The following is a 57,671-nucleotide window of genomic DNA, read 5'->3' on the forward strand; positions in this document are numbered from 1 at the left end:
GGAAAGCGGGAAAGCGGGAAAGCGGGAAAGCGGGAAAGCGGGAAAGCGGGAAAGCAGGAAAGCGGGAAAGCAGGAAAGCAGGAAAGCAGGGCGGCGCGCGATGTGCGCCGGCAAAGCGGAGGTCGGTGCGGGCGCGTCAGGCGTCCGTCACCCACGCGCCGAACCATTCGCTCGGGCGTGCGATCTCGTCCTGCGCGGCGACGAGTTCGAGTTCGTAGCGGCGCGCATCGTAGGTGGCCTTCACGACCGCGTGCACGGCTGCGAGCGTGTGCTCGAACGCGGCGCGCACGGAGTCGCCGCGCAGCCGGCGCGCAACGAAGATCGCGCTGGTGAGGTCGCCGACGCCGACCGGATGGCGCGGAAATGCGTACAGCGGACGCTGGCCGATCCATGCTTCGGTTTCGGTGACCGCGAGCATGTTGAAGCGGTCGGCCGGACTGTTGCGGTCGTGCAGGTGCTTGACGAGGATGATCTGCGGGCCGCGGCGGATCAGCGCGCGGCACGCGTCGACGGCTTCGGCGACGGTTTCGATGCGCCGCCCGACGAGCTTCTGCAGTTCGGTGTGGTTCGGCGACATGCCGTCCGCGAGCGCGGGGACTTCCTGGACCATGAATTCCTCGACGCCGGGCTCGGGCCGGATGCCGCCCGTCTGCCCCATCGCCGGATCGCAGAAGTACCACGCGTCTGGATTCATCGCCTTCACCGTGCGGACGATCTCGACTGCCGCGCGCGCCTGCGGCGGCGAACCGAGGAAGCCGGACAGCACGGCGTCGCAGCGCTTGAGCGCGCCGATCGCGGCGATCCCGTCGACGAGTTGCTCCATCTTCGCGGCATCGATCGCGCTGCCGGCCCAGTGGCCGTACTGCATGTGATTCGACAGCTGGACGGTATTGAGCGGCCAGACGTTGACGCCGAGGCGCTGCATCGGGAACACGGCCGCACTGTTGCCGGCATGGCCATAGATGACATGCGACTGAATGCTGAGGACGTTTTTCATGGGAACCCGCCTGCAGGCGTTTCAGGGTCACGTCACACGATACCCGAGTTCGTCGCGCGCGCGGAAGTCGCGCGGCCACCGAGTGTTGCGCGCCGTCGTCAGCCGACCGCGTAGAATCGCGGGGCGCGGCGCCGTCCGGCTGTCCGCGTGCGTTTCCAATCACCGTGACCGCCATGCTTTCGATTTGCAAGATGTTGTTCGTCGCGCGCGCCGTCCTGTTCGGTGCGGGCGTTGCCTTCGCGTGTGCGACCTCCGCCGCCGAAGCCGCCCCGGTGCCCGCCGGCAACGACGGGCCGGCGTATGGTCCGCGCCTGGAAGGCTTCCCGTACCCGGAACCCCTGCACCGCTACGCGTTCGTGTCGCAGCGTGAAACCCTCGAGATGATTTACATGGACGTGCAGCCGGCGCACCCGAACGGCCGCACCGTCGTGCTGCTGCACGGCAAGAACTTCTGCGCGGGGACCTGGGAAGACACGATCGGCGTGCTGAGCCGCGCCGGCTATCGCGTGATTGCGCCGGACCAGATCGGCTTCTGCAAATCGTCGAAACCGGATCGCTACCAGTACAGCTTCCAGCAGCTCGCGCGCAACACGCACGCGCTGCTGGAATCGATCGGCGTGAAATCGGCGACGGTCGTCGGCCACTCGACGGGCGGGATGCTCGCGATGCGCTATGCGCTGATGTATCCGAAGGCGACCGACCAGCTCGTGCTCGTGAACCCGATCGGGCTGGAGGACTGGAAGGCGCTCGGCGTGCCGCCGCTGTCGGTCGACTACTGGTATGCGCGCGAGCTGAAGACGACGGCCGAAGGCATCCGCCGCTACGAACAGTCGACGTACTACGCGGGCAAGTGGTCGCCGTCGTACGAGCGCTGGGTGCAGATGCTCGCCGGGATGTATCGCGGCGCCGGTCGCGACGCGGTCGCGTGGAACTCCGCGCTGATCTACGACATGATCCTCACCCAGCCGGTGGTCTACGAGCTCGGTGCGATCCGCGTGCCGACGCTGCTCATGATCGGCGACAAGGACACGACCGCGATCGGCAAGGACGTCGCGCCGCCCGACGTGCACGCGAAGCTCGGCCGCTATCCGGAACTCGCGAAGCGCACTCAGGCGGCGATCCCCGGCGCGCAGCTCGTCGAATTCCCGGCGCTCGGTCACGCACCGCAGATCCAGGACCCGGACGCATTCCACAAGGCGCTGCTCGACGCTCTGGAGGCCGCGCACCCGCAGTGATGCGGGGCGGGCCGCGCCCGCGCCGTCAGCGCGCCTCGCTCGCGAGCTCGTCGCGGATCCGTGCGGCCAGCTCGAACGAGCGCAGCCGCGCGGCGTGATCGTAGATCTGCGCGGTGACGATCAGTTCGTCTGCCCCCGTCTGCGCGATGCGGTCGCGCAGCTTGTCGCGCACGGTGTCGCGTGAGCCGACCGCCGCGAACGACAGCGAATGCGCGACGTTCGCGAGTTCGAGCTCGTTCGCTTCGAGCGCGTCGACGGGCGGCGGCAGCTTGCCCGGCGTGCCGCGCCGCAGGTTGATGAACTGCTGCTGCAGCGACGTGAACAGGCGCCGCGCTTCGTCGTCGGTATCGGCCGCGAACACGTTGACGCCGACCATCGCGTGCGGTTTCGGCCATGCGGCCGACGGCCGGTACTGTGCGCGGTAGATCTCGAGCGCGCGCATCAGGTAGTCCGGCGCGAAGTGCGACGCGAACGCGAACGGCAGCCCGAGCATCGCGGCGAGCTGCGCACTGAACAGGCTCGAACCGAGCAGCCATACGGGCACGTCGAGCCCCGCGCCGGGCACGGCGCGCACGCGCTGGCCGGGCACCGGCTCCGCGAAGTAGCGCAGCAGCTCGGCGACGTCGTCCGGAAACGAGTCGGCGCTGCCGATCAGGTCGCGGCGCAGCGCGCGCGACGTGGTCTGGTCGGTGCCGGGCGCGCGGCCGAGGCCGAGGTCGATGCGACCCGGATACAGCGACGCAAGCGTGCCGAACTGCTCGGCGATCACGAGCGGCGCGTGGTTCGGCAGCATGATGCCGCCCGACCCGACGCGGATCGTTTTCGTGGCGCCCGCGACATGGCCGATCACGACGGCGGTCGCCGCGCTCGCGATGCCGGGCATGTTGTGATGCTCGGCGAGCCAGTAGCGTTGATAGCCCCAGCGTTCCGCATGCTGCGCGAGATCGACGGTGTTGCGGAAAGCCTGCGAGGCGTCGGCGCCGGCCGGAATGGGGGCGAGATCAAGTACGGAAAACGGAGTCATCGGGCGGCCTTCGAAAGGGGAGCGTGGTGATGCGCTTACGCAACAAATGCCAAGGATTTTGCCAAAGGGTTCCGGAACGTGCTGGAGGCGCACCGATACCCATGCGCGTTACAGGGATGCAGGGTCGAATTCGATGATTGTTGCAAAAATCAATCCAATCATTGGTTAATTACCAATCTTTACGGCGATTGGATGTGAATCCGCATCGACCTACGAATTTGCACGAAATGTTTGATTTTCAAGGCTGCAATATGCCTGCAAAGTGCTTACGCTAACGTAAACGCGATTGCGCCCGAATGGTTCCCCGGCTGCACAGCTTTGCTGAAATTGCACCAGTCCGTTTCTCGTAGTGCCGAGCGCGGGGTGCCGCGGGCTGATAAAATCCGGCGCCTGCCCATGTTGTGCCGATGGTCGCCATTCGAGTCTTCCCGCATCCCCGTTCGGGCGTCGCGCGGAGATGCACCACGCGAAGCCGGGCATGGCCGTACCCGGAGAATGGGTCGAGCCTCCCCCATACACAGACGCTGCTGGAACAAGGAGTCGGGTCGTGCCCGCATTCGTCGCTGTCGGAATACCGCATCACGCTCAATCACGCGCAAGCGTTCGCCGTGGCGTTCAGGTCGCCGGGAGGCGTCGCGCATGACGCCAACCGCAACGCTGCTCGACTGGCTCCTGATCGCGTTCACGCTGGCCGCGGCCGGCTATGCGCTCGTCGCCGCGTTCGCGCCGCAGCCGCGTACGCCGCGCACCGCCGCGCGCGACGGCTACGAGCCGGTCAGCGTGCTCAAGCCGCTGTGCGGCGCGGAGCCGCACCTGTACGAAAACCTCGCGACTTTCTGCGAGCAGCGCCATCCGCGCCATGAAGTGCTGTTCGGCGTAGCGTCGGCGGCCGATCCGGCCATTGCGGTCGTCGAGCGGCTGCGCGCCGACTATCCCGAGTGCGACATCACGCTGGTGGTCGACTCGCGCGTGCACGGCAAGAACCTGAAGGTCAGCAACCTGATCAATCTCGCCGAGCGCGCGAAGTACGGCCGTATCGTGATCGCGGACAGCGACATCGCGGTGAAGCCCGATTATCTGGAGCGCGTGACGGCGCCGCTCGCGGACGTGTCGGTCGGCGTCGTCACGTGCTTGTATCATGCGCGCAGCGTCGGCGGGTTCTGGACGCGGATCGGCGCGCAGTTCGTCGACGCATGGTTCGCGCCGTCGGTGCGGATCACGCACCTCGGCCGCTCGAGCCGTTTCGGCTTCGGCGCGACGCTCGCGCTGACGCGCGACACGCTCGACCGGATCGGCGGCTTTCTCGCGCTGAAGGACGAGCTGGCCGACGATTTCTGGCTTGCCGAGCTGCCGCGCCGCCTCGGGCGGCGCACGGTGCTGTCGGAGGTCGAGGTCGCGACCGACGTGATCGAGCCGTCGTTCGGGCCGCTGTGGCACCGCGAGACGCGCTGGCTGCGTACGATCCGGTCGCTGAACCCGGCCGGCTTCGCGTTCCTGTTCATCACGTTTACCGCGCCGTGGCTCGCGATTGGCGCGGCGCTCGCGCTGCGTCTCGACGGAACCTTCGCCGGCACGCTGGCGGGCGGGGCGGCCGCCGTCGGCGCATTCGGGCGGCTCGTGCTGCATGCGCGCGGCGAGGACGGCTGGCGCGCGTTCTGGCGCGACCTGCCGCTCGTCGCGGTGCGCGACACGCTGCTCGCGCTCGAGTGGCTCGCGGCGGTGTTCGGCACGCACGTCGTGTGGCGCGGCGCAAGGATGACGGTCGTCGGCGGCGAACGCGCGACAGCGGCCGTGGAAGGGGTAGACGGCCGCTAGGGTCGCCCCGGACGAACCCGGCCCGAGGGCCGAGACGCGCTGTGCGGCGATGCCGCGCGGCGCGACATGACAGAGAGAGGCGGGCGCCGGCAGGGCGGCCCGCGGTTTTTTGACTGAATCGTTGAATCGAAACGAACTATGCAGGCTACCGGAGCATTCATGAAAACGCTGTTCTTGCAGGCCCCTTCGTATGACGGCTTCGACGGCGGAGCCGGCTCGCGCTATCAGGCGAAGCGCGAAATCCGTTCCTTCTGGTATCCGACGTGGCTCGCGCAGCCAGCCGCGCTCGTGCCGGGCAGCCGCGTCGTCGATGCGCCGGCCGACGGCCTGTCGGTCGAGGAGACGCTGAAGATCGCGAACGACTACGACCTCGTGATCATCCACACGAGCACGCCGTCGTTCCCGACCGACGCGATGTTCGCGCAGGATCTCAAGAAGATGAAGCCGTCGATGCTGGTCGGCATGGTGGGCGCGAAGGTGATGGTCGATCCGCACAACTCGCTCACGGCAAGCGAGGCAATCGACTTCGTGTGCCGCGAGGAATTCGACTACACCTGCAAGGAAATCGCCGAAGGCAAGCCGTTCCCCGAGATCAAGGGCTTGAGCTGGCGCGCGAAGGACGGCTCGATCGAGCACAACGAAGCGCGTCCGATCCTCGAGAACATGGACGAACTGCCGTTCGTCGCGCCCGTCTACAAGCGCGACCTGAAGATCGACAACTACTTCATCGGCTACCTGAACTACCCGTACGTGTCGATCTACACGGGCCGCGGCTGCAAGTCGCGCTGCACGTTCTGCCTGTGGCCGCAGACGGTCAGCGGCCATCGCTACCGCACGCGCTCGGTCGAGAACGTGCTCGCGGAAGCGAAGTGGATCCGCGACAACATGCCGGAAGTGAAGGAACTGATGTTCGACGACGACACCTTCACCGACGACCTGCCGCGCGCCGAAGCCATCGCCATCGGTCTGGGCAAGCTCGGCATGACGTGGTCGTGCAATGCGAAGGCGAACGTGCCGTACAAGACGCTCAAGGTCATGAAGGAAAACGGCCTGCGCCTGCTGCTGGTCGGCTTCGAATCCGGCGACGACCAGATCCTCGTGAACATCAAGAAGGGCGTGCGCACCGATTTCGCGCGCCGCTTCAGCGCGGACTGCAAGAAGCTCGGCATCAAGATCCACGGCACCTTCATTCTCGGCCTGCCGGGCGAGACGCAGGAAACCATCAAGAAGACGATCGAGTACGCGAAGGAAATCAATCCGCACACGATCCAGGTCTCGCTCGCCGCGCCGTACCCGGGCACGACGCTCTACAAGCAGGCCGTGGAAAACGGCTGGATGGAAGAGAACAAGACCATCAACCTGGTGAGCAAGGAAGGCGTGCAGCTCGCGGCGATCGGCTATGCGCACCTGTCGCGCGATGAGATCTATCATCACCTTGAGCAGTTCTATCGCGAGTTCTACTTCCGTCCGTCGAAGATCTGGGAGATCGTCCGCGAGATGCTGACCAGCTGGGACATGATGAAGCGCCGCCTGCGCGAGGGCGTCGAGTTCTTCCGCTTCCTGCGCGCGCACGAGGCCTGATTCGTGACGACGCAGCGGGCGGCGCGGGCGCTGATCTTCACCGCGGACGACTTCGGGCTGCACCCGCGCGTCAACGCGGCGGTCGAGCGTGCGCACCGCGACGGCGTGCTGAACGCCGCGAGCCTGATGGTCGGCGCGAGCGCCGCGCAGGATGCGATCGAACGCGCGCGGCGGCTGCCGTCGCTCGCGGTCGGCCTGCATCTCGTCCTCGCGGATGGGCCGGCCACGCTGCCCGCGCATGACATTCCCGCGCTCGTCGGCGCCGACGGGCGGTTCGGCGACGCGATGGCGAAGGACGGCTGTCGCTTCTTCTTCCTGCCGCACGTGCGTGCGCAACTGCGCCGCGAGATCCGCGCGCAGTTCGACGCGTTCGCGGCGAGCGGCCTGCCGCTCGACCACGTGAACGCGCACAAGCATTTCCATCTGCATCCAACCGTGCTGTCGATGATCATCGAGATCGGCCGCGACTACGGGCTGCGCGCGGTGCGGCTGCCGTACGAGACGAGCGCGCCCGCGCTGCTCAAGCCGTGGATCGCGCTCGTGCGCGCACGGCTCGACCGCGCGGGGCTTGCGCACAACGACTACGTGGTCGGAATCGAGCATACGGGCGCGATGGACGAGGCCGTGCTGCTCGACGCGCTCGCCACGCTGCCGCCGGGCGTCGGCGAGATCTACTGCCATCCGGCCGAGGCCGGCGACGGCCCGGTCACGCCGACGATGGCCGGATATCGTCCGGTGGACGAACTCGATGCGCTGCTGTCGCCGCGTGTCGCCGCCGCGCTGAAGGCGGCGGGCGTCGCGACCGGCGGCTTTGCCGACGTGTTCGGCCAGCGCGCGGCCCGGCGCGGTGCGCACACGCCGCGCGCACCGGGAGCGCAGCCGTCATGACCAAGTGGATCAAGTGGCTCGGCTGGCCGATCGGCATCGGCATCCTGCTCGCGCTGGGGCTGCACGAAGGTGTCGGCGACGTGTCGCAGATGCTCGCTCGCGCCGGTTACGCGCTGCTGTGGCTCGTGCCGTTCCATGCGCTGCCGCTGCTGCTCGATGCGTACGCATGGCACCTGCTGCTCGACCGGCGCAGCTCGCTGCCGTTCCTGTGGTGGATCGCGACCGTGCGCGAAGCCGTGAACCGGCTGCTGCCCGTGGTCGGGATCGGCGGCGAGCTGGTCGGCATCCGGCTCGCGCGCTGGCAGGTGCCCGACGCGAGCCGAGTGACGGCGTCGGTGATCGTCGAGGTGCTCGTGACGATCGTCGTCCAGTATGCGTTCGCGGCGCTCGGCCTCGTGCTGCTGCTTTCGACGACGGACAACATGGGCGGCGGCACGATCGGCCTCGCGCTGCTGCTGACGCTGCCGTTGCCCGTGCTCGGCGTCGTGCTGATGCGGCGCGGCGGCATCTTCCACGCGATCGAGCGTTTCGCGGGCCGCCTGCTCGGCGATTCGCACCGGCTGCTGCAGGGTGTCGACGGCCGCCGGCTCGACGCCGACATCGACGGGCTGATGTCGCGCACGGGCCTGCTGTTCAGCGCATTCTTCTGGCAACTGGCCGGCTACGTGCTCGGCGCGCTCGAAATCTACTGGGCGCTCGCGCTGCTCGGCCATCCGGTGTCGATCGGCGGTGCGATCGCGATCGAGGCGATGACGCAGGCCGTGCGGCATGCGGCGTTCATGGTGCCGGGCGGCCTCGGCGTGCAGGAGGCGACCGTCGTGCTGCTCGCGCAGATGTTCGGTGTCGACCGCGAGACCGCGCTGTCGCTCGCCCTGGTCAAGCGCGGCCGCGAGGTGCTGTTCGGCTGCCTCGCGCTCGGTTCGTGGCAACTCGCCGAACTCGTGCGCACGCGCCGCCGCATCGGCGCGCCGCCGGCCGTGCCGCGCGCGCCCCATCCGGCGAGCCGCGCGCCCGAATCCGAAACCGAAATCGAAACCGAAACGACGCATTGAACACGAGACGGGCCGCGCGCCCGTCTCGCGCTTTCGGCGTCGTGCGGGTATGCTTGCCGCGTGTTTTCTCGACGCGTATTTCTTCCGATGATTTTCCGTTTCCGGCTGCTTCCCTTGACGATGCTGGCCGCCGCGCTGGCGCTGACCGGCTGCGACGACAAGCAAGGTAACCTCGACGTGCAACGTATCAGGGACTTCTTCAACGCGATCAAGCCCGCGCCGCTGCTGTTGAAGGGGTTGAAGGTCGGCGAATCGACCGAGGCCGACGTGCGCGGCACGATGGGCAAGCCCGAGACCGAGCGCGAGTTCACCGACGGCTCGAAGCGTCTCGAGTATCCGCGCGGCCCGATGGGCAACCAGACGTGGTTCGTCGATCTCGATGCGAACGGCCGCTACACGGGCGCGACGCAGGTGCTGACCGCCGAGAATTTCGCGAAGGTGCGCCCCGGGATGAACGAGGACGAGGTGCGGCGCCTGCTCGGCAAGCCCGGCGACATCGCGCAGTATCCGCTGAAGCCCGAGACGGTCTGGAGCTGGCGCTGGCTCGAGGACGGCGTCAACACCGATGCGTTCTTCAATGTCCATTTCGGCCCGGACGGGCTTGTCTATACGACTTCGCGCTCCGATATCCTGAAGGGGCGGTGAGCCGGCCCGCGTTCGGCGCTATATCGAAAAAGCGACCGGAAAATTGCAAAAAGTCCGCTTCCCTGCGTGTCATCCGACTGTCAGGAAGCGGCTTTTTTCCTTTTGAAACAGCGGCGTAGGCCGGGTCGCAAACGGTGGGGCGGGTTGCTGCGATGCAGCAATCGCATGCAAGGTGATTTGAGACAATCAATTTCGCTTGCGACTATCCGCGTCAGCCCGGCGCGGGACAGGCATTCGCGTCGGCATCCATTCCAACTCTGGAGACGCGCGTGTTCCTTTACGGCTTTGGTCCTGTCCTATGGGCCGGCACCGTGCAGACCATCGAGCTGTCGGTGCTGTCGCTCGCCACTGCGGTGGCGCTGGGGCTGATCGGCGCGGTGGCGAAGCTGTCGCACAACCGGGTGCTGCGAGCGATCGCGACCGGTTATACGACGCTGATCCGCTCGGTGCCCGATCTTGTGCTGATGCTGCTGCTGTTCTACAGCATCCAGATCTGGCTGAACCAGTTCACCGACCTCGTCGGCTGGAACCAGATCGACATCGATCCGTTCTTGGCCGGCGTGCTGACGCTCGGCTTCATCTACGGCGCGTACTTCACCGAGACGTTTCGCGGTGCGTTCCTGTCGGTGCCGCGCGGCCAGCTCGAAGCCGGTGCCGCGTACGGGATGAGCGGCGCGCGCGTGTTCGCGCGGATCATGTTTCCGCAGATGATGCGCTTCGCGCTGCCCGGGATCGGGAACAACTGGCAGGTGCTCGTGAAGGCGACCGCGCTGGTGTCGATCATCGGTCTCGCGGACGTCGTGAAGGCCGCGCAGGACGCCGGCAAGAGCACGTTCAACATGTTCTTCTTCATCCTCGTCGCGGCGCTGATCTACCTCGCGATCACGACCGTTTCCAACCTCGTGCTGATCCAGCTCGAGAAGCGTTATTCCATGGGCGTGCGGCACGCAGAACTATGATCGAGATCCTCCAGGAATTCGGCAAGGCGTTCCTTTTCTGGGACGGCCAGCGCCTCTCCGGCCTTGCGGTGACGCTGTGGCTGCTCGTCGCGTCGATTTCGCTCGGCTTCGTGTGCGCGGTGCCGCTCGCGGTCGCGCGCGTGTCGAAGAAGAAGTGGGTGTCGATGCCCGTGCGGTTCTACACGTATGTGTTCCGCGGCACGCCGCTCTACGTGCAGTTGCTGCTGATGTACACGGGCATGTACAGCCTCGAGTTCGTGCGTTCGCATTCGCTGCTCGACGCGTTCTTCCGCAGCGGCTTCAACTGCGCGATTCTCGCGTTCGCGCTGAACACCTGCGCGTATACGACCGAGATCTTCGCGGGGGCGATCCGTGCGATTCCGCACGGCGAGGTCGAGGCTGCGCGGGCGTATGGGATGACGCCGTTCACGATGTACCGCCGCGTGATCCTGCCGTCGGCGCTGCGTCGCGCGCTGCCGCTGTACAGCAACGAGGTGATCCTGATGCTGCACGCGACGACCGTCGCGTTCACGGCGACCGTGCCCGACATCCTGAAGGTCGCGCGCGATGCGAATTCCGCGACCTACATGGCGTTCCAGTCGTTCGGAATCGCCGCGCTGATCTATCTTGCGGTATCGTTCGCACTCGTCGCGGCGTTTCGCCGCGCCGAGCGCCACTGGCTTGCGTATCTCGCGGCCGCCCGTCATTGAATTCACTTCGAGGAGAGCCAGTTGGCCGAGATCACTCAAACGAGCGCTGCCACCAAGCTTGCGGCGCTCGACATCCACAAGCGCTATGGCGACAACGAGGTGCTCAAGGGCGTGTCGCTGAACGCGAAGGCCGGTGACGTCATCAGCATCATCGGCGCGAGCGGCTCGGGCAAGAGCACGTTCCTGCGCTGCATCAATTTCCTCGAACGGCCGAATGCGGGGCAGATCGTCGTAGACGGCGAGACCGTCCGCACGAAGACCGACCGCGCCGGTGCACTCGAAGTCGCCGATCACAAGCAGCTTCAGCGTATCCGCACGAAGCTCGCGATGGTGTTCCAGCACTTCAATCTGTGGGCGCACATGAACGTGCTCGAGAACGTGATGGAAGCGCCCGTGCACGTGCTAGGCATTTCGAAGAAGGAAGCCGAGGAACGTGCGCGCGAATACCTGGAGAAGGTCGGCCTCGCGCCGCGCGTCGAGAAGCAGTATCCGTCGCACCTGTCGGGCGGCCAGCAGCAGCGCGTCGCGATTGCGCGCGCGCTTGCCATGCATCCGGACGTGATGTTGTTCGACGAGCCGACCTCGGCGCTCGACCCGGAGCTGGTGGGCGAAGTGCTGAAGGTGATGCAGAAGCTTGCCGAGGAAGGCCGCACGATGATCGTCGTCACGCACGAGATGGGTTTCGCGCGCAACGTATCGAACCACGTGATGTTCCTGCATCAGGGGCGGACCGAGGAAGAGGGCGATCCGAAGGAGGTGCTGGTGCGCCCGCAGAGCGAGCGGCTCAAGCAGTTCCTGTCGGGCAGTCTCAAGTAACGCGACAGGGCGGGTTTCATACGTGGTACCGGTGTCTCGTCCCGCAGGCGCCACCCGCACGACGCAGGTGGCGATCGTTGCATTGCCGCCCGTGTCGATGTCGGGCGTGGGCCCGATCGTCGATGCGCTGAATCTTGCGAACGAGATCGACGGCCGGCTGCTGTATCGCTGGCAGGTATGTTCGTGGGACGGGCGGCCCGTGCCGCTCGCGGGCGGTGCGCAATGGCATGCCGATGCGGCGTTCAACGATGCGATCGCGTGCGACTGGCTGATCGTCGTGACCGAGCGGTTTCAGCAGTTTGCCGACTATCGGCTGTTTCTCGCGAGTCTCGCGCGCGTCGGGCAGCGTACGCCGCTCGTTACCGGCATTCATCACGGCGTGTGGTGGCTGGCGATGGCCGGGCAGCTTTCCGGTTATCGCGTGAGCGTGAACTGGGAGACGTATCAGCAGTTTGCCGAGCAGTTCGAGCGGTCGATCGTCACGCAGCAGATCTTCGAGATCGATCGGGACCGCGCGACGTGCGCGGGCGGGCAGGCCACCGTGGATTTCATGCTGGCCATGATTGGCCGGGAACATGGGCCCGATCTCGGCGAGCGGATTGCCGATGCGCTTGGTGCAGGGACGTTGAGGAGTGGCGAGGAACGCCAGCGGATTCCTTTTGTTACCGCGCCAGGCGAGCGGCATCCGCGGTTGAATGATGCTTTGCAGTTGATGGAAGCCAATGTCGAGGATCCTTTGACTACCGATGAGATCGCCGAGCTCGTCGGTGTGTCGAGGCGGCAGCTCGAGCGGCTCTTTCGGCAGTATCTCGGCGCGATGCCCTCGAAGTATTACCTCAATTTGCGGCTGCTCAAGGCAAGGACGCAGTTGCAGCGCACGAGCAAATCGGTCGTGCAGGTCAGTCTCGCCTGTGGGTTTTCTTCTGCTGCGCATTTTTCCAATGCTTATCGGGAGCGGTTCGGCGTGACGCCACGCGAGGACCGGCGAGCGTGGCTCGAGAAGCAGACCGGGAGTGAGCCTCGCGGGGGGGCGTTGGTCGAGCGAGGGGGGAAGGATTGATTCGTGGTTTGCTTGCCGTTTGGCGTGAAGCACCTGTGATGTTATCGGTCTATTAGCGTCGCCCCTGCGCGGGGCGGCGGTTACTTTTCTTTGTCTTGCCAAAGAAAAGTAACCAAAAGAAAGGCGCTGGGAGAACGCATGACTTCCCGGTGCCGTGGCCATCAGAGTGGCCCTCGCCTAAGTGTCCGCGCCAGTCAGGAGACCGGAGTGGTTCGAGCAATGGTTCCGACACCACTCACCACCCAACAGAGCGGTATACCGCCCGCCAGCTCCATCCTCGCTTCGCTCGGCTGCAAGGTGCTTCAAGTCGCTTGGCTGGCGCTCGATGTACTTTCACCCGCAACGCATCGCCGGGTCGGGCATTCTCACTATTCACATCTTCGTGCGACCAGGCCGGTTGCCAGCTACGAGCGCTGGCTCCACTGCCCTATGCGGGCGCGAGTTTCGGTGTTCGTTGAGTGCGTCCCTCATTTTCTGCAACGAGAGGTGCGGGCCGCGTGCGTATCGGGTTTGGGGTGGTATTCCGATTGTGCTGCTTGAGGGATGTGTACCTGTCGGCCGAGCGAAGCGAGGGCGGAGCTAGCGGATGGTATACCGCTCTGTTGGGTGGTGAGTGGCGTCAGAACCATTGCTCGAACCACTCCGGTCTCCTGACTGGCGCGGACACTTAGGCGAGGGCCACTCTGATGGCCACGGCACCGGGAAGTCATGCGTTCTCCCAGCGCCTTTCTTTTGGTTACTTTTCTTTGGCAAGACAAAGAAAAGTAACCGCCGCCCCGCGCAGGGGCGACGCTAATAGACCGACACGATCACAGGTGCTTCACGCCAAACCGCAGACCGCCCCTCAAAAAAACCCAAAAAAACCAGACACCAAATCACGAAGCCCCCCGCCCGGAGGGCAAAATAAAGCGAACTATCCGCTTCCGATAGAACCCGTCGCAATTCCGCAAGACGCTTGCGTCACCCTTACCTAAACTTGATCCTGTTGAACCCTCTTACGAAACCGAAAGGAACGACCATGACGACCTCGACCGTGAACCGCCAGACATTCGACGAAGTGATGGTGCCGGTATTTTCCCCCGCCCCGTTCGTGCCGGATCGCGCAGAGGGCTCCCGCGTGTGGGACACGGCCGGCCGCGAGTACGTGGATTTCGCATGCGGCATCGCTGTGACGTCGCTCGGCCACGGCCACCCGGAACTGCTGAAGGTCCTGGACGAACAGGGCCGCAAGCTCTGGCACATCGGCAACGGCTACACGAACGAGCCGGTGCTGCGCCTCGCGAAGCGACTCGAATCGCTGACCTTCGCCGATCGCGCATTCTTCGCGAACTCGGGCGCGGAAGCGAACGAAGCCGCACTGAAGCTCGCACGCCGCGTCGCGTTCGATCGCCACGGCGCCGACAAATTCGAAATCATCTCGTTCGTGCAGTCGTTCCACGGCCGCACGTTCTTCACGGTCAGCGTCGGCGGCCAGCCGAAGTACTCGGAAGGCTTCGGCCCCGTGCCGGCCGGCATCAAGCACCTGCCGTACAACGACATCGAAGCCGCGAAGGCGGCGATCGGCCCGCAAACCTGCGCGGTGATCGTCGAGCCCGTGCAGGGCGAAGGCGGCGTGATCCCGGCCGATCCGGCCTTCCTGAAGGCACTGCGCGAAGCCTGTGACGCCAACAACGCACTGCTGATTTTCGACGAAGTGCAAACGGGGGTCGGTCGCACCGGCCAGTTCTATGCATACATGGACACGGGCGTCACGCCGGACATCCTGACGACCGCGAAGGCGCTCGGCAACGGCTTCCCGATCGGCGCGATGCTGACGACGAACGAACTGGCCGCGCACTTCAAGGTCGGCGTGCACGGCACAACGTACGGCGGCAACCCGCTCGCATCGGCGATTGCCGACAAGGTCGTCGAACTGATCGGCGACCCGGCACTGCTCGAAGGCGTGCGCGAACGCAGCGTGCGCCTGAAGGGCGCGCTCGAACGCATCAACGCGCGCTTCGGCATCTTCAAGGACATCCGCGGCAAGGGCCTGCTCGTCGGCGCGGAACTCACCGCCGCGTTCGACGGCCGCGCGAAGGACTTCGTCAACGCGGCAGCCGAGAACGGCCTGATCATGCTGATCGCCGGCCCGAACGTGCTGCGTTTCGTCCCGTCGCTGGTGATCCCGTTCGACCTGCTCGACGAAGGCGTCAAGCGCTTCGAGAAGGCGGTCGAGCAAGTGCTCGCCGCACAGGAAGCCACCGCGCGCTGATCGGCGCACCCATCGCAGACAGGAACGACGATGCTATTTGTTCGCCCCGGCAAACTCACGGATCTCGATGCGCTCGCGCACATGGCGCGCACCGCGCAGCCGGTCCTGCACTCGCTGCCGCACGACCGCGCGGCGCTGGAAGCGCGCGTGGCGCTCTCCGAGGATTCGTTTCGCGCGGACGTCGACTTCGCCGGCGAGGAGTTCTACCTCTTCGTGCTCGAGGATTCGTCGACGGGCAAGCTGCTCGGCACGGCGAGCATCGTGGCCGCGGCCGGCTACTCGGAGCCGTTCTACGCGTTCCGCAACGACGCACTGATCCACGCGTCGCGCGAGCTGCACGTGAACCGCAAGATCCACGCGCTCACGATGTCGCACGAGCTGACCGGCAAGAGCCGGCTCGCCGGCTTCTACGTCGATCCGTCGCTACGCGGCGATGCGGCCGCGCACCTGATCTCGCGCGCCCGGATGATGTACATCGCCGCGAACCGCCGCCGCTTCACACCCGAAGTGTTCACGCTGCTGCTCGGCGTGAGCGACGGCAACGGTGCGTCGCCGTTCTGGGAAGCGGTGGGCCGCAAGTTCTTCGGCCGCGACTTCACCGACGTCGACATCGCGTCGGGCGGCCGCAGCCGAACGTTCATCGCGGAAGTGATGCCGGCCTATCCGATCTACGTGCCGCTGCTGCCGGAAGCCGCGCAGCGCGTGCTCGGCGAGCCGAACGAGACGGCGCTGCTCGCGTACGACATCCATCTCGAGGAAGGCTTCGAACCCGACCGCTTCGTCGACATCTTCGACGCGGGCCCGGTGCTGACCGCGCAGGTCGATCGCACCGCATGCGTGAAGCACGGCACGGAGCGCGTCGTGCGCGAGGCCGCGCACCAGCAGGGCGACGTCGCGTACATGGTGTCGACGGGCAGCGGCGAATCGTTCCGCTGCGTGCTGACCGACCTGCCGGGCGATACCGGTGACGCGCCGCTGGCCGGCGACGTGCGCGCGGCGCTCGGTGTGAAGGATGGCGATGTCGTGCGCTGCGTGCCGCTGCACCGCCGCGACGATGAAGATTTGAAGGGAGACGCAGCATGATCGTTGTTCGGGTCGTACAAACGGGCGACGTCGATGCGCTCGTGTCGCTCGCGAAGGAAACCGGGCCGGGCCTGACCACGTTCAAGCCCGACCGCGACGCGCTCGCCGCGCGCATCGAGCGCACGCGCCGCACGCTGGCGGGCGAGGCCGCGCCCGGCGAGGCCGGCTACTTCTTCGTGATGGAAGACTCGAAGACGGGTGACATCGCAGGCGTGTGCGGGATCGAATCGCAGGTCGGCCTCGAGCAGCCGTTCTACAACTATCGCGTGAGCACGGTCGTGCACGCGAGCCAGGAGCTCGGCGTGTGGACGCGGATGTCCGCGCTGAACATCTCGCACGACCTGACGGGTTATGCGGAAGTGTGTTCGCTGTTCCTGAGCCCGCGCTATCGCACGGGCGGCGTCGGCGGCCTGCTGTCGCGCTCGCGCTTCATGTTCATCGCGCAGTTCCGCGAGCGTTTCCCGGAACGCATCTGCGCGGAACTACGCGGCCACTTCGACGAAGACGGCACGTCGCCGTTCTGGCGCGCAGTCGGTTCGCACTTCTACCAGATCGATTTCAACGCGGCCGACTACCTGAGCTCGCATGGGCGCAAGTCGTTCCTCGCGGAACTGATGCCGCGCTATCCGGTGTATGTCGACCTGCTGCCGCAGGACGCGCAGGATGCGGTCGGCCTCACGCACCGCGACACGCTGCCGGCCCGCAAGATGCTCGAGGCGGAAGGTCTGCGCTACCAGAATCACGTCGACATCTTCGACGCGGGCCCCGTGCTCGAATGCCACGTGAACGACCTGCGCACGGTGCGCGAGAGCGTCGTCGTGCCGGTCGCGATCGGCGTGCCCGGCGTGCGCGACGACGCACCCAGGTCGCTCGTATCGAATACGTCGCTCACCGATTTCCGCGTCGGCGTCGCGCCGGGCGTGGTCGAGAACGGCGCGTTCGTGCTGTCGGCCGACGATGCCGTCGCGCTCGACGTGAAGGCCGGCGATCCGGTCCGCGTGCTGCCGCTCAAAGTCAAACAGGGATAAACGAATCATGACGGAACTCTTCATCGACGGCGCCTGGGTCGCAGGCTCGGGCCCCGTCTTCGCTTCGCGCAACCCGGGCACCGACGAGATCGCATGGCAGGGCGACAGCGCGTCGGCGGCCGACGTCGACCGCGCGGTCGCGAGCGCGCGCCGCGCGTTCGCCGGCTGGTCGGCGCTCGACTTCGAGTCGCGCTGCGCGATCGTGAAGCGCTTCGCGGCATTGCTCAACGAACGCAAGGAAGCGATCGCGACCGCGATCGGCCGCGAGACGGGCAAGCCGCTGTGGGAAGCGCGCACCGAAGTCGCGTCGATGGCCGCGAAGGTCGGCATCTCGATCCAGGCCTACCAGGAACGCACGGGCGAGAAGCGCCAGGACATGGCCGACGGCGTCGCGGTGCTGCGCCACCGCCCGCACGGCGTCGTCGCGGTGTTCGGCCCGTACAACTTTCCCGGCCACTTGCCGAACGGCCATATCGTGCCCGCGCTGATCGCCGGCAACACGGTCGTGTTCAAGCCGTCCGAGCTTGCACCGGGCGTCGCACGCGCGACGGTCGAGGTGTGGAAGGAAGCCGGGCTGCCGGACGGCGTGCTGAACCTCGTGCAGGGCGAGAAGGACACGGGCATCACGCTCGCGAACCATCGGCAGATCGACGGGCTGTTCTTCACGGGCAGCTCGGATACCGGCACGCTGCTGCACCGGCAGTTCGGCGGCCGTCCGGAGATCGTGCTCGCGCTCGAGATGGGCGGCAACAACCCGCTCGTGATCGGCGAAGTCGAGGACATCGACGCGGCCGTACATCACACGATCCAGTCGGCGTTCCTGTCGGCCGGCCAGCGCTGCACGTGCGCGCGCCGCATCTTCGTGCCGCAGGGTGCGTTCGGCGACCGCTTCCTCGCGCGCTTCGCCGACGTCACGTCGAAGATCACGGCCGACGTGTTCGACGCCGATCCGCAGCCGTTCATGGGTGCGGTGATCTCGGCACGCGCGGCGGCAAAGCTGGTCGACGCGCAGTCGCGCCTGATCGAGCAGGGCGCGAAGCCGATCGTCGCGATGACGCAGCGCGATCCGCGCCTCGGTTTCGTGAACGCGGCGATCGTCGACGTGACGGGCGTGGCGAACCTGCCCGACGAAGAACATTTCGGCCCGCTCGCGCAGGTCGTCCGCTACGCGACGTTCGACGAAGCGATCGAGCGCGCGAACGACACGGCGTTCGGCCTGTCCGCCGGCCTGCTCGCGGACGACGCGCGTGCTTGGGAGCACTTTCGCCGCACGATCCGCGCCGGGATCGTCAACTGGAACCGGCCGACCAACGGCGCATCGTCCGCCGCGCCGTTCGGCGGCACGGGCCGCTCGGGCAACCATCGCCCGAGCGCGTACTACGCGGCCGACTATTGCGCGTATCCGATGGCGTCGGTGGAAAGCACGCAACTGACCTTGCCCGCGAGCCTGTCGCCGGGCCTGCATTTCTGATCGAGGGAACGACGATGAACGCACAAGAAGCCAATTTCGACGGGCTCGTCGGCCCGACCCACAACTACGCCGGGCTGTCGTTCGGCAACGTGGCGTCGCTCAACAACGAGAAGTCGGCCGCGAACCCGAAGGCCGCCGCGAAGCAGGGGCTGCGCAAGATGAAGCAGCTCGCGGATCTCGGTTTCGCGCAGGGCGTGCTGCCGCCGCAGGAGCGGCCGTCGCTGCGCCTGCTGCGCGAGCTCGGCTTCTCGGGCAAGGACGCGGACGTGATCGCGAAGGCGGCGAAGCAGGCGCCCGAGCTGCTCGCCGCGGCGAGTTCGGCGTCGGCGATGTGGACCGCGAACGCGGCCACGGTCAGCCCGTCGGCCGACACGAGCGACGGCCGTGTGCACTTCACGCCGGCGAACCTGTGCAGCAAGCTGCATCGCGCGATCGAGCACGACGCGACGCGCCGCACGCTGTCGACGCTGTTCGCCGATCCCGCGCACTTCGCAGTGCACGAAGCGCTGACGGGTACGCCGGCGCTCGGCGACGAAGGCGCGGCGAACCACACGCGCTTTTGCACCGAATACGGCAAGCCGGGCATCGAGTTCTTCGTATACGGCCGTGCGGAATACCGCCGCGGCCCCGAGCCGAAGCGCTTCCCGGCACGCCAGACGTTCGAGGCGAGCCGCGCGGTCGCGCATCGCCACGGGCTCGCCGAAGAGGCGACGGTCTATGCGCAGCAGGATCCGGACGTGATCGACGCGGGTGTGTTCCACAACGACGTGATCTCGGTCGGCAACCGCGACACGCTGTTCACGCACGAGCGCGCGTTCGTCAACAAGCAGGCGATCTACGACACGCTGACCGCCGCGCTCGACGCCCGTGGTGCGCGCCTGAACGTGATCGAGGTGCCCGATGCGGCCGTGAGCGTGAACGACGCGGTGACGTCGTATCTGTTCAACAGCCAGCTGCTGTCGCGCGCGGACGGCTCGCAAGTGCTCGTCGTGCCGCAGGAATGCCGCGAGAACGCGAACGTCGCGGCGTATCTCGACCGTCTCGCGGCCGGCACCGGCCCGATCCACGACGTGCTCGTGTTCGACCTGCGCGAAAGCATGAAGAACGGCGGCGGCCCCGCGTGCCTGCGCCTGCGCGTCGTGCTGAACGAAGCGGAGCGCGCGGCCGTCACGTCGAACGTGTGGATCAACGACACGCTGTTCGCGTCGCTCGATGCGTGGATCGACAAGCACTATCGCGATCGCCTCGCACCGGAAGACCTCGCCGATCCGGCGCTGCTCGACGAATCGCGCACGGCGCTCGACGAGCTCACGCAGATCCTGCGCGTCGGTTCGCTGTATGACTTCCAGCGCTGAGGTACCGATGTCCGCCGCCGCGTCGCTCGACGACTTTCTCGCGTTCACGCTGGCCGGCGGCGCGCCGGCCGTGACCGACGGCGCCTGCGCGGGCGGGGCAGTGCGCTGGCAATGGCTCGGCGACGGGCTGCTCGCGCTCGAACCGGCCTCGGCTGACGGCGCGGCGCGCGCGAGCGTGCTCGTGTCGGCCGGCGTGCACGGCGACGAGACGGCGCCGATCGAACTGCTGTCGATGCTCGTGCGCGATCTCGCATCGGGCGCGCTGCCGCTCGCGTGCCGGCTGCTGGTCGTGCTCGGCAACGTGCCGGCGATGCGTGCCGGCGAGCGTTATCTCGACGACGACCTGAACCGCCTGTTCAGCGGTCGTCACGCGCAGGTGCCCGCGAGCCGCGAGGCACCGCGCGCCGTGCAGCTCGAAGCGGCCGCTGCCGCGTTCTTCGCGGCGGCGCCGGCGGGCGGCGTGCGTTGGCACATCGACATGCATACGGCGATCCGCGCGTCGGTATTCGAGCAGTTCGCGCTGCTGCCGCATACGGGCACGCCGCCGACGCGCGCGATGGTCGAATGGCTGGGCGACGCGCGCATCGCGGCCGTGCTGCTGCATACGGCGAAGGGCAATACGTATTCGCATTTCACGGCCGAGCACTGCGGCGCGCTCGCCTGCACGCTCGAGCTCGGCAAGGTGCGGCCGTTCGGCCAGAACGACCTGACCCGCTTCGCGCCGGCCGACCTGGCGGTGCGTCGACTCGTATCGGGTGTGCGGGGCGGCGCAGGGGCCGCGTTGCCGCGCGTATTCACCGTGATCGACCAGATCACGAAGCAGAGCGACGCGCTCGAGCTGTTCGTCGCGGCCGACGTCGCGAATTTCACCGCGTTCGCGCGCGGCACGGTGCTCGCGCAGGACGGCGACTACCGCTACACGGTGACGCACGACGAGGAACGGATCGTGTTTCCGAACCCGACCGTGAGGCCGGGCCTGCGCGCGGGCCTGCTCGTCGTCGACACGACGCGCGAGACGATCGCGGCGCTCGTCTGAGCGCGTGCCCCGACCGATTGCGCGGCCGCGCCGGCATGCGGCCCGCGCCTGACAAGCAAGCTGACGGTATCCCGTCGTCGCCTGCATGCCGGGAGCGGACGGCGGGCGGCCCCCGGCCTTGCATATTTGCGACATCGTCTTGCAAGTTCGGCGGCCGGCCCGGCCGGCGCCGTGCACGCACCGCAGCATCGCGCGCCGACCGCCGCTTTGCCATACCGGGCCGCACGGATTGGTACAATCGCGGCCTTGCGGCTGTTGCGTCGCATCACGGCGCGGCATCGACATTGTCGCGGCCATCTGGCCCTGCAATGATGCAGGCGCCCGTAGTTCCGGAACATTCGAGTATCGAGGAGAGCACCTGATGAAGTTGGATTGGCGTAAAGTGGCCGCGCATGCGGTGGTGGCGGCATCGGCCGTGGCGGCAGGCAGCGCGTTTGCCGCGGATCAGAAGGAGATCCGGTTCGGCGTCGAGGCCTCGTACGCACCGTTCGAATACAAGACGCCCGACGGCAAGCTGACCGGCTTCGACATCGATATCGGCAACGCGGTGTGCGCGAAGCTGAAGACGAAGTGCGTGTGGGTCGAGAACGACTTCGACGGCTTGATTCCCGCGCTGCAGGCGCGCAAGTTCGACGCGATCAACTCGGACATGACGATCACCGACCAGCGCAAGCACGCGATCGCGTTCACCGATCCGATCTACACGATTCCGAACCAGCTGATCGCGAAGCAGGGCAGCGGTCTGCTGCCGACCCCGCAATCGCTGAAGGGCAAGCGCGTCGGCGTGCTGCAGGGCACGATCCAGGAAGCGTACGCGAAGAAGAAGTGGGCGCCGGCCGGCGTCGAGGTCGTGCCGTACCAGACGCAGGACCTGGCGTATGCCGACCTGAAGTCGGGCCGCCTCGACGCGACGTTCCAGGATTCGGAAGCCGGTTCGAAGGGCTTCCTGACGAAGCCGCAGGGCCAGGGCTTCGGGTTCGCGGGCGGCACGGTCAGCGACACCGAGATCCTCGGCTCGGGCGTCGGCTTCGGCCTGCGCAAGAACGACGCGGCGCTGAAGACCGCGCTCGATCAGGCGCTGAAGGAACTGAAGGCCGACGGCACGATCGACAATCTCGCGAAGAAGTACTTCAGCGTGCCCGTGACGCTCAAGTAAGCGTTTCGTTCGATCGCACGATGCAAGCAAGCCGGCCGCTCATGCGGCCGGTTTGCTTTTGGAGGCGGGAAACGGCGGGGGGCCGGCGGGCCGGCCCCCGTGCTATGCGGGGAAGAACCGGCCCAGTTCGCGCGCGAGTTCGTTCAGCACGCTCATCTCCTGCTGCGTGATCTTGCGCGCGGGCTGCGCACCGGCCCAGTCGCCGTACAGCAGCGCGACGGTCGTCGTGCCGACGCGCACGGGCAGCAGCACGAACGCGCGCGTGTCGTCGAGCGCGTCCAGATACCACGCGGGCAGGCGCTTGAGCATCTTCGGGTCCTGCGCCTGCTCGATGAAGATGCCGACCGAATTCGTGATCGCGAGATGAAACACGTCCGGCTCGAAGCGTTCGTCGAAGCGCAGCCGGTCGAGCGCCGTATCGACGCCGGGGCCGAAGCCGAGGCGTGCGGCGAACGTGCCGTCGTCGTGACGCACGAAGATCACGGTACGCGTGAACGCGAGGCCGGCCAGCAGGCTTTCCGACGCGAGCGCGAGCACCTGCGTCAGCACATGCTCGGACGGCAGCGCCCGCAGGTCCGCGAGGCCCGCTTCGATGCATGCCTCGGGCTCGGCCTGCGCGCGCGCGATCGCATCGGCGTTCGCGCGCAGCTCGACGATCTCGCGCATCACGGTGTCGCTCGCTTCCTCGCGCGCGAGCCGGTCGGCGATCTCGACGAGCGCGTCGGACTCCATGTCGAGCTCCGCGCCGTAGTGCTGCGCGAGCGTTGCAATGCGCGCGTCGCGCTGCGGGCTCGCGGGCATCGCCAGCGCGCTCGCGACGTCGGTCGAGCAGCGGCTCACCGCGCGCAGCCAGCGTACGCGGTCGGCCGGGCCGTCGTCGGCCGCATGGCCCGCGTTGCAGTCGTCGTATTCGTCGTCGAACGCGTCGGCGCGGGCCGCGTGGCTGTCTTCGTTGGCCATGCCCGCGCGGATCACGTCGGGCAGCCGCCAGCGCGCGGCCGCTTCGAGCCCGATCTCGTCGAAGCCGACGCCGAGCACGTCGACGCACGCGGCCGCTTCGTCGCCGTTCAGCTCGGCCGCGCGCCGGCGGATCCGGTCCCATTCGCTGTCGAGATAGCAGACCACCAGCAGCTTGCCGACCTGGCGCATCAGCGTGCAGACGACGGCTTCCTCGCCCCCGCGCAACTCGGCGTGCTCGGTCAGCTTGCGTGCGACGCAGCCCGACAGCAGCGCGCGATTCAGTTCGAGCTTCGCGTCGATGCGTCGCGGCGTGCTGTGGTGGAAATGGTCGACGAGCTTCAGCCCGACGACCAGATGGCCGACCGCGTCGAGGCCGAGCACCATCAGTGCGCGGGTGACGGTCGTGATGTTGCCGCCGAACGCCATGTACATCGCGGAATTCGCGAGCCGCAGCACTTTCTGCGTGAGCGCGAAATCCGACAGCACGACGCGCACGAGCGCGGTGAAGTCGAGATCGTCGTTCTTCATCGCGGCCATCGTCGCGCGCAGCGATTCCGACAGCAGCGGGAAGTCGCCCCGTTCGTTCATCCGGGCCCACAGCTTGTCGAGCAACGCGGTGCGGGGCAGGTATTCGGTCGTTGACATACGGATCTGTCCGGTTCGCCGCGCGCGTCAGGCGGCAGCGTGCAGGTGCAGTTGCTGCGCCTCGAAGCGCCGTGCGAGCTCCTCGGACGGCAGCGCCTGACAGACGAGCCAGCCCTGGATGTGATTGCAGCCCATCTCCGTCAGCAGTTCGCGCTGCGCCTCGGTCTCGACGCCTTCGGCGACGAGCTCGAGATCGAGCGTCTGCGCGAGGCCGACCACTGCCGACACGATCGCGCGGTCGTTGCGCGACGTCAGCAGGTTCTCGACGAAGCTGCGGTCGATCTTCAGCTTCGCGAGCGGGAAGCGCTGCAGGTACGCGAGGCTCGAATAGCCGGTACCGAAATCGTCGATCGCGAAACGGATGCCGAGATCGGTCAGCTCCTCGAGCAGCCCCTTCGCGTGCGCGGGATCGTGCATCAGCAGGCTTTCGGTGATTTCGAGCACGATGCGGCGCGGGTCGATGCCCGTCAGCGCGATCGCCTCGCGCACGCTCTGCGTGAAGCGCGGGTCGCGGAACTGCTGCGGCGACACGTTGACCGCCACGTATTGCAGCGCGAGCCCCTGGCGGTCCCATGCGACGAGCTGCATGCACGCGGCCTTGAGCACCCAGTTGCCGAGATAGTTGATCAGGCCGATCGATTCGGCGAGCGGAATGAAGGTCGCCGGCGGCACGAGGCCGTGCACCGGATGGCGCCAGCGGATCAGCGCCTCGACGCCGACCACCGCGCACGACTGGCTGTGCGTGATCGGCTGGAAATGGAGCGAAAACTCGCCGTTGCGCACGCCGTCGTACAGGTCGGCTTCGAGCTTCAGGCGTTCGGCGTCGGCCGGATCGTCGACGGGCGCATGAAACGCGAGCGCGTTGCCGCCCGATGCCTTCGCCTGCGCAAGCGCGTGGTCGGCGCGGCGCAGCAGCGGGCTGTGGTGCTGCGCGCGATGCGGCGCGGCCCGCTCGTCCGGATAGAGCGCGATGCCGATGCTCGCGGACAGGTGCACGGTCTGTCCCTGGTACACGTAGGGCTCGCGCACCGCGGCCTGCAGCCGGCGCGCGAGCGCGTCGGCGGCATTGCTCGCGCTTGTGCGGTCCGGTGCGCCGAGCACGACCGCGAACTTGTCGCTCGCGACGCGCGCGAGCCGTTCGTTCGGCGTGACGAGCACCTTCAGCCGCTGCGCGGTTTCGCGCAGCAGCGTGTCGCCCGCGTCGTAGCCGAGCGCGCGGTTGATCCGCTGGTAGTCGTCGAGGTCGAGCAGCAGCAGCGCCGCGCAGGTGCCGTCCTCGTCGGCGGTCTGCTGCGCGCGCATCAGCGCGGGCACGAGCGCGGACAGGTTGTCGAGCCCCGTCATCGGGTCGTGGTGCATTTCGTACGTGAGGCGCGCCTCGAGCGCGCGCCACGACGACACGTCGAACGCCGCGATCGCGAAGCCGTCGACCCCGTGGTGGCGGCTCTTGAACGCGCGAACCTCGACGTCCAGCGGGTAGGTGAGCGACTTGACGATGCACATCGTCGCCTTCTCGACCTGGCCCGAACGCGCGGCGCGCGCAAGCAGGCCTTCGAGCGCCGCGGTATCCTGTTCTGCGATCAGGTCGCGCAGCGTCAGCGTGTGCAGGTAGTCGCGGTGGTAGCCGATGAAGCGCAGGCTCGCGTCGGACACGTACAGGAAGCGCAGCTCGCGGTCGACATGGGCGAGGAAATCCACCGTGCCGACCGTCTGTTCCAGCCAGTTGCGCACGGAGTCGTCGCGGCGCGGCGCGCCGGCGCGCGCGGGCATCAGCGCGCCGCCCGACCAGGCGAAGCGGCGCAGCGTATGCAAGGCGCTGCGCCAGGAGCCCTTGCGTGACGTCTGTTTCCTGTTGGCTTCCATGTTTCTCGCTGACGTGAAGGGCTGGAACCGGTTGTCCGGAAGGAATAACGGCAGACTGTGGGAAATCTTTAACGGGCCGGGCGCGGATGGCGCTGCCGCGGAACCCATCATGCACGCGCCGTTCGACAGTCGAACGCCGACGTGGCCTACATCGAGGCTGACTTTATAAGAAATGAGGACGCAGATGAAGCGAAAACTGTTGCTGGGCGCCGTGGCGGCGCTGGTGGCCGGCCATGTGCTGATGGCGCAGGCGCAACTGAAGCCGGGCGCCGCGGCGCCGGACTTCACGACGCAGGCGTCGCTGGGCGGCAAGACTTACACGTACTCGCTCGCCGATGCGCTGAAGCATGGGCCGGTCGTGTTGTATTTCTACCCGGCCGCGTTCACGAAGGGCTGCACGATCGAGGCGCATGCGTTCGCGGATGCGGTCGATCGTTACAAGGCTTACGGCGCGACGGTGATCGGCGTATCGGCAGACAATATCGACACGCTGACGAAGTTCTCGGTGAGCGAGTGTCGGAGCAAGTTCCCGGTCGCGGCCGATCCGGACGCGAAGATCATCCGCGAATACGACGCGAAACTGCCGGCGCTCGACCGCGCGAACCGCGTGTCCTACGTGATTTCGCCGGAAGGCAAGATTCTGTACGAATACACGAGCCTGTCGCCCGACAAGCACGTCGAGAACACGCTGGCCGCCGTGAAGGCGTGGGCCGACGCGCATCCCAAGCAGTAGGCGGCCGGCCGAGGCGTCAAGGCGGCCCGTCGTGCGGGCCGCGCTGGCACGGGAAAACGCGCCGCCGCGAGGCGGCGCGCGGGTAGCCGCGCTACGCGCGCAGCGCCTGCTCGATCGGCACGCCGCCGCCGACGAAGCCGACGATCTTGCGCGAGATGCCGAGCTTGATCGCCTCGATCGCGGCCCACGCAACATCCTGGCGCGATACCGGCGGTGCGGGGTCGAGCCACGCGTCGGTCAGCGCGATCTTGCCGACGCCGGGCCCGTCCGCGAGCGGGCCGGGGCGCAGGATCACGTAGTCGACGCCCGACGCGATCACGCGCTCGTCGCCTTCGCTCTTCATCTGCGAATAGTGGCGCAGCGCATCGGGGCCCTGCTCGGGCCGGTACGCGGACAGAGAACTGATCACCACGAGCTTCTGCGCGTTGTAGGCAAGCGCGTATTCGGCCGCGCGGGCGACCGCGTCGCGATCGATCTGCTCCTCTTCGGCCGCGCCGTCCGTTTCGGCCGAGCCGGCTGCGTAGATCACGTGCGTGATGCCCTGGAACGCGTGCGAGAAATCGTTCGTCAGATCGGCCTCGACGACCTTCGCGCCTGCCAGCGCATAGCCGTGCCGGCGCACGAGCGCCGTGACCTCGAACTCCGGCTGCTTGAGCAGCAGATCCGTGCACGCCTGGCCAGTGCGGCCGGTCGCGCCAATCAGCAGTACCTTCGTCGTCATGAAACTGCTCCTTGCTCGATGAGTCGTCCTTCCAGATAGGGACGGACGACCAATAACTCAAGTGTAATGTCGATTTGGCCCGGCGGCGGACAGTAATGAGGGGCGTACCGGCGCGGGCTACCGGCAAAGGCTTTCCGGCGCGGATACGCGGCCCCCGGCTACATGGCGGACCTTCAGGCGGTCCATTCATTCACACGGATTCGGGAATGACGCGCCGACCGGCTATCATGTGCGCGATGCATTTTTCGACGCTACGTCCTATAACGCGTCGGCCAACCGGTTGGAGTACACATGGCATTACCCCTGGACAACGTCAGCATGGCCGTGTTCTGCGACTTCGAGAACGTCGCGCTCGGCGTGCGCGACGCGAAGTACGAGAAATTCGACATCCAGCCCGTGCTGGAACGCTTGCTGCTGAAGGGCAGCATCGTCGTGAAGAAGGCCTATTGCGACTGGGATCGCTACAAGGGCTTCAAGGCGTCGATGCACGAGGCGAGCTTCGAGCTGATCGAGATTCCGCACGTGCGCCAGTCGGGCAAGAATTCGGCCGACATCCGGCTCGTCGTGGACGCGCTCGATCTCTGCTACACGAAGTCGCATGTCGATACGTTCGTGATCATCAGCGGCGATTCGGACTTTTCGCCGCTCGTGTCGAAGCTGCGCGAGAACGCGAAGAAGGTGATCGGCGTCGGCGTGAAGAAATCGACGTCGGACCTGCTGGTCGCGAACTGCGACGAATTCATCTTCTACGACGATCTGGTGCGCGAGCAGCAGCGCACGCTCGCGAAGCGCGAACAACAGCAGCGCGCCGGTAACGGCGGCGCGAAGCGGCCCGACGAGCCGTCGCGCAAGCACGACATGGACGCGCGCAAGGCCGAGGCGATCGCGCTGGCGGTCGAGACGTTCGACGCGCTCGCGTCGGAGCGCGACGACGTCGGCAAGATCTGGGCGTCGGTGCTCAAGAGCGCGATCAAGCGCCGCAAGCCGGATTTCAACGAGTCGTACTACGGGTTCCGCGCGTTCGGCAACCTGCTCGACGAGGCGCAGGCGCGCGGCCTGCTCGAAGTGGGGCGCGACGACAAGTCGGGCGCGTTCGTATCGCGGGCACGCCAGCCGGCGGCTGCGGAGCACGTCGCGGCGGGCGGTGAAGGCGGCGCCGCGCACCGCGGCACGCGTGCGGCGGAGCCGGCGCGGGCCGGCCGCGAGTCGCGACGTCGCGGGCAGCGGGCGGAAGCGGTCGTGCACGAAAGCGTGCAGGTCGAAGCGGAAGAGGCGGTCGTTGCCGAAGTCGCCGACGTAGCGGCGGTTGCACCTGCCGTCACGGCCGACGCGGCCGATACACACGGCGATGCGAAGGACGGCCGCAAGCGCGCACGCAAGAGCGCGGCGAAGAAGACCGGCGCGAAGAAGGGCGCCGCCGCGAAGAGTGCCGGCCGTCACGAGGCCGGGAAGCCGGACGACACCGCGCATGGCGCGGCGCAGCACGGTGGCGACAAGCACGCGCACGACACGCATGCCGACGATGCGCATCGCGATGCGGGGCATGGCGACGACCGGCACGCGGCGATGACGCACGCCGAGCCGGCGGCCGGCGATTTCGGCGGCGAGGTTGCCGCGGCGCAGCTGTCGCATGACGCCGCGCCGGTCGAATCGGCTGCTGAATCGGCTGCCGAGGCACCGGCTGCCGCCAAGCCGAAGAAGCCGGCCCGCAAGGCGGCGCCGCGTGCGCGTCGTCCGCGCAAGACGGCGGCGGCTACCGAGTGACGGCAGCCGGCAGGGCGTGGTCCGAAACAGGGCGACACCCGGCCCGCGCAATACCGGCCGGCGCAACGCCTGCGTGCCGGCCGGGCTAACCGTTCAGCACATACGGCCGCGTCATCACTTCGAGGAAGTGGCCGTCCGGATCGTCGAAATACACGCCGCGGCCGCCGTTGTGGCGGTAGATGTCGCCGGGGTGTCGTTTTGCCGGATCGGCCCAGTGCGGCAGCCCGCGCTCGCGAATGCGGGCGAACACGCGATCGAAGCCGGCTTCGTCGATCAGGAACGCGTAATGCTGGGCCGTGATCTCCCCCGTCTTTTCGTAAAAATCGAGCGACACGCCGTTGTCGAGCGGGACGACCAGCATCGCACCGAACGGCGTCGGCGGCGGCAATTCCAGAAGCTCGGTGAGGAAGCGGCTCGACGCGTGCTTGTCGCGGCACCAGACGATCGTGTGGTTGAGCTGGACGTTCATGGCGTGTTCCCGTGAAGGGCACCGCGGTGGGCATGGAAACACGATAGCCGATCGCCGCCGGGGTTCAAGCGCGGGAAGCGGCCGCCTGACGGGCGGCCGCTGCCATCACTCCCCGGCGATCGCCGGCCCGCCCGGATTCCCGCGGCGGTTGCGCCGCTTCTCGGCCCACACGCGCAGCCGGTCCATGTACAGGTAGACGACCGGCGTCGTATAGAGCGTCAGCACCTGCGACACGACCAGGCCGCCGGCGATCGCGATCCCGAGCGGCGCACGCAGCTCGGCGCCGTCGCCGCTGCCGAACGCGAGCGGCAGCGCGCCGAGCAGCGCCGCCATCGTCGTCATCATGATCGGGCGGAAGCGCAGCAGGCACGCCTCGTGGATCGCGTCGAACGACGATTTCCGGTTGTTGCGCGTCTGGTCGATCGCGAAGTCGACCATCATGATCGCGTTCTTCTTCACGATGCCGATCAGCAGGATCACGCCGATCAGCGCGATGATGCTGAACTCGGTCTTGAACAGCAGCAGCGCGAGCAACGCGCCGACGCCGGCCGACGGCAGCGTCGACAGGATCGTGATCGGGTGGATGTAGCTCTCGTACAGGATCCCGAGCACGATATAGACGGCCAGCAGCGCGGCGAGGATCAGGATCGGCTGGTTGTTCAGCGACTGCTGGAACGCCTGCGCGGTGCCCTGGAAGCTGCCGACGATCGTCGGCGGGACGCCGATCTGCGCCATCGTCTGGTAGATCACCTGCGTCGCCTGCGACAGCGACACGCCCGGCGGCAGGTTGAACGAGATCGTCGTCGCGACGAACAGCCCCTGGTGGTTGACCGACAGCGGCGTCGTGCTCGGCCCGAACGTCGCGATCGACGACAGCGGGATCATCGTCGACTTCGACGTCGACACGGATGCGCCCGACGACGCGCTCGACTTGCCGCTGGCCGCGATCGAGTTCAGCGCCTGGTTGCGCGCGGAATCGGACGCGACCGCCGCGGCGCTCTGCACGGCCGTGCCGGCGCTCGACGTGCCGGCCGACGTCGCGACGTAGGTGCCGGCGGCCGCGTTGGTGGTCTGCGAGCCATTCGCGCTGCCGCCCGACGTGCTGATCCACACCTGGTTCAGCATCTCGGGGCTCTGCCAGTATTTCGGCGCGACTTCCATCACGACGTGGTACTGGTTCAGCGGGTTGTAGATCGTCGAGACCTGGCGCTGGCCGAACGCGTCGTACAGCGTGTTGTCGATCTGCGCGGGCTTGATGCCGAACCGCGCGGCCGTCGCGCGGTCGATCGTCACCATCGCCTCGAGGCCGCCCTGCTGCTGGTCGGAGTTCACGTCGGTCAGCTCGGGGCGCTTTTGCAGCGCCTCGGTCAGGATCGGCCCCCACTTGTACAGGTCGGCGCTCGAATCGCCGAGCAGCGTGAACTGGTACTGCGCGTTGCTCTGCCGGCCGCCGACGCGGATGTCCTGCGCGGCCTGCAGGAACGTGCGCGCGCCCGCGACGTCCGCCAGCGGCCGGCGCAGTTGCTGGATCACCTGGTCGGCCGACAGCTTGCGCTCGGTGCGGTCCTTCAGCGTGACGAACATGAAGCCCGAGTTGGTCTGCGTGCCGCCGGTGAAGCCCGCGACGCTCTTCACGTTCGGGTTCGCCTGCACGATCCGCATCATCTCGGAGAACTTCAGCTTCATCGCCTGGAACGACGTCGACTGGTCGGCCTGGATGCCGCCGATCATCAGCCCGGTGTCCTGCTGCGGGAAGAAGCCCTTCGGCACGACGATATACAGGTAGACGTTCAGCCCGATCGTGGCGAACAAGGTCATCAGGATCAGCAGCGGCCGGCGCAGCGCCCACGACAGCGAGCGCTCGTAGCCGCGCTGCATGCGCGCGAAGCCGCGCTCGAGGAAGCGCCCGAAGCGGCCTTCGTTTTGCGGGTCGTGCGACTCCGGCAACAGGCGCGCGCACATCATCGGCGTGACGGTGAGCGACACCGCGAGCGACACGGCGATCGCGAGCGACAGCGTCAGCGCGAACTCGCGGAACAGGCGCCCGACGATGCCGCCCATCAGCAGGATCGGCAGGAACACCGCGACGAGCGAGATGCTCATCGACAGCACCGTGAAACCGACCTCGCGCGCGCCGTCGAACGCGGCCTGCATCCGCGATTTGCCGTTCTCGATGTGCCGCGAGATGTTCTCGAGCACGACGATCGCATCGTCGACGACGAAGCCGGTCGCGACGATCAACGCCATCAGCGACAGGTTGTCGATCGAGAAGCCGAGCAGGTACATCGCGCCGAACGTGCCGATGATCGAGATCGGCACCGCGACGCTCGGGATCAGCGTAGCGCGCCAGTTGCGCAGGAACAGGAACACGACCATCACGACGAGGCTGACCGCGATCAACAGCGTGTGCTCGGTGTCCTTCAGCGACGCGCGGATCGTCGTCGACCGGTCGAGCACGGGCGTGACCGTGATGTCGGCCGGCAGCGACGCGGTGAGCTGCGGCAGCGCCGCGCGCACGCGGTCGATCGTGTCGATGATGTTCGCGCCGGGCGAGCGGTAGAGGATCACGAGCACCGCGCGCTTGCCGTTCGCGAGGCCCAGGTTGCGCAGGTCCTCGACCGAATCGACGACGTCGGACAGGTCGGACAGCCGCACGGCCGAGCCGTTGCGGTACGCGACGACGAGGTCGCGGTATTGCGACGCGTCGGATGCCTGGTCGTTCGTATAGAGCTGGTAGCGCTGCGGGCCGAATTCGATCGCGCCCTTCGGCGCGTTCGCGTTCGCGGACGCGAGCGCCGCGCGCACGTCCTCGAGGCCGATCCCGTAGTGGAACAGCGCCTGCGGTTCGAGCTCGACGCGCACGGCCGGGTTCGCGGAACCGCTCACCGACACCTGGCCGATCCCGTCGATCTGCGACAGCGACTGCTGCAGCACCGTCGACGCCGCGTCATACAGCTTCGCGGGCGACGAGGTCTCCGACGTGAGCGATACGACCATGATCGGCGAATCGGCCGGGTTGACCTTGCGGTAGGTCGGGTTGCTCTTCAGCGCGGCGGGCAGGTCGGCGCGCGCCGCGTTGATCGCGGCCTGCACGTCGCGCGCGGCGCCGTCGATGTCGCGGTTCAGGCCGAACTGCAGGATGATCCGCGCGTTGCCGACCGTGCTTGTCGACGTCATCTCGGATACGTCGGCGATCGAGCCGAGGTGTCGCTCGAGCGGGCTCGTCACGCTGGTCGCGACGGTCTCGGGGCTCGCGCCCGGCAGCGACGCCTGCACCGAGATGGTCGGGAAATCGACCTGCGGCAGCGGCGACACCGGCAGCTTGATGAACGCGAACACGCCGGCGAGCGCGACGCCGAGCGCGAGCAGCGTCGTCGCGACGGGGCGGGTGATGAAGGGGCGCGACAGGTTCATGGCTTACGCATCCGTGCGCTTGCCGGCATCGGGGCCGTGGCGTTCGAACCAGCCGCGCATGCGGCGCGCGAGCGAGTCGAAGCCGAGGTAGATCACGGGCGTGGTGAACAGCGTCAGCACCTGCGACACGATCAGGCCGCCGGCGATCGCGATCCCGAGCGGCTGGCGCAGCTCGGAGCCCGCGCCGGAGCCGACGATCAGCGGCACCGCGCCGAGCAGCGCGGCGAGCGTCGTCATCAGAATCGGCCGGAAGCGCAGCAGGCACGCCTGGTAGATCGCCTCGCGCGGCGGCTTGCCTTCCACGCGTTCGGCCTCGAGCGCGAAGTCGATCATCATGATCGCGTTCTTCTTCACGATGCCGATCAGCAGCACGATGCCGATGATCCCGATGATGTCGAGGTCGTGCCCGGTGATCATCAGCGCGAGCAGTGCGCCGACGCCGGCCGACGGCAGCGTCGACAGGATCGTGATCGGATGGATGTAGCTCTCGTACAGCACGCCGAGCACGATGTACATCGTGATGATCGCCGCGAGGATCAGGAAAATCTGATTCGACAGCGATGCCTGGAACGCGAGTGCCGCACCCTGGAAGCGCGTCTGGAACGACGCGGGCAGGGTGATGTCCTGCTCGGCGGCCTCGATCGCCTTGACGGCCTCGCCGAGCGACGCGCCGGGCGCGAGGTTGAACGAGATCGTCGTCGACGGGAATTGCGACAGGTGCGCGACCAGCAGCGGCGACGGCCGCTCGTGGAACGACGCGATCGACGACAGCGGCACCTGGCCGCCGCCGGCCGACGGCAGGTGGATGTCGTTCAGCGATTGCGCGTAGTGCTGCTCCTTCGGCTCGGACTCGAGAATCACGCGGTACTGGTTCGACTGCGTGAAGATGGTCGACACGATGCGCTGGCCGAACGCGTCGTACAGCGCGTTGTCGACGGTTGCCGGCGTGATGCCGAAGCGCGCGGCGCTCGCGCGGTCGATCTCGATGTAGACGGACTGGCCGTTGCTTTGCAGGTCGGTCGCGACGTCGGCGAGCGACGGCTCCTGCTGCAGCCGCGCGACGAGCTTCGGCACCCAGGTCGCGAATTCGTCCGAATTCGGGCTCGTCAGCATGAACTGGTACTGCGTCGGGCTGACGGTCGAGTCGATCGTCAGGTCCTGCACCGACTGCATGAACAGCGAGATGCCCGTGATGTTCGCGACGCGGTGCTGCAGGTCGCGGATGATCTGCGCAGCCGTCTCGGAGCGCTCGTCGCGCGCCTTCAGGTTGATCAGCATCCGGCCGCTGTTCAGCGTGATGTTGCTGCCGTCGACGCCGATGAACGACGTGAGGCTTTCGACGTTCGGATCCTTCAGGATCTCGGTCGCGAGCGCCTGCTGGCGTTCGGCCATCGCGCCGTACGAGATCGATTGCGGCGCCTGCGTGATCGCCTGGATCACGCCGGTATCCTGCGCGGGGAAGAAGCCCTTCGGCACGTACACGTAGAGCAGGCCGGTCAGCACGAGCGTCAGCAGCGCGACGACGAGCGTCGAGCGCTGGCGGTTCAGCACCCATTCGAGCGCGACCGCGTAGCGCGCGATCACCCAGTCGATCGACTGGTGCACGCGCGCCTCGAAGCGGTGGCTCTCCGGCGGCGGCGAATGGCGCAGCAGCTTCGCGCACATCATCGGCACGAGCGTGAGCGACACGATCGCCGAGATCACGATCGTCACCGCGAGCGTGATCGCGAATTCATGGAACAGGCGCCCGACCACGTCGCCCATGAACAGCAGCGGGATCAGCACCGCGATCAGCGACACCGTCAGCGAGATGATCGTGAAGCCGATCTGCCGCGAGCCCTTCAGCGCGGCCTCGAGCCCCGATTCGCCTTCCTCGACGTAGCGCGCGATGTTCTCGATCATCACGATCGCGTCGTCGACGACGAAACCGGTCGCGATGGTGAGCGCCATCAGCGACAGGTTGTTCAGCGAGAAGCCGGCCATGTACATCACCGCCAGCGTGCCGATCAGCGACAGCGGCACCGACAGGCTCGGGATGATCGTCGCGTAGACGTTCGCGAGGAACAGGTACATCACCAGCACGACCAGCCCGACCGCGAGCAGCAGCTCGAACTGCACGTCGCGCACGGCCGCGCGGATCATCGTCGTGCGATCGGTGACGATCTGCACGTCGAGCGCGGCCGGCAGCGTTTCCTGCAGCTTCGGCAACTGCGCCTTGATCGCGTCCACTGTCTGGATCACGTTCGCGCCGGGCTGGCGCTGCACGTTCAGGATGATCGCGGGCTCCGAATTCACCCACGCGCCGAGCTTGGTGTTCTCCGAGCCGGCGACGACCGTCGCGACGTCGGTGAGCATCACCGGGCGGCCGTTCTTGTACGCGACGACGGCGCTGTTGTACTGGTCGGCGCTCGTGAGCTGGTCGTTCGCGTTGATCGTGTAGGCGCGCGTCGGGCCGTCGAAGTTGCCCTTCGGTGTGTTCACGTTCAGGTTCGAGATCGTCGTGCGCAGGTCGTCGAGGTTCATCCCGTACTGCGCGAGCGCGGTCGGGTTCGCCTGGATCCGCACGGCCGGGCGGTTGCCGCCCGACAGGCTGACGAGGCCGACGCCCGCGATCTGCGAGATCTTCATCGCGAGGCGCGTGTCGGCGAGGTCCTGCACCTGCGTGAGCGGCAGCGTCTTCGACTTGACGGCCAGCGTGATCACCGGCGCGTCGGCCGGGTTGACCTTCGCGTAGATCGGCGGGGCGGGGAGGTCGGACGGCAGCAGGTTGCCGGCCGCGTTGATCGCGGCCTGTACTTCCTGCTCGGCGATATCGAGCGGCAGGTCGAGCGAGAACTGCAGCGTGATCACCGACGCGCCGGCCGAGCTTTGCGACGACATCTGGTTCAGCGACGGCATCTGCCCGAACTGCCGTTCGAGCGGCGCGGTGACCGACGAGGTCATCACCTCCGGGCTCGCGCCCGGGTAGAAGGTCTGGACCTGGATCGTCGGGTAGTCGACCTCGGGCAGCGCGGCGAGCGGCAGGAAGCGCAGCGCGACGAGGCCGGCCAGCATGATCGCCGCCATCAGGAGGGCGGTGCCGACCGGCCGGAGAATGAAGAGGCGGGATGGATTCATCGAGCGGCCCGCGCGTTATTGGGCCGCTGCTTGCGACGCGCCGTGCTTGTGTTCGCCGCGAGAGCCGCCGGCGCTCGATGCACCCGACGCCGCGCCGGCGCCGCGCGCGCCCGACGCGCCTTTCGGCTTGTCGGCCGGGATCGAGATCTTCGCGCCTTCGCGCAGGCGGTCGGAACCATCGGTCACCACGCGCTCGCCGGGCGCGATGCCGCTGACGATGCTCGTGCGTTCGCCGTCGACCGGGCCGGGCTTGACCTTGCGCACCGTCACCGTGTTGTCGGGTTTCACGACATAGACGAATTGGCCGATCGAACCCGTCAGCACCGCGGACGTCGGCACGATCGTCGCGTTGCGCATCACGTCGACGAGCAGCCGCGTGTTCACGAACTGATTCGGGAACAGCATGCCTTCCTTGTTATCGAAGTTCGCGCGCAGCTTGACCGTGCCCGTGCTCGTGTCGATCTGGTTGTCGAGCGTCGCGAGCGAGCCCGTCTCGAGCGGCACCGTGTTGTTGCGGTTGTACGCGGTGACCGACAGTTTCTGGCCCGCGTTCACCTGCTTGAGGATCTGCGGCAGGTTGTCTTCCGACGTCGTGAAGATCACGCTCATCGGCTGCAGCTGCGTGATCACGACGATGCCGTTGCTGTCGCCCGGCGTCACGTAGTTGCCGGGGTCGACCTGGCGCAGGCCGACGCGGCCCGACACGGGCGCCGTGATGCGTGCATACGTGAGGTTCAGCTTCGCGGAATCGATCGCGGCCTGGTCGGTCTTCACCGCTCCTTCGTATTGCTTGACGAGCGATTTCTGCGTATCGACGGTTTGCGACGCGATCGAGTCCTGCGACAGCAGCGTCTGGTAGCGCTTCAGGTCGAGGCGGGCCGTCGCGAGCAGTGCCGAGTCGCGCGCGAACGTGCCTTCGGCGTTCTCGAGCGACACCTGGTACGGGCGCGGGTCGATCTGCGCGAGCACGTCGCCTTTCTTCACGATCTGGCCTTCCTGGAACGACACCGACTGCAGATAGCCCGACAACTGCGTCTTCACCGTCACGTTCGCGAGCGGCGTCACGGTGCCGAGTGCGGACAGCACGATCGGCATCTCGCCCTGCGTCGCGGTCGCCACCTGCACGGGCTGCGGAACGTTCGCCATCGCGGCGGGGCCGCCGCGGCCGCGATGGCCGCCGGCGCCGCTGCTGGCACCGCTGCCGGCGGCGGCGCCGGTCGCAGCGCTGCCTGCCGCCGGCGTGCGGCTCCACGGTTGCCACCAAAGCAGGCCGCCGATGACGGCGACCGCCAGCGTCCCGATCATCAGCGTGCGGCGCGGGCGCCGTGCGGCGGGAGAGGCGGGATCTTTCGAAGGGGGCGTGGGATTTTGTTCGTTATCCATCGTGTTCTGTCAGGAAGACGGCGCGGCGTACCGGGAATCGGACTGCTCCGGGCTGCGCGTGAGCAAGCGGTGCCGGGAGGGGCAACCCGGCTCGGTCCGGCGCCCTCCCGGCCCGCGCGGGAAAAGAGCTGTGCGCACCGCGAATGCGGCGCGACGATGGGCATGATCCTACGTGCCGTCCCCGTTACAGTCCAGCAGTCTATCTTTCAACGGGTTACGGTCGTTACAGAACGCGTCAGGACGATGACGGAACGATTACACGCTGATGCGCCGGGCCGGCGCGCCGCCGATCTCGCGGGTGATTTTCGCGATGCATTCGTGCAGTGCGGGTACGACATGTTCCTGCAGCCATTCGGGCGGACACTGGTGCGACGCGCCGCCGCAATTCACCGAATAGCGCTGGCCCGACGGGCCGACGAAACCGGCCGCGACCGCATTCAGGCCCTCGCGCCATTCGCCGATCGCGATCGCGTGGCCTTCGCGCATCGCATCGTCGAGCGCGGGATTGAGTCTTGCGGACACATGCGGCCAGTCGTCGCCCGCCGTCGTGCGCAGCGAGTCGAGCAGTTGGCGCCGCTCGTCGTCCTCGAGCGCCGCGAGATACGCGCGGCCGACGGCCGTGCGGGCGATGTCCATCCGCGAGCCGATTTCGAGGCGCGTGACGAGCACGGCCGAGCGTGGCCGGATCACGTCGATCGCGACCATGTCGAGCCGGTCGCGCACCGCGAGGTGCACGGACAGCGACGTGCGTTCGGCCAGCTCGATCATGAACGGCCGCGAACGCGCGCGGATGTCGAAGTTGCGCAGGAAGCCGTGGCTCAGCTCGAGCACCGACGCGGTGAGCACGAAGCGCTCGCTGTCGGGCAACTGGAACAGGAAACCGGCGCTGACGAGCGTCGCGGTGATGCGCGACACGGTCGGCTTCGGGATGCCGGTCAGTTCGGTCAGCTCGCGGTTGCTGACGGGCGCGTCGGCAGCCGCGATGCGGCGCAGCACGGCAAGGCCGCGCGCGAGCGCGGTGATCTCGTCGGGCGACGATTCGCGGTCCCGGGACGCGGGAGGGGTTACAGTTGTCGACACGAGGGGTTCTCTCTATTTCCGAAACTCGATTTCAATTTTGTTGGTATTGTAGGACGATTGTCAAAAGATGCATGTTCCGCGGGCGAACCGGTCATTGGATGAGATTTTGCGGGTTCACCCTTGGTTTATTAGGAAAACGCTCAAATGAGCATTGCCGGAAAGTGCATGAGCCGGTGCAAATACCGCTTGACTTGTCGGGCGGAAACGGAAAGAATGTCTCACGTTTTCGAAACATCGTTTCAGGAGTTTAACCGGCAACGGTGTTTCGCGCAGTCTCTCAGGTTCTAGCACGGCCCTCGGAATGGCTAGAACTTTTTTAGCGCCACGGTCTCCGTGGCGCTTTTTTTTGCCCGTCCGCCCGGACGCGTCAGGCCCGTATTATCCCCCGATCGCAGAAAACGCCCGTCCGAACGTCCGGCGGAGCCTGCTTGCGCGCGATGCATTCGCGGCAGGTTCGGTTCGCGCGCGCAAAAAAAAAGCGCGATGCCCGCACTGGGCATCGCGCACAAACCGGCGTGGAGCGCCGACGAATGAACGGTGATGAAGAAAGGGGCGCCCGGCCAGCGGCGCCCGGCCAGGGGCGCAGGGCCCCCCTCGCACGAAGCGGTCAGGCCTTCGCGAGCTTGATGCTGGTCTGCTCGGCCGTCAGGTAGCCGACGCTGGCGCCGAAGCGGTCCTTGAAGTTCGCGCGCACGAGCGGGTCGAGCGTCGGCTTGACCTTGTCGTGCAGCGGCGATTCCCAGTCGCCCGCGTGCTGGAAGTTGCTCATGATGTAGGTCCAGCCGTTGATCTCGTCGACCGCGTGCAGGCCCGTCGATTCGGCGCCGGCCGGGCACGACAGCACGCGCACGAGCGCTTTCGTGTCGACGTTGTAGGCCCACAGGAAGTTGTTCACGTGCATGCCCGAATCTTCGCCGATGAAGAGCGTGCGCAGCTTCTCGGAGAACTTCAGGTTGTCCGGGTTCGCGATCCTGTCCGGGTTTGCGAGGTTGCCGAGCCCGTCGGCCGCGGCGAGATCCTCGCCGACCAGCGCGGCCGGCGCGCTCATGTCGACCGGCACCCATTCGCTGTCGATCGCGCCGCCCGTCGTGTCGCGCTGGCTGCCCTTCAGGTTCAGCGCGTAGACGGCGCCCGCGGCGATCTTCTTGTCGACCGCGACGTCGCGCGACACCGCGTTGCCCTTGACCATCGACGTCTCGATCCGCGACATCGCCGTGTAGACGATCTTGTCCTTCGCGTCGACCGTCGTGCCTTCGAGCTTCGTGAACGCCATGCTGCCGCCGAGCAGCGCCGCGTAGCGGTGCGTCTCGAGGAACGCGGCCGCCTTTTCCATGCCCGGCTTCACGCGCATCCAGTTGAACTTGCCGCCGAAATGGATCTTCGTGTAGCTCGCATCGTTCGGGTCGGTGGTCGTCAGGTCCATGATGTCCGACGCTTTCAGCGTGTTCGCGAGCGCTTCGATCTCGCTGCTCGTCGCGTGGCCGACCTTGATCCACGTGAGCGTCGCCGTGCCCGCGCCGGCGGACGACGTCTGCGTCCATTTCGCGACGTACAGCGTGCCGGCCGACAGGTCGGCCGCCTTGTCGGCGACGAACATGAACAGGCCGCCGTTGGTTGCGTCGTCGCCCATCATCACCGTGCGCTGGTCCGGCATCACCTGGATCAGCTCGTGCGAGATGCGGCCGAGGCAGTAGTGCTTCTTCACGGTGCCCGTGCCGTCCGCGTTCACGGTGATCTCGGGCAGGTGGCCGTAGTGGTAGGGGTTCGCCTTCGTCTCGTCGCCGAACGTGTTCCTGCTGAACGCCTTGAACTGCGCGTCGGTCGCGGCCTTCGTCGCGTCCGGCTCGTACTCCTCGCTCGACAGGTGCGTGCCCCACGGCGACAGGCTCGCGCCGCAGGTGATCCACAGGCCGTGCGCCTTCGACGTGTCGACGTTGTGGTACTTGACGACCTTCAGCGCGCCGGTGGCCGGATCCTGGTCGAGCGTGAGCACCGCGATCGGCGACGGCAACTGGCCGTACTGCGATGCGCTGGCCTGGTCGCGCGTCGTGTATTCGAACTGCACGACCGCGAACACCGTGTTGCCCTTCACCCCGGGCACGTTCGCGTTCTTCAGCGTGAGCAGCGAGCTGCCGTCCGGGCAGTCGGAATAGAACTGGCGCTCCTTGCCGGCTACCGAGCGATCGATGATCGGCTGGTTGTTGATGTCGTAGTAGCCGCCCGCGAGCGTCGTGCCGCCCTTGCCGTCCGGCACCATGTCGCCCGTCACGAAGAACGGCCGGTATGCGAGCTTGAAGTTGCGCGACGAGCCGTCCGAGAACGACACCGACAGCGTCGAGCCGACCGTCGTCGTGGCCATCGCGGCCGCGTTGTCGAGCGTGGGTGCGGCCATCGCCGAGAACGTCGCCGACGTATAGGCGGCGGCGACCGGGGCCGGCGTCGACGTCGGATTGTCGTCGCCGCCGCAACCCGTCAGCAGGGCCGGCAGCGCGAGGCCGGAAAGGGGAAGCATCGGCGCGCCGGCGAGGATCTTCAGGGCCTGACGACGGGCAGCATTGGGCAACGCGGGCATGTGGAGTCCAGTTTCAGTTGTTGGAAGAATGGCCTTCGCGAAGCGCAAGCAGGCGATCGGCAAGCTTCGCGAAGGCAAAGTGAAAACTGGACGGAAGTGTAAGGACGCTCGATGAAAGTTTTTTGAATTGAAAACGTAATATTGCGTCGGGCGTTCGTCAGGCGCTCAGTCGCGTTCGGGCGTTGCCGAGATCCGGTGGATCGACAGGTCCGCGCCGTCGAATTCGGCTTCGCGGTCGAGGCGCAGCCCGACGGTCGCCTTCAGCGCGCCGTAGACGAGCGCGCCGCCGGCGGTTGCGATCGCGATGCCGCCGAGCGTGCCGGCGAGTTGCGACAGGAACGACACGCCGCCGAGACCGCCGAGCGCGGGCAGGCCGAACACGCCGGCCGCGAGCCCGCCGAGCGCGCCGCACATCCCGTGCAGCGGCCACACGCCGAGCACGTCGTCGATGCGCCATTTGTTCTGCACGCAGGTGAACATCGCGACGAACAGCGCGCCGGCCGCCGCGCCCGTGACGAGCGCGCCGATCGGGTGCATCACGTCGGAGCCCGCGCACACCGCGACGAGGCCTGCGAGCGGCCCGTTGTACGTGAAGCCCGGGTCGTTGCGGCCCGCCATCCACGCGGCGAGCGTGCCGCCGATCATCGCCATCAGGGAGTTCACGGCGACGAGGCCGCTGATCTTGTCGAGCGTCTGCGCGCTCATCACGTTGAAGCCGAACCAGCCGACCGCGAGCACCCACGCGCCGAGCGCGAGGAACGGGATGTTCGACGGCGGGTGCGCGGCGATCCGGCCGTCCTTCGCATAACGACCGTGGCGCGCGCCGAGCAGCAGCACGGCCGGCAGCGCGACCCAGCCGCCGAACGCATGCACGACGACCGAGCCCGCGAAATCGTGGAACGGCGCACCGAACGCGTGCGTGAGCCAGGCCTGCACGCCGTAGCGTTCGTTCCACGCGATCCCTTCGAAGAATGGATAGATGAAGCCGACGATGATCAGCGTCGCGACGAGCTGCGGGTTGAATTTCGCGCGCTCGGCGATGCCGCCGGACACGATCGCGGGGATGGCCGCAGCGAAGGTCAGCAGGAAGAAGAAGCGCACGAGCGCGTAACCGTTGTGCTGCGACAGCGTGCCGATGTCGTCGAAGAACTCGACGCCGTACGCGATCGTGTAGCCGATGAAGAAATACGCGAGCGTCGACACCGAGAAGTCGACCAGGATCTTCACGAGCGCGTTGACCTGGTTCTTCTTGCGGACCGTGCCGAGTTCGAGAAATGCGAAGCCCGCGTGCATCGCGAGCACCATGACGGCGCCGATCAACAGGAACAGTGTGTCGACGCCGGATTTCAGACCAACCATGCCGTGGCTTCCTTGCGCAAAAAACGGGCAAGGAACGCAAGTATCGAGCCAACTTGGTGAACGGTCGCGTGGAATTGGTGCTCTGGCACCATGCGACGCGGCATTCCGGTGAATCGTGCCCGGTATCGGCGCACGCTGGGCGCGAGCCGGGGTCGCATTTCGTGCACGTGCGTGGTGCGGTGCGTGCGGAACTGGTGCGCGTGATGGGCGGGCCGGTACGGTGTGGTGCGCCGGCAGATGTCGTTACGCACCGATCTGGCGCGTCAGTGGCGCGCGAACAGTTCGCGCGGCCGGCGCAGCCGCAGCGCGCACGCCGACCAGTATGCGGCGATGGTCGTCAGCCCGAGCGCGGCGAACGCGAGCGCCGCGAAGCCCGCGAGCGACTGGCCGTCGCCGTCGGGGCCTAGGATGCCTTGCGCGACGATCAGCGCGGCCGTCCAGAAGCCGATCGCGGCCTGCGTGAGCAGGCGCGCGGACGCGACGCGGCGCGGGCGTCCGGCTGCGGCCAGGCGGCGTGCCGACGGCGGGCGCAGACACAGAAACAGGATGGTGGCGAGCAGTGCGGCCAGCGCGATGAACCAGTCGATGAGGAAAGCCATGAGAAAAAAGGGACACGTACGAAACGGATTGAGGCGTGCCTACTTTAGTGGCGTCGCGCCGGCGATTGAATCAGACGAATCCGAAATTGAAAGGCAGTTTCAATCGCGGGTCGTCATTTGGCCGGTTCCACAGGCGGTATCATCGACATCGGTCCAACCACGAGGCCGTGCGACGCACGGCCGGAGATTGCTGATGAACATGAAGACATCGCGTGCGCGTCGCGTGCCCGGGTTCGCGCTGGCGGCCGTGGCCGCCGGTGCGCTGCTGTTGCTCGCGGGCTGCGAGAAGTCCGGCACGCCGGTCGCCCAACCCGATACGGCCGCGAGCGCGGCTGCCGATGCCGCGAACAACGCGGCCAAGGCGCTCGACCAGGTCGCGAGCACCGTCAACCAGCAGATCAACGCAGCGAAGGCCGGCATCGCGTCCGCGGCGTCGGCCGTGCCGCCGTTGTCCGCGAGCGGCATCGCGTCCGCCGCGCAGGCGCAGATCGACGCGGCGGCGTCCGCGGTCGTCGCGCATGCGGCTTCCGAAGCCGGAGCGAAGATCGCGGAAGCCGGCAAGAAGCTCCAGCAGTGGAGCCAGCAGAGCGCGTCGGGCGTCAAGCCCGCGAGCGGAGAATGACGCGGGCTTGCGCGATTCACCAAATGTAATTATTATGGTTACATATTGTCGCCGGCCGCGGTCCGGGCCGGCGTCGCCGAGTGAGTGAGGAATGAATACCAGCAGCCGGTTCGCGTTTGCCGTCCACGTGCTCGCCTTGCTGTCGATGCAGGAAGGCGCGCCGCTGTCGTCCGACATCATCGCGGGCAGCGTGAACACGAATCCGGCGCTGATCCGCCGGTTGCTGTCGATGCTGGCGGCCGCGGGGCTGACCACGTCGCAGCTCGGCGCGGGCGGCGGTGCGCTGCTGGCGCGCGAGCCCGGGGAGATCACGCTGCTCGACGTGTATCGCGCGGTCGACGATGCGCAACTGTTCGCGCTGCACCGCGAGGCGCCGAATCCCGCGTGTCTCGTCGGACGGCACATTCAGGGCGTGTTGATCGACTACATCGGCGACGCGCAGCGCGCGATGGAGGCATCGCTCGCCACGCGCACGCTGGCCGACGTAACGGCCGACGTGCTGGATTCGGAGCGGCGCAAGCAACACGCAGGGCGCGCCGGCCGGTGAGCGGCGGGCGGGCAGGGCAGGAGGCCGGGCGGCGCGCAGGCGCGGCGATCGGCGCAACGGGGGATTCGCCCCGTTTTTTTTTCGGTCTTATATGTAATCAATGATGTTACATATTTTTCATTGTGGAGAATCGATATGACGCAACGTACCTTGAATATCGCGCTGTTCGGCGCAACCGGCATGATCGGCTCGCGCATCGCAGCGGAAGCCGCACGGCGCGGCCATCGCGTGACCGCGCTGTCGCGCAATCCCGGCTCGGCCGGCGACGGCATCACCGCGAAAGCGGCCGATTTGTTCGACGCGGCCAGCATTGCGGCCGCGCTGCCGGGTCATGACGTCGTCGCGAGCGCGTACGGCCCGAAGCAGGACGATGCGGCGAAGGTCGTCGCGGTCGCGAAGGCGCTGGTCGCCGGCACGCGTCAGGCGGGCCTGAAGCGGCTCGTGGTGGTGGGCGGCGCCGGTTCGCTCGAAGTCGCGCCCGGCAAGCAGCTCGTCGACAGCGAAGGCTTCCCGGAAGCGTACAAGGCGGTCGCGCTGGCGCACCGCGATGCGTTCGACTACCTGAAGACGGTCGGCGATCTCGACTGGACGTTCTTCGCGCCGGCCGCGCTGATCGCACCGGGCGAGCGGACGGGCACGTTCCGCACCGGCGTCGGCAAGCTGATCGCGGACGCGCAGGGCAACAGCAAGATCTCGGCGGAAGACTACGCGGTCGCGTTCGTCGATGCGCTCGAGCAAGGCAGCTTCGTGCGCGAGATCGCGACGGTCGCGTATTGAGCGGCGCAGTGGCCGGTGCCGCGTGAGCGCCGGCCTGGCCCGGGCGCGGCGCGTGAGCCGCAGCGGGCGGCACATGAGGCGATTCCACCTTGATGGGTGGAGTCGCCTTTTTCGCGTGGAGGAAGGCGTGCCGGCGCGATCGTGTGCGCGGCGGATTCACGCGTACCGGATCGGTATTTATACCGGTCGACGCGGACAGGTGGTTTCCATATTGTTCCCCGTTGTGCAGGATGCATAGAATAAATTTCTATCTACGAGGGACTGGAGAAATGGACGCCATCGATCGCAAGCTGCTGGAGCTGTTGCAGGCGGATGCCACGCTGCCGATCGCGGAACTGGCGCAGCGCGTGAACCTGTCGCAGACGCCGTGCTGGAAGCGCGTGCAGCGGCTGAAGGAAACCGGCGCGATTCGCGCGCAGGTCGCGCTGTGCGATCCGCGCAAGCTCGGGGTCGGCACGACCGTGTTCGTTGCGATTCGCACGAACCAGCACACCGAGGAATGGGCGCAGCGTTTCACGCAGGCCGTGCGCGACATGCCGGAAGTGGTCGAGGTCTACCGGATGAGCGGCGAGACCGATTACCTGCTGCGCGTCGTCGTCGCCGGCATCGACGATTACGACCGCGTCTACAAGCAGCTGATTCGCGCGGTGCCGCTGTTCGACGTCAGCTCGTCGTTCGCGATGGAGCAGATCAAGTATTCGACCGCGCTGCCCGTACGCGATCATGCCGAGCCGGCTTGACGCAGTACAGACGCGGCACCGTTGCGGATCGCGCGGCCGGCGCGGGTTCAGCGGCCGCGCGCCAGCGCGCGCGCACGTTCGTCGGCCAGCGCGTCGCGGCGCACGAAATCCGCGACGAACGGGCTGGCCGGATGGTGATGCAGCGCGTACGGCGTGTCCCATTGCGCGAGTCGGCCGTCCTTCATCACGCCGATCCGGTCGGCGATCGCAAACGCTTCGGCCTGGTTGTGCGTGACGAGGATCGCGGTATGGCCCGTGCGCTTCAGGATGTCGCGCAGCTCGAACGCGAGCCGCTCGCGCGTATCGACATCGAGATTCGAGAACGGCTCGTCGAGCAGCAGCAGCTCCGGTGACGGCGCCAGCGCGCGAGCGAGCGCGATGCGCTGCTGCTGGCCGCCCGACAGTTCGTGCGGATAGGCGCCGCCGGATTCGGCGAGGCCGACGAGTTCGAGCATATCCGCGACGCGTGCACGGCGTTCAGCCTTCGGCATGCGCCGCAGGCCGAACGCGACGTTGTCGGCCGCGCTCAGGTGCGGGAACAGCGCATAGTCCTGGAACATCATGCCGATGCGCCGCCGCTCGGGCGGCACGTCGAGCGATGGCGCCGCGACGGGCATGCCGTCCAGCACGATGCGCCCCATGCGCACGGGTTCGAAGCCGGCGATCGCGCGCAGCACGGTGGTTTTTCCGCAGCCCGACGCGCCGAGCAGGCAGCCGATATCGCCGCGCGGCAGCGCGAGGCTCAGCCCGTCGACCACCGTGCGGCGGCCTTGCGGCGTGTCGTAGGCGAGACGGAGGTCGTCGAGTTCGAGCAGGTTCACGGTATCAGGCTCCGATCTTGTGGCGGGTGCGGGCGAGCAGGATCACGGGCACGAGCCCGGCCAGCACGATCGCGAGCGCGGCGACCGCGCCTTCCTCATAGGTGCCGCGCGCGGCTTCCGCATACAGCCAGGTCGCGAGCGTGTCGAAATTCAGCGGACGCAGCAGCAGCGTCGCCGGCAGTTCCTTCATCGCGTCGACGAACACCAGCAGCGCGCTCGTCGTGAGCGCGGGCCGCAGCAGCGGCAGGTGCACGCGGCGCAGCGTGCCGCCGGCCGTCTCGCCGAGCGAGCGCGATGCCTGTTCGAGCGACGGCGGAATGCGCGCGAGGCCGGCCTCGATGCTGCCGGCCGGAATCGCGAGAAAGCGCACTGTGTACGCGATCACGAGTGCGGCTGCCGAGCCCATCAGCATCAGTCCGTCGCGGCCGAGCATCGCGCCGATCAGCCGGTCGGCCGCCGCGAACGGGATCAGCAGGCCGATAGCGAGCACGGTGCCCGGCACCGCGTAGCCGAGGCTCGCGATCCGCGCGCACACGCGGGCAGGGCCGGCGCGGGCGCTGTCGCGTTGCGCGCGCGCGGCCCATGCGACGACGAGCCCGCAAGCGAGCGTCGCGGCGGTCGCGGCGGTGGCGATCGTCAGCGTGTTCGCGAGCCCCGTCATCAACTGCGCGGACACGCCGCCGACGAGATGCAGCCGCTTGCCGGTCTCGACCGCGAGGTACGCGGCCGGCGCGCCGAAGCCGAGCAGCACGGGCAGCCAGCCGAGCACGGCGGCGCCCAACGCGGCCGCGCCCGTCAGGCGGCGCGGCGCGATCGGCCGCATGCGCCGGCCATGCGCGTAGCGCTGGCGGCGGCGTCCGTAGCGTTCGAGCACGATCATGCCGACGACGATCGCGAGCATCGCGAGCGCGATCTGCGCGGCGCCGGCGAGATCGGAACGCGTGATCCACGTCGTGTAGACGGACACGGTCAGCGTCTGCACGCCGAGGAATTCCGACGCGCCGATGTCGTTCAGCGTTTCGAGCAGCGCGAGGCTGACGCCGACCGCGATCGCCGGCCGCGCGAGCGGCACGACGACGCGCCAGAATGTCGCGACGCGTCCCGCGCCGAGCGTGCGCGCGGCTTCGAGCAGGCTCGCGGACTGCGTGACGAACATCGCGCGCGTGCTCAGGTACACATACGGATACAGCACGAAGCCGAGCACGAAGATCGCGCCGGGCAGCGAGCGCAGGTCGGGCAGGCGGAACTGGCGCGGGCTGTCGAAGCCGAGCAGCCCGCGGATCGCGCCCTGGACGGGGCCGATCGGGTGCAGCAGGTCGAGATACGCGAACGCGACGATGTAGGTGGGGACCGCGAGCGGCAGCAGCAGCGCCCACGTCAGCATCCGGCGGCCGGGAAAGTCGTATGCGGTGACGAGCCATGCGCAGCCCGTGCCGACGATCGACACGATCGCGCCGACGCCCGCGAGCAGCAGCAGCGTGTTGACCAGCGCCTGCGGCAGCACGAATTCGGCGAGATGCTGCCAGTGCGCGAGGTCGGCGTCGAACGCGGCGGCCACGAGCACCGCGAGCGGTGCCGCGACCGCCGCGGCGATCGCCAGCGCCGCGAGCAGCCACAAGCTGCCCGCGCGCGGCCGCAGGCGCGGCCGGTACGGCTGGCGGCGCGCGCCGGCGGGCGATGCGTCAGTTGTCAAAGCCGACCTTGTCGACGAGCTGGCTCGCCTGCTTGCGATGCTTCGCGATGTCCGCCAGCGGCAGCGAATCGACCTTCAGCGTGCCGAAGCTCGCGATCACCGGATCGAGTTTCACGTTCGCGCGCACCGGGTATTCGTAGTTCGCCTGCGCATACAGCGCCTGTGCTTCCGGCGACACGAGGTATTCGAGCAGCTTCACCGCGTTGGCCTTGTGCGGCGCGTGCTTCGCGACCGTCGCGCCGCTGATGTTCACGTGCGTGCCACCGCTCTTCGCGTTCGCGAACGTCGGCCGCACGACCTTGATCGCGTCGCCCCACTTGCGCGCGTCGGTGCCCGGCTCGGCATTCTTCATGTGACCGACGTAGTACGCGTTCGCAAGACCGACGTCGCAGATGCCGCCGAGGATGTCGCGCGCGACATCGCGGTCGCCGCCCGTCGCCTTGCGCGCGAGGTTCGCCTTCACGCCGCGCAGCCATTTCTCGGTTGCGGCTTCGCCGTCGTGCGCGATCATCGCGGCGACGAGCGCCGTGTTGTACGGATGCTGGCCCGAGCGGATGCAGACCTTGCCCTTCCATTTCGGATCGGCGAGATCCTCGTAGCGGAACGCATCGACCTTCAGGTCCTTTTCGACGTACAGCACGCGGTCGCGCAGCGACAGTGCGTACCAGTCGCCGTTCGCGCCGCGCAGGTTCGCGGGAATCGCATCGTCGAGCGCCTTCGAGCGCACCGGCTGCGTGAGCCCGCCGTCGACGAGATCGAGCAGGTTGCCGACGTCGACCGTCATCAGCACGTCGGCCGGCGACTGCGCGCCTTCGGCCTTCACGCGCTCGAGCAGGCCGTCCTTCACGAACACCGTGTTGACCTTGACGCCGCTCTGTTTCGTGAACGCGTCGATGAGCGGCTGGATTAGCTTCGGCTCGCGGGTGGTGTACAGGCTCACTTCCTCGGCCGCATGGGCCAGCGGCGCGAATGCGGCCGCGGCAAGGGCGAGGGCGCCGGCAAGCGGCAGCAGGCGGGTGCGCGGATTCGACATGAAGACTCCGGTGGGGCAGGTGGACGAGGGAGCGTTCCGGGGCGCGCCTGCCGCCCGAGCGATCCGGAACATTACGGAATGAAAGACTCCGGATTCTAGATCGAAATGGGAACGATTATCAAATGAAAGCTTGCGGCGAGCGGGGAGGCGGATCGGAAACGAGACGTCGCGGCGGTGGCGCAAGCGCGTAGAATGCCCGCTTCGACGAATTTGACGGAATTGCCCCGACCATGAACGATCAGCGCAAGAAGAACCCTGTCCGCAACGTGAGCATCCTGATCGTCGTGGCCGTGCTGCTCGTGATCGGGACGATCCTGTACAACGCGATTTCGCAGAAGCGCGCGTACGACGAGGCCCATCCGGCCGAGGCCGCGAGCACGGCATCGCACTGACGTGCCGGTAAGCGGCCCGGTCGGGCCGCGTACGTCCGTGCAATGCTGAAGGGGGAGGCCCGCGGCTTCCGGCTCGGCAGGTGCCGCGCGGAGCAAGGGAAAGAAGCGGGCGCCGAAACCGGCGCGCCGCGTAGATTGGTCAGCCGTGCGTCAACGTGACGCAGGTGCGAACTTCGGGCGGATTCGTACGTAGAACAGGGCCGCGAGCAGCGCGAGCCACGCCGCGCCGACATACAGTGCGACGCGCGTATCCTCGAACCAGCCGAGCATCACGATCACGAAACCCATGAACGCGATCGTCAGTGCCGGCGCCACCGGCCACAGCGGCACCTTGAACTTCAGCGCCGCGACTTCGGCGTTCGACAGCCGGCGGCGCATCGCGACCTGCGACAGCAGGATCATCAGCCACACCCACACCGTTGCGAACGTCGCGATCGCCGCGACCATCAGGAACACGTCCTTCGGCATCAGGAAGTTGAGCAGCACGCCGATCAGCAACGCGCCGGCCATCACGAGCACCGTGACCCACGGCACGCCGTGCCGCGACGTCGTCATCAGCACGCGCGGCGCCTGGCCCTGCCGCGCCATCCCGAACATCATCCGGCCCGCGCCGAAGATATCGCTGTTGATCGCCGAGATCGCCGCGCTGATCACGACCAGGTTGAGGATCGTCGCGGCCGACTTCACGCCGAGCGCCGAGAAGATCTGCACGAACGGGCTGCCGCCGTTGCCGACGCCCGTCCACGGGCTGATCGACATCAGCACGACCATCGTCAGTACATAGAACAGCAGGATGCGCGCGGGCACCGCGTTGATCGCGCGCGGAATCACGCGTTCCGGATCCTTCGCCTCGCCGGCGCTCATCCCGATCACCTCGATTCCGCCGTACGCGAAGATCACGACCGACAGCGACGCGATCAGCCCGCCTATGCCGTTCGGCAAGAAGCCGCCGTGGTTCCACAGGTTCGCGAACGTCGGCACGTCGGCCGAATGGCCAAAGTGCATGCCGGTCAGCAGGATCGCGACGCCGCCGCCGATCATCGCGACGATCGCGCCGACCTTGATGATCGACAGCCAGAACTCGAGCTCGCCGAACACCTTCACATGGCACAGGTTCAGCCCGCAAATGATCGCGACGACCCCGAGCACCCAGATCCATTGCGGGACATCCGGAAACCAGAAGCCCATGTAGATGCCGAACGCGGTGATGTCGGCGATCGCGACGATCACCATCTCGAGCGTGTAGGTCCAGCCCGTGACGAATCCCGCGAACGGGCCGAGGTTCTCGGTCGCGTAGTGGCCGAACGAGCCGGCGACGGGTTCGCGCACGGCCATCTCGCCGAGCGCGCGCATCACCATGTAGACGGCCGCGCCGCCGAGGATGTACGCCAGGATCACGGCCGGGCCCGCGAGCTGGATCGCGGACGCCGAACCGTAGAACAGGCCCGTGCCGATCGCCGAGCCCAGCGCGAGAAAGCGGATGTGCCGCGCGCTCAGGTGGCGCTGCAAGTTTTTCATCGAGTCTCCGATATCGTTATGCGACGGACCGGGCGAGCGGGACCGGTCCGATTGGCTTAAGTTGTATATACAACTTGAATGTGAACGAATGATAACAAGTCGGGCCGGGTGACCGGAATCGGGTATTCCCTGACTGGTGCGACGAGCGGAATAGCGCGTGGGGCGGTCGCGCGACGGATGCGCGGGCCGCGTGGAGCGGGCGGGTCATGCTTCGGGGGTTTGTTGAATCGGGGAACGCCGCGGCCGGGCCGCGTCGTGCACGGGCCGGCCACCGGCGGGAACGGTCGGGCAGGGTCAGGCAGGCAGGCGGATCACGCTCGCGTCCTTGCGGATCAGCAGCGACGACGCAAGCATCTGCTTGCACTGGTGCGCAAGCACCTTCAGGTCGTGCGTGAGCTCGGCGCCGACCGCGTCGGATTTTTCCGCCGACACGACCATCGCGTCGAGATCGCGCGTGATCTGTTTCGACGCTTCGAGCTGATGGGCAGGCGGCGGCTCGCCGGCCTCGGCCTTCTCGAGATTGTCGAGCACGGCCGCGAGGCCGCGCTGCAGCGCGTCGTCGTGGACGAGGTCGCCGTCGACCGAGCATGCGTTGCGGATCAGCGGCGCGGCGGCCGTGATCTGCGCGCCGAGCACGTGCGTCTGCACGAGCAGGTCGTTCAGCTCGGGCACGAAGCGCTGGTGCGCCTTCGGCTCGATCATCATCCGCTGGAACGCCTGCCCGAGGTTCGCGAATGCGATATGCACGTCCTTGCGTGCGAGGCGGTAGCGGTAGTCGTCGTCGAGGCTCGTGGCCGGCGTCTCGACCGCGGCGGCGATGACCGGCACCACGGCCGCGCCGTCGGCGGTGGGCACGGGCGGCGACGACGCACCGCGCCCGACGCGCCACACGGCCTCGAAATACTTGCGGGTCGCCGTGAGCATGTCGGCGACCTGCTTGCCCATCAGCCGGTATTCCCAGTACGGGAACAGCCGGCTCGCGGCGATCGCGATCATGCAGCCGACCACGGTGTCGATCGCGCGCTCGCCGATGATCCGCATGCTGCCCGGCGCGAGCAGGTGGAACATCAGCAGCACGTACGACGACGTGAATACGACGCTCGCCGCGTAGTTGAACAGCAGCAGGCTGTAGCTCATCACCATCGACCCGAACATGATCGCGATCAGCAGGTGCGGCTCCTTCACCGTGTAGATCAGCGCGATGCTCGCCGCGCAGCCGATCAGCGTGCCGACGATACGCTGCGCGTTGCGCTGCTTGGTCAGCGAATAGCCGGGCTTCAGGATGATGATGGTCGTCATCACGATCCAGTACGCGTTCGTGAGCGGCAGCAGCCGGCCGAGCCAGAAGCCGACCGCCACCGCGATCGTCACGCGCAGCGCGTGGCGCAAGCTCGGCGAGCTCATGTTCAGGTTCGAGAAGATCAGCAGCGGCGACATCCGGCGGCGCTGCAGGAAGCGCGTGAGTGCCTTGTCGATCTTCAGTTCGGTTTGCTGCGGATCGGCGTGGCCCGACAGGTTGCGGCGCATCCGTTCGATCAGGCGCGTCGCGCTCCAGATGCGCCGGAACGTCGCGAGCACGGCCGCATACGCTTCCGCGTTGGTGGCCGCGAAGTTCTTCTTGCGCATCAGCTCGATCTCGTACTCGATCGCGCGCAGTTCGGCCTTCACGCTGATCCGCGAATGCGGCGCGCGGTTCTCGAGCACCGCGAGGCCGATCTCCTCGAGATCGGCGGCCGCCTTGCCGATCAGGTCGCGGTAGAAAATGATCAGATCGGAGCCGCCGAACGTGTTGCGCACGAGCGGGTAGTCGGTGTGCGCGCCGACGAACAGCTCGTGCAGGTCGACGCTGTTGATGAACAGGTTGTACATCGTCGTGCGGCCGGGATCGAGCTTGCCGCGCCGCAGCTTCGGCAGGTTGCGCAGCACGATGTCGCGCGCGGTTTCCTGCGTTTCGACCGCGGTGATCTGCCGGGCGACGAGATTGCGGTAGCACTCGTCGAGATCGGCATCGAGATCGTAGAACTGCGCGCGCGCGAGCAGGTAGTCGGCGCACGCGAACAGGCTCTCGGCCAGCGCCTGCTGCTCGATCCGGCGCGCCTGCCATCGCGACACGAGCGTGGCCCAGTACGTATACCAGAGGCCGCCCGCGAGAATCCAGCCGGCGTTGACGAACGCCTGCAGCGGCGTGAATTTCTCCTCGAGCGTCATCACCATCATGAACAGCGTCGCGAAGCTGATCTGCGGCCAGCGGTTGCCGTAGACGACGATCAGCGACAGCACGAACGTGAGCGGCACGATCGTGAGCCACAGCGCGAAGATGTTCGGTGTCGCCAGGCCGGTGGCGAGCGCGGCGAGGAAGCCGATCACGCTGCACGCGAGCATTTCGTTGTGCTTGTACTTGAGCGGGCCCGGCATGTCGACGACGCATGCGCCGAGCGCGCCCGTCGAGATCGTGAAGCCGAGCTCCCGGTTGTGAAACACGATCAGGCACAGCACGGCCGGCAGCGAGACGCCGACCGCGATCCGCAGGCCGCCGAAAAAGTACTGGCTGTAGAAAAACTTTCTGATTTCGACCGAATAGCGCATCGATGGGCTGAATGGCAGACGAAGAGGCCCGGGGGCGGCGTATTTGACTGGCGACGAGTCTATCGTATTTCGCGGTCCGTAAAACCTGGCTTTCCGGCCGAGGTTCGCGGCGGCGGCCCATTTGCTATCCTTGGGGACCCTGTTCGCCCGGCTCGGCCGGCGCGAGGTTCCGACGCCCGCCTCATGCTCCATCTCTTCTATTCGAATCGTCACGAAACGCTGGCCGATGCGCTGCTCGAGGATCTGGCCGCGTTTCCGGCCCGCAACGGCCCGTGGGCGCCGCAGCAGGTCATCGTGCCGAGCGCGGCGCTGCGCCGCCGTCTCGAGCTCGACATCGCCGCGCGCAACGGCGTGTGCGCGAACGTCGAGTTCACCTATCTCGCGCAATGGCTGTGGGAGCAGATCGGCCGCGTGATGGAGGTGCCCAAGCGTTCGCCGTTCGCGCCCGACCGTCTCGTGTGGCGCTGCTACCGGCTGTTCGCGCAAGCGGCCGACAGCGCGCCGTGGCTCGCGTCGCCGCGGCTTGCCGCGTATCTGTCCGCCTCCGACGATGCGATGCGCTACGAGCTCGCGCATCGCGTCGCGGCCGTGCTCGATCATTACCTGACCTATCGCCCCGAATGGCTGGCCGCGTGGCAGGCCGGCGAGTCGGTGCTCGCGGGCGACGCCGCGCCGCGCGGGATCAGCGACGCCGCGCGCGACGACGAGCGCTGGCAGGCCGCGCTGTGGCGCGCGCTGCTCGCGGAACTGAGCGACAGCGGCACGCCGCCCGCGCACCGCTTCCTGGTCGAAGCGCGCCATCTCGATGCCGATGCGGTCGCGCGCGTCGACTGGCCGGAATCGGTCAGCGTGTTCGCACTACCGACGATGCCGCCGCTGCACGTCGCGCTGCTGCGCGAGCTGTCGCGCTGGATCGACGTGCGCGTCTACGCGCTGAACCCGTGCCGCGAATTCTGGTTCGACATCGTGACCGCCGCGCATGCCGAGGCGCTCGATGCGGCCGGCCGGCTCGACTACCAGGAAGTCGGCCATCCGCTGCTCGCCGAGTGGGGCCGGCAGACGCAGGCGCAACTGCACATGCTGCATGAGCTGACTGAAAGCGCCGCGTCGGGCGATGCGTCGCGTTTCGTCGAGAATCCCGCGCCGACGTGGCTCGCACGCGTGCAGAACGCGATCCTCGAACTGCAGCCGGAGGCCGAAGCCGGAGATGCGCCGGCCGAGCGCGGGATCGAGGTGCATGTGTGCCACAGCCTCGCGCGCCAGCTCGAGGTGCTGCACGACCGGCTGCTCGCGTGGTTCGACGCGGACGCGAGCCTGCAGCCGTCCGACGTGCTCGTCGCGGTGGCCGACCTCGCGGCGGCCGGGCCGCTGATCGATGCCGTGTTCGGCACGGCCGGCGCCGGCGGCGCGCGCGTGCCTTACCGGATCACCGGCCTGCCGCCGTCGCAGGCGAACCCGGTCGCGCGCGTGCTGCTCGACTGGCTCGCGTTGCCGGAGCGGCAGGTCGGCGCGCCGGAGCTGGTCGAGTGGCTGCGCGTCGACGCGGTGGCTGCGCGCTACGGCATCGATGCGGCCGCGCTCGAGACGGTGCAGACCTGGCTCGCGGCCGCCGGCGCGCGGCGCGGGCTATCGCCGCTCGCGAGTGACGACGCGGCCGTGCCTGCGCCGCGCCATACGTTCTCCGATGCACTCGCGCGGCTCTTTCTCGGTTATGCGATGCCCGAAGGCGCGGCGCCGGTCGGCGCGTGGCTGCCGATCGAGGCGGCCACGGGCAGCGAGGCCGAGCTGCTCGGCCGGCTCGCGCGCTTTACCGACGATCTCGATGGCTTTGCGCGGCGGCTTGCCGAATCGCACACGCCGCGTGGCTGGAGCGAACTGTTCGCCGACACGCTCGCGCGTTTCTTCGATTCGGGCGCCGCGTATGCGGACGCGCTCGCGGGCGTGCGCGACGCGCTCGACGCGATGCTGGCCGCGATGACGGAGGGCGCGCCCGACGAAGCGCTGCCGGCGGCCGTCGTCCGCGCGGGGCTTGCCGCGGCACTCGACGATCCGGCGCGCGGCGGGGTGCCGTGGGGCGGCGTCACGTTCTCGTCGCTGACGAGCCTGCGCGGCCTGCCGTACCGCGTCGTCTGCCTGCTCGGGATGGACGACGGCGTGCTGCCGAGCCTCGCACGTGCGGACGAATTCGACCTGATGGCCGTGTTGCCGAAGCTCGGCGACCGGCAGCGCCGCGACGACGAGCGCAACCTGTTTCTCGATCTGCTGCTCGCCGCACGCGACCGGTTGCTGATCGCGTACACGGGCCGCAGCATCCGCGACAACGCGCCGTTGCCGCCGGCGGCACTCGTCGACGAACTGCTCGACCATCTCGCGATCGTCACGGCCGGGCCCGACGCCGCGCCGGACGCGGTCGATGCCGCGCGGCGCGCGTTCATCGTCGAGCATCCGCTGCAACCGTTCGCGGCCGCGTATTTCCAGCCCGACAGCGGGCTCGTTTCCTATGACGCCGAGCGTGCGGCGCTCGCGTCGCTGCTGGCCGCCGATGCGTCGCGCGACGACCAGCGCGAACCGCCGTTCTTCGCGCAGCCGCTGCCGGCCGAACCGGTCGAACCCGTCGCGTTCAGCGAATTCGAACGGTTCTGGCGGCATCCCGCGCGTGCGCTGCTGCGCGCACGGCTCGGCATCGTGCTCGCCGACGCGCAGGCCGAACTGCTCGACCGGGAGCCGTTCACGCTCGACTTCACCGGCAGCGACGCGCTCGCCGAACGCGTGCTGCCGCTCCTCATCGAATCGGATGATGGGGCCGCGCACGATCATGCGCTGCGCATCGCCGATGCGAGTCCCGAACTGCCGGGCGGCGCGACGGGCGCAGTGTGGCGCGACCAGGCGCTCGGCTCGATGACGCAGCTTGCGTCGAACGTGCGCCGCGCGCTGGCCGACGGCATCGAACGGCGGCCGTTTTCGCTCGTCATCGCGCCTGCGTGGCCCGACACGGAACAGGCGCTGTTCGGCGCCGACGACGCGATGCTGTCGGGCGATGCGGTGAGCGCGCCGCTCGAACTGCACGGCACGCTGAACCGGCTCACGCCGGCCGGGCAGATCATCTACCGCTATGCGCGGCCGAGTGCGCGCGACTACCTGTCCGCGTGGCTTGCGCATCTCGTCTACTGCGCGGTCGAGCCGGGCGGCCCGCGCCGTACGCTGTGGTTCGGCAGCGGCGGCGCGTTCGAACTCACGCCGATCGCGGCGCCGCTCGAGCGGCTCGCGCCGCTTGCCGCGCTGTTTCGCGCAGGGCGGCGCATGCCGCTGCGTTTTTTCCCGCGCAGTGCGTGGGCGAGGGTGTCCGACGGCGAAGCCAAGGCCGCGAGCGTCTGGATCAACGAGCGCGTCGTGAGCGAAGCCGACGACCCGGCCATCGCGATCGCATGGCGCGGCGCGCATGCATCGCTCGACGAACCATTCGGCACGCTCGCGCGGCTCGTGTTCGAGCCGCTCGTCGAACATCTGAAGGAGGTCGCATGAGCGCCGTGTCGCAGCCGCAGCCGGCGCTCGAACTCGACGTGTTCGCGTGCCCGCTCGACGGCGTCAACCAGATCGAGGCATCGGCCGGCACCGGCAAGACCTGGAACATCTGCGCGCTGTATGTGCGCTTGCTGCTCGAAAAGGATCTCGGCGCGGACGAAATCCTCGTCGTGACCTTCACGAAGGCGGCAACGGCCGAGCTGCACGAGCGGATTCGCGGCCGGCTCGCGCAGCTCGCGCACGTGCTTGATACGGGCGACGACGGCGGCGATCCGTTCATCGCGCGCCTGCTCGAAACCACGCTCGGCGAAGACGGCGCGCTCGATCCCGAGACGGCCGCGAAGCGGATCCGGCGCGCGCTGCGCGCGTTCGACCAGGCCGCGATCCATACGATCCACGCGTTCTGCCAGCGCGCGTTGCAGGAAGCGCCGTTCGCGGCCGCGATGCCGTTCGCGTTCGACATGGAGGCCGACGACGCATCGCTGCGCTTCGAACTCGCGGCGGACTTCTGGCGCACGCGCGTCGAACCGGCGGCCGCACGCTGGCCGGGCTTCGCGACCTGGCTCGTCGAATCGGGCG

General features: G+C 67.6%; 44 protein-coding genes (1 of these 44 running past the window's edge). 26 read left to right on the forward strand and 18 right to left on the reverse strand.

Annotated features, from left to right (window positions below):
* Positions 1-136: 136 nt before the first annotated feature.
* Positions 137-997: a pyridoxal kinase PdxY gene (gene pdxY / locus OEJ37_RS32295; protein ID WP_152855319.1), complete on the reverse strand. Its 861-nt coding sequence runs from the start codon at positions 995-997 to the stop codon at positions 137-139.
* Positions 998-1,170: 173 nt separating this feature from the next.
* On the opposite strand from pdxY, the gene OEJ37_RS32300 reads away from it, so the two are divergent.
* Positions 1,171-2,232 (forward strand): alpha/beta fold hydrolase, encoded by a 1,062-nt coding sequence (locus tag OEJ37_RS32300; protein ID WP_263349043.1) that lies wholly within the window; start codon positions 1,171-1,173, stop codon positions 2,230-2,232.
* Between the two features lie 25 nt (positions 2,233-2,257).
* On the opposite strand, the gene OEJ37_RS32305 is transcribed toward OEJ37_RS32300, so the two are convergent.
* Complete coding sequence (locus OEJ37_RS32305) at positions 2,258-3,256, reverse strand: LLM class flavin-dependent oxidoreductase (protein WP_263349045.1); 999 nt, start codon at positions 3,254-3,256, stop codon at positions 2,258-2,260.
* Positions 3,257-3,895: 639 nt separating this feature from the next.
* Here OEJ37_RS32305 and hpnI point away from each other — a divergent pair.
* From hpnI to OEJ37_RS32385, 16 genes are all read left to right on the forward strand, one after another.
* On the forward strand, positions 3,896-5,071 hold the full coding sequence (gene hpnI, locus OEJ37_RS32310; RefSeq protein WP_131948552.1) for a bacteriohopanetetrol glucosamine biosynthesis glycosyltransferase HpnI: 1,176 nt from the start codon (positions 3,896-3,898) through the stop codon (positions 5,069-5,071).
* Positions 5,072-5,209: 138 nt separating this feature from the next.
* Entirely contained in the window at positions 5,210-6,652 is a 1,443-nt protein-coding gene (gene hpnJ, locus OEJ37_RS32315) for a hopanoid biosynthesis associated radical SAM protein HpnJ (RefSeq protein ID WP_310136899.1), read from the forward strand.
* 3 nt (positions 6,653-6,655) lie between these two features.
* Positions 6,656-7,540 carry a hopanoid biosynthesis-associated protein HpnK gene (gene hpnK / locus OEJ37_RS32320; RefSeq protein ID WP_263349052.1) on the forward strand — a complete coding sequence of 295 codons (885 nt, stop codon included), beginning with the start codon at positions 6,656-6,658 and terminating at the stop codon, positions 7,538-7,540.
* Complete coding sequence (locus OEJ37_RS32325) at positions 7,537-8,592, forward strand: HpnL family protein (protein WP_174422200.1); 1,056 nt, start codon at positions 7,537-7,539, stop codon at positions 8,590-8,592. The genes hpnK and OEJ37_RS32325 overlap by 4 nt, the downstream gene beginning before the upstream one ends.
* Before the next feature lie 87 nt (positions 8,593-8,679).
* Positions 8,680-9,237 (forward strand): hypothetical protein, encoded by a 558-nt coding sequence (locus OEJ37_RS32330; protein WP_129514101.1) that lies wholly within the window; start codon positions 8,680-8,682, stop codon positions 9,235-9,237.
* A gap of 269 nt (positions 9,238-9,506) precedes the next feature.
* Positions 9,507-10,196 carry an ABC transporter permease gene (locus tag OEJ37_RS32335; RefSeq protein WP_174422199.1) on the forward strand — a complete coding sequence of 230 codons (690 nt, stop codon included), beginning with the start codon at positions 9,507-9,509 and terminating at the stop codon, positions 10,194-10,196.
* Positions 10,193-10,906: an ABC transporter permease gene (locus OEJ37_RS32340; protein ID WP_065500422.1), complete on the forward strand. Its 714-nt coding sequence runs from the start codon at positions 10,193-10,195 to the stop codon at positions 10,904-10,906. The genes OEJ37_RS32335 and OEJ37_RS32340 overlap by 4 nt, the downstream gene beginning before the upstream one ends.
* Positions 10,907-10,927: 21 nt before the next feature.
* A complete protein-coding gene (locus tag OEJ37_RS32345; RefSeq protein ID WP_096472842.1) occupies positions 10,928-11,722 on the forward strand; it encodes an ABC transporter ATP-binding protein in 795 nt (264 codons plus the stop codon).
* Positions 11,723-11,744: 22 nt separating this feature from the next.
* The gene (locus tag OEJ37_RS32350; protein WP_174422198.1) at positions 11,745-12,782 is read left to right on the forward strand and encodes a GlxA family transcriptional regulator; all 1,038 of its coding nucleotides are present in this window, start codon (positions 11,745-11,747) and stop codon (positions 12,780-12,782) included.
* A 1,018-nt stretch (positions 12,783-13,800) separates the two neighbouring features.
* Positions 13,801-15,033 (forward strand): aspartate aminotransferase family protein, encoded by a 1,233-nt coding sequence (locus OEJ37_RS32355; RefSeq protein ID WP_174421324.1) that lies wholly within the window; start codon positions 13,801-13,803, stop codon positions 15,031-15,033.
* Between the two features lie 30 nt (positions 15,034-15,063).
* Positions 15,064-16,116, forward strand: a complete 1,053-nt coding sequence (aruF, locus tag OEJ37_RS32360) for an arginine/ornithine succinyltransferase subunit alpha (protein ID WP_174421323.1) — start codon at positions 15,064-15,066, stop codon at positions 16,114-16,116.
* A complete protein-coding gene (gene astA, locus OEJ37_RS32365; RefSeq protein ID WP_174421322.1) occupies positions 16,113-17,144 on the forward strand; it encodes an arginine N-succinyltransferase in 1,032 nt (343 codons plus the stop codon). Before aruF ends, astA begins: the two co-directional genes overlap by 4 nt.
* Before the next feature lie 7 nt (positions 17,145-17,151).
* Positions 17,152-18,615 carry a succinylglutamate-semialdehyde dehydrogenase gene (gene astD / locus OEJ37_RS32370; RefSeq protein ID WP_263349065.1) on the forward strand — a complete coding sequence of 488 codons (1,464 nt, stop codon included), beginning with the start codon at positions 17,152-17,154 and terminating at the stop codon, positions 18,613-18,615.
* Positions 18,616-18,629: 14 nt separating this feature from the next.
* A complete protein-coding gene (gene astB / locus OEJ37_RS32375) occupies positions 18,630-19,970 on the forward strand; it encodes an N-succinylarginine dihydrolase (protein WP_263349067.1) in 1,341 nt (446 codons plus the stop codon).
* A gap of 7 nt (positions 19,971-19,977) precedes the next feature.
* The gene (astE, locus tag OEJ37_RS32380; protein WP_263349109.1) at positions 19,978-21,006 is read left to right on the forward strand and encodes a succinylglutamate desuccinylase; all 1,029 of its coding nucleotides are present in this window, start codon (positions 19,978-19,980) and stop codon (positions 21,004-21,006) included.
* Positions 21,007-21,367: 361 nt separating this feature from the next.
* Positions 21,368-22,162 (forward strand): ABC transporter substrate-binding protein, encoded by a 795-nt coding sequence (locus OEJ37_RS32385; RefSeq protein WP_174421319.1) that lies wholly within the window; start codon positions 21,368-21,370, stop codon positions 22,160-22,162.
* A gap of 102 nt (positions 22,163-22,264) precedes the next feature.
* Here the strand turns inward: OEJ37_RS32385 and OEJ37_RS32390 are convergent, their stop codons facing one another.
* Together OEJ37_RS32390 and cdpA are read right to left on the reverse strand one after the other, a co-directional pair.
* The gene (locus tag OEJ37_RS32390) at positions 22,265-23,767 is read right to left on the reverse strand and encodes an HDOD domain-containing protein (RefSeq protein ID WP_263349069.1); all 1,503 of its coding nucleotides are present in this window, start codon (positions 23,765-23,767) and stop codon (positions 22,265-22,267) included.
* Between the two features lie 27 nt (positions 23,768-23,794).
* On the reverse strand, positions 23,795-25,537 hold the full coding sequence (cdpA, locus tag OEJ37_RS32395) for a putative bifunctional diguanylate cyclase/phosphodiesterase (RefSeq protein WP_208459186.1): 1,743 nt from the start codon (positions 25,535-25,537) through the stop codon (positions 23,795-23,797).
* 277 nt (positions 25,538-25,814) lie between these two features.
* Between cdpA and OEJ37_RS32400 the strand changes: the two genes are divergently transcribed.
* Positions 25,815-26,363: a peroxiredoxin gene (locus tag OEJ37_RS32400; protein ID WP_174421316.1), complete on the forward strand. Its 549-nt coding sequence runs from the start codon at positions 25,815-25,817 to the stop codon at positions 26,361-26,363.
* A 91-nt stretch (positions 26,364-26,454) separates the two neighbouring features.
* Here the strand turns inward: OEJ37_RS32400 and OEJ37_RS32405 are convergent, their stop codons facing one another.
* On the reverse strand, positions 26,455-27,084 hold the full coding sequence (locus OEJ37_RS32405; RefSeq protein ID WP_174421315.1) for an SDR family oxidoreductase: 630 nt from the start codon (positions 27,082-27,084) through the stop codon (positions 26,455-26,457).
* Positions 27,085-27,375: 291 nt separating this feature from the next.
* On the opposite strand from OEJ37_RS32405, the gene OEJ37_RS32410 reads away from it, so the two are divergent.
* On the forward strand, positions 27,376-28,848 hold the full coding sequence (locus OEJ37_RS32410) for an NYN domain-containing protein (RefSeq protein ID WP_263349072.1): 1,473 nt from the start codon (positions 27,376-27,378) through the stop codon (positions 28,846-28,848).
* 85 nt (positions 28,849-28,933) lie between these two features.
* On the opposite strand, the gene OEJ37_RS32415 is transcribed toward OEJ37_RS32410, so the two are convergent.
* The 8 genes from OEJ37_RS32415 to OEJ37_RS32450 all read right to left on the reverse strand — a co-directional run bounded on the left by OEJ37_RS32415 (position 28,934) and on the right by OEJ37_RS32450 (position 42,841).
* Positions 28,934-29,317, reverse strand: coding sequence for a VOC family protein (locus OEJ37_RS32415; RefSeq protein WP_263349074.1), 384 nt, complete (start codon positions 29,315-29,317; stop codon positions 28,934-28,936).
* Positions 29,318-29,422: 105 nt separating this feature from the next.
* Entirely contained in the window at positions 29,423-32,731 is a 3,309-nt protein-coding gene (locus OEJ37_RS32420) for an efflux RND transporter permease subunit (RefSeq protein ID WP_174421312.1), read from the reverse strand.
* Between the two features lie 3 nt (positions 32,732-32,734).
* Entirely contained in the window at positions 32,735-35,848 is a 3,114-nt protein-coding gene (locus OEJ37_RS32425) for an MdtB/MuxB family multidrug efflux RND transporter permease subunit (protein WP_263349076.1), read from the reverse strand.
* A gap of 15 nt (positions 35,849-35,863) precedes the next feature.
* Positions 35,864-37,231, reverse strand: a complete 1,368-nt coding sequence (locus OEJ37_RS32430) for an MdtA/MuxA family multidrug efflux RND transporter periplasmic adaptor subunit (RefSeq protein WP_263349078.1) — start codon at positions 37,229-37,231, stop codon at positions 35,864-35,866.
* Between the two features lie 255 nt (positions 37,232-37,486).
* Positions 37,487-38,311 carry an IclR family transcriptional regulator gene (locus tag OEJ37_RS32435; RefSeq protein WP_174421309.1) on the reverse strand — a complete coding sequence of 275 codons (825 nt, stop codon included), beginning with the start codon at positions 38,309-38,311 and terminating at the stop codon, positions 37,487-37,489.
* A gap of 607 nt (positions 38,312-38,918) precedes the next feature.
* Entirely contained in the window at positions 38,919-40,883 is a 1,965-nt protein-coding gene (locus OEJ37_RS32440) for a PhoX family protein (protein WP_263349082.1), read from the reverse strand.
* Between the two features lie 165 nt (positions 40,884-41,048).
* Entirely contained in the window at positions 41,049-42,242 is a 1,194-nt protein-coding gene (locus OEJ37_RS32445; RefSeq protein WP_263349084.1) for an ammonium transporter, read from the reverse strand.
* A 263-nt stretch (positions 42,243-42,505) separates the two neighbouring features.
* Positions 42,506-42,841: a hypothetical protein gene (locus OEJ37_RS32450; protein ID WP_175918865.1), complete on the reverse strand. Its 336-nt coding sequence runs from the start codon at positions 42,839-42,841 to the stop codon at positions 42,506-42,508.
* Positions 42,842-43,034: 193 nt separating this feature from the next.
* Between OEJ37_RS32450 and OEJ37_RS32455 the strand changes: the two genes are divergently transcribed.
* From OEJ37_RS32455 to OEJ37_RS32470, 4 genes are all read left to right on the forward strand, one after another.
* Complete coding sequence (locus OEJ37_RS32455; RefSeq protein WP_174421307.1) at positions 43,035-43,463, forward strand: hypothetical protein; 429 nt, start codon at positions 43,035-43,037, stop codon at positions 43,461-43,463.
* A 91-nt stretch (positions 43,464-43,554) separates the two neighbouring features.
* Positions 43,555-44,010 (forward strand): Rrf2 family transcriptional regulator, encoded by a 456-nt coding sequence (locus tag OEJ37_RS32460; RefSeq protein ID WP_175918864.1) that lies wholly within the window; start codon positions 43,555-43,557, stop codon positions 44,008-44,010.
* Positions 44,011-44,145: 135 nt separating this feature from the next.
* Entirely contained in the window at positions 44,146-44,787 is a 642-nt protein-coding gene (locus OEJ37_RS32465; protein WP_258282149.1) for an NAD(P)-dependent oxidoreductase, read from the forward strand.
* Positions 44,788-45,056: 269 nt separating this feature from the next.
* Complete coding sequence (locus tag OEJ37_RS32470; RefSeq protein ID WP_034183166.1) at positions 45,057-45,527, forward strand: Lrp/AsnC family transcriptional regulator; 471 nt, start codon at positions 45,057-45,059, stop codon at positions 45,525-45,527.
* A gap of 47 nt (positions 45,528-45,574) precedes the next feature.
* On the opposite strand, the gene OEJ37_RS32475 is transcribed toward OEJ37_RS32470, so the two are convergent.
* From OEJ37_RS32475 to OEJ37_RS32485, 3 genes are read right to left on the reverse strand one after another with little or no spacing between them, the layout of a single operon-like run.
* Positions 45,575-46,348, reverse strand: coding sequence for an ABC transporter ATP-binding protein (locus OEJ37_RS32475; protein ID WP_175918862.1), 774 nt, complete (start codon positions 46,346-46,348; stop codon positions 45,575-45,577).
* A 4-nt stretch (positions 46,349-46,352) separates the two neighbouring features.
* Entirely contained in the window at positions 46,353-48,041 is a 1,689-nt protein-coding gene (locus OEJ37_RS32480) for an ABC transporter permease (protein ID WP_263349090.1), read from the reverse strand.
* The gene (locus tag OEJ37_RS32485; RefSeq protein ID WP_263349093.1) at positions 48,031-49,074 is read right to left on the reverse strand and encodes a Fe(3+) ABC transporter substrate-binding protein; all 1,044 of its coding nucleotides are present in this window, start codon (positions 49,072-49,074) and stop codon (positions 48,031-48,033) included. Before OEJ37_RS32485 ends, OEJ37_RS32480 begins: the two co-directional genes overlap by 11 nt.
* Positions 49,075-49,304: 230 nt before the next feature.
* Between OEJ37_RS32485 and OEJ37_RS32490 the strand changes: the two genes are divergently transcribed.
* Positions 49,305-49,466 (forward strand): hypothetical protein, encoded by a 162-nt coding sequence (locus OEJ37_RS32490; protein ID WP_152855287.1) that lies wholly within the window; start codon positions 49,305-49,307, stop codon positions 49,464-49,466.
* Between the two features lie 150 nt (positions 49,467-49,616).
* On the opposite strand, the gene OEJ37_RS32495 is transcribed toward OEJ37_RS32490, so the two are convergent.
* Together OEJ37_RS32495 and OEJ37_RS32500 are read right to left on the reverse strand one after the other, a co-directional pair.
* Entirely contained in the window at positions 49,617-50,984 is a 1,368-nt protein-coding gene (locus OEJ37_RS32495) for an amino acid permease (protein WP_263349098.1), read from the reverse strand.
* A gap of 294 nt (positions 50,985-51,278) precedes the next feature.
* Complete coding sequence (locus OEJ37_RS32500; protein ID WP_174421299.1) at positions 51,279-53,570, reverse strand: FUSC family protein; 2,292 nt, start codon at positions 53,568-53,570, stop codon at positions 51,279-51,281.
* Between the two features lie 183 nt (positions 53,571-53,753).
* Between OEJ37_RS32500 and recC the strand changes: the two genes are divergently transcribed.
* Positions 53,754-57,092 carry an exodeoxyribonuclease V subunit gamma gene (recC, locus tag OEJ37_RS32505; RefSeq protein WP_263349101.1) on the forward strand — a complete coding sequence of 1,113 codons (3,339 nt, stop codon included), beginning with the start codon at positions 53,754-53,756 and terminating at the stop codon, positions 57,090-57,092.
* Positions 57,089-57,671: the start of an exodeoxyribonuclease V subunit beta gene (gene recB, locus OEJ37_RS32510; protein ID WP_263349104.1), read on the forward strand. The gene runs 3,128 nt beyond the window's last position; the window shows 583 of its 3,711 coding nt (coding positions 1-583); its start codon is at positions 57,089-57,091; its stop codon lies beyond the right edge, outside the window. Before recC ends, recB begins: the two co-directional genes overlap by 4 nt.

The organism is Burkholderia sp. BKH01 (assembly GCF_025685725.1).
GTDB lineage: Bacteria > Pseudomonadota > Gammaproteobacteria > Burkholderiales > Burkholderiaceae > Burkholderia > Burkholderia pyrrocinia_C.

What these genes read in the sequence shown, in the direction of transcription:
- pdxY (WP_152855319.1), bottom strand. Translation starts at nt 997, where the DNA reads ATGAAAAACGTCCTCAGCATTCAGTCGCATGTCATCTATGGCCATGCC.
- OEJ37_RS32300 (WP_263349043.1), top strand. Translation starts at nt 1,171, where the DNA reads ATGCTTTCGATTTGCAAGATGTTGTTCGTCGCGCGCGCCGTCCTGTTC.
- OEJ37_RS32305 (WP_263349045.1), bottom strand. Translation starts at nt 3,256, where the DNA reads ATGACTCCGTTTTCCGTACTTGATCTCGCCCCCATTCCGGCCGGCGCC.
- hpnI (WP_131948552.1), top strand. Translation starts at nt 3,896, where the DNA reads ATGACGCCAACCGCAACGCTGCTCGACTGGCTCCTGATCGCGTTCACG.
- hpnJ (WP_310136899.1), top strand. Translation starts at nt 5,210, where the DNA reads ATGCAGGCTACCGGAGCATTCATGAAAACGCTGTTCTTGCAGGCCCCT.
- OEJ37_RS32325 (WP_174422200.1), top strand. Translation starts at nt 7,537, where the DNA reads ATGACCAAGTGGATCAAGTGGCTCGGCTGGCCGATCGGCATCGGCATC.
- OEJ37_RS32330 (WP_129514101.1), top strand. Translation starts at nt 8,680, where the DNA reads ATGATTTTCCGTTTCCGGCTGCTTCCCTTGACGATGCTGGCCGCCGCG.
- OEJ37_RS32340 (WP_065500422.1), top strand. Translation starts at nt 10,193, where the DNA reads ATGATCGAGATCCTCCAGGAATTCGGCAAGGCGTTCCTTTTCTGGGAC.
- OEJ37_RS32355 (WP_174421324.1), top strand. Translation starts at nt 13,801, where the DNA reads ATGACGACCTCGACCGTGAACCGCCAGACATTCGACGAAGTGATGGTG.
- aruF (WP_174421323.1), top strand. Translation starts at nt 15,064, where the DNA reads ATGCTATTTGTTCGCCCCGGCAAACTCACGGATCTCGATGCGCTCGCG.
- astA (WP_174421322.1), top strand. Translation starts at nt 16,113, where the DNA reads ATGATCGTTGTTCGGGTCGTACAAACGGGCGACGTCGATGCGCTCGTG.
- astD (WP_263349065.1), top strand. Translation starts at nt 17,152, where the DNA reads ATGACGGAACTCTTCATCGACGGCGCCTGGGTCGCAGGCTCGGGCCCC.
- astB (WP_263349067.1), top strand. Translation starts at nt 18,630, where the DNA reads ATGAACGCACAAGAAGCCAATTTCGACGGGCTCGTCGGCCCGACCCAC.
- astE (WP_263349109.1), top strand. Translation starts at nt 19,978, where the DNA reads ATGTCCGCCGCCGCGTCGCTCGACGACTTTCTCGCGTTCACGCTGGCC.
- OEJ37_RS32385 (WP_174421319.1), top strand. Translation starts at nt 21,368, where the DNA reads ATGAAGTTGGATTGGCGTAAAGTGGCCGCGCATGCGGTGGTGGCGGCA.
- OEJ37_RS32390 (WP_263349069.1), bottom strand. Translation starts at nt 23,767, where the DNA reads ATGTCAACGACCGAATACCTGCCCCGCACCGCGTTGCTCGACAAGCTG.
- cdpA (WP_208459186.1), bottom strand. Translation starts at nt 25,537, where the DNA reads ATGCCCGCGCGCGCCGGCGCGCCGCGCCGCGACGACTCCGTGCGCAAC.
- OEJ37_RS32400 (WP_174421316.1), top strand. Translation starts at nt 25,815, where the DNA reads ATGAAGCGAAAACTGTTGCTGGGCGCCGTGGCGGCGCTGGTGGCCGGC.
- OEJ37_RS32405 (WP_174421315.1), bottom strand. Translation starts at nt 27,084, where the DNA reads ATGACGACGAAGGTACTGCTGATTGGCGCGACCGGCCGCACTGGCCAG.
- OEJ37_RS32410 (WP_263349072.1), top strand. Translation starts at nt 27,376, where the DNA reads ATGGCATTACCCCTGGACAACGTCAGCATGGCCGTGTTCTGCGACTTC.
- OEJ37_RS32415 (WP_263349074.1), bottom strand. Translation starts at nt 29,317, where the DNA reads ATGAACGTCCAGCTCAACCACACGATCGTCTGGTGCCGCGACAAGCAC.
- OEJ37_RS32420 (WP_174421312.1), bottom strand. Translation starts at nt 32,731, where the DNA reads ATGAACCTGTCGCGCCCCTTCATCACCCGCCCCGTCGCGACGACGCTG.
- OEJ37_RS32425 (WP_263349076.1), bottom strand. Translation starts at nt 35,848, where the DNA reads ATGAATCCATCCCGCCTCTTCATTCTCCGGCCGGTCGGCACCGCCCTC.
- OEJ37_RS32430 (WP_263349078.1), bottom strand. Translation starts at nt 37,231, where the DNA reads ATGGATAACGAACAAAATCCCACGCCCCCTTCGAAAGATCCCGCCTCT.
- OEJ37_RS32440 (WP_263349082.1), bottom strand. Translation starts at nt 40,883, where the DNA reads ATGCCCGCGTTGCCCAATGCTGCCCGTCGTCAGGCCCTGAAGATCCTC.
- OEJ37_RS32445 (WP_263349084.1), bottom strand. Translation starts at nt 42,242, where the DNA reads ATGGTTGGTCTGAAATCCGGCGTCGACACACTGTTCCTGTTGATCGGC.
- OEJ37_RS32450 (WP_175918865.1), bottom strand. Translation starts at nt 42,841, where the DNA reads ATGGCTTTCCTCATCGACTGGTTCATCGCGCTGGCCGCACTGCTCGCC.
- OEJ37_RS32455 (WP_174421307.1), top strand. Translation starts at nt 43,035, where the DNA reads ATGAACATGAAGACATCGCGTGCGCGTCGCGTGCCCGGGTTCGCGCTG.
- OEJ37_RS32460 (WP_175918864.1), top strand. Translation starts at nt 43,555, where the DNA reads ATGAATACCAGCAGCCGGTTCGCGTTTGCCGTCCACGTGCTCGCCTTG.
- OEJ37_RS32465 (WP_258282149.1), top strand. Translation starts at nt 44,146, where the DNA reads ATGACGCAACGTACCTTGAATATCGCGCTGTTCGGCGCAACCGGCATG.
- OEJ37_RS32470 (WP_034183166.1), top strand. Translation starts at nt 45,057, where the DNA reads ATGGACGCCATCGATCGCAAGCTGCTGGAGCTGTTGCAGGCGGATGCC.
- OEJ37_RS32485 (WP_263349093.1), bottom strand. Translation starts at nt 49,074, where the DNA reads ATGTCGAATCCGCGCACCCGCCTGCTGCCGCTTGCCGGCGCCCTCGCC.
- OEJ37_RS32490 (WP_152855287.1), top strand. Translation starts at nt 49,305, where the DNA reads ATGAACGATCAGCGCAAGAAGAACCCTGTCCGCAACGTGAGCATCCTG.
- OEJ37_RS32495 (WP_263349098.1), bottom strand. Translation starts at nt 50,984, where the DNA reads ATGAAAAACTTGCAGCGCCACCTGAGCGCGCGGCACATCCGCTTTCTC.
- OEJ37_RS32500 (WP_174421299.1), bottom strand. Translation starts at nt 53,570, where the DNA reads ATGCGCTATTCGGTCGAAATCAGAAAGTTTTTCTACAGCCAGTACTTT.
- recC (WP_263349101.1), top strand. Translation starts at nt 53,754, where the DNA reads ATGCTCCATCTCTTCTATTCGAATCGTCACGAAACGCTGGCCGATGCG.